This is a genomic window from Ligilactobacillus aviarius subsp. aviarius DSM 20655, assembly GCF_001436315.1.
In the GTDB taxonomy this organism is placed as follows: Bacteria; Bacillota; Bacilli; order Lactobacillales; family Lactobacillaceae; genus Ligilactobacillus; species Ligilactobacillus aviarius.
In genome coordinates this window covers 115,343-173,013 of the sequence record NZ_AYZA01000016.1, presented here as the reverse complement: position 1 = coordinate 173,013, position 57,671 = coordinate 115,343, and the positions used below count along the sequence as shown (strand labels likewise).

The window sequence follows — 57,671 nt, the reverse complement described above, 5'->3', positions numbered from 1 at the left end:
GGTCCCATTTCAAATGGTTAAAGAATATTGGGAACGAAATATCAGTGAAACGATCATTGACCTGCTTGAACCCGCGATTGGACGGCGAATCAATATCGTAATTCGTTCCGCAGCAGATGATAACGATGAACCATCGAATCAAGCAGCTGAGAATACCCTAAACACTGAAGCTGAGGAGCAGATCCCAGCAGCATCGAAAAAAAAAGCTTCTAATAATAACTTCGTTCATAACAATCAGTTAAATAGCGATTATACGTTTGAAAAGTTTGTTGTTGGGAATGGAAACAAAATGGCGCATGCCGCCGCATTAGCCGTTGCGGAAGATCCCGGACGGGTTTATAATCCGCTTTTCATTTACGGGGGTGCCGGATTAGGTAAGACCCACTTAATGCAAGCCATCGGTCATACGATTTTGCAACGTGATCCGACAGCGAAGGTTAAGTACGTTTCAAGCGAGGCGTTTGCAAACGACTTTATTAATTCGATTCAATTAAAAAACCAATCTGAATTTCGGGATGAATACCGGAACGTTGATCTTTTACTCGTTGACGATATCCAATTCTTAGCAAATAAAGTCGGGACACAGGAAGAATTCTTTAATACATTTGAAACTCTTTTCCAAAATAACAAACAAATTGTTCTTACGGCTGATCGGTTGCCAAACGAAATTCAAAACCTTCAAACCCGGTTGGTTACCCGGTTCAAGATGGGCTTGCCGGTTGACATTACGCCCCCGGATTTTGAAACCCGAATTGCAATTTTGCGTGAAAAGTCGCAATCGCTTGGATTAGATCTTCCAGATGAAGCATTAAACTATATTTCTGGTCATTTTGATTCTAGTGTGCGTGATTTGGAAGGGGCGTTATCGCGAATCAAAGTCTTTACGTCAATGACGGACGCCCCGATTACGACCAGCATGGTTGCGGAAGCTCTCCGCGGATTAGTTGGTCAGGGAGCAACCAAGGAAATTACGATTCCGATTATTCAAAACAAGGTTGCGAAGTACTTTAACGTCACCGTAACCGACCTTAAAGGCAAGAAACGGGTTAAATCAATCGTCATGCCGCGGCAAATTGCGATGTATCTTTCACGGGAATTGACGGATGCATCCCTTCCGAAAATTGGTCAAGAATTTGGCGGCAAGGATCATACAACCGTAATTCATGCGCATGAAAAAATTCAAACTGAACTTTTGACAAATAAAGATCTTCAAAACGATATCAAAGAAATCAAAGATCAGTTACAGGTCTAGTTGTGGACAAATGTGAATCAATTAGATTTTTTATCCACAGCATATCCACAAGGGAAACATAGTAAAATCATTACTTTTTAAAAGTTTTCCACAGGAATAACAGGACTTAATACTATTACTAATTAATAATTACTATATATATTAATTAAGGAGCTAGCTTATTTATGAAATTTACAATTAAGCGCAACGCATTTATTAAGAAACTAACCGATGTTCAACGGGCAATTTCTTCTAAAACCGCAATTGAGATTTTAACTGGATTAAAAATCACGGCGACTGAAAATTCAATTACATTAACCGGAAGCGATTCTGATATTTCAATTGAAAATGAAATTTCAACGGATGACAGCAATTACGAATTACTAATTGATGAACCAGGATCAATCGTTTTACCAGCACGGTTCTTTAGTGAAATTATCAAACGCCTTCCAGAAAATACATTTACAATTGAAGTTAATGATCATTTCCAAGCCACCATTACATCTGGTCAAACGGAATACCAAGTTAACGGGGTTGACGCTGATAACTATCCACACTTGCCTGAAATCGATACGAATGAACAATTAACGATTCCGGCAGACATTATGAAACAAGTTATTAATCAAACAGTTATTGCGGTATCAACGCAAGAAAGCCGGCCATTGTTGACTGGGGTTCATTTGACGATCAAAGATGGCGAATTACATGCGGTTGCAACGGATTCTCACCGTTTAAGTCAACGGAAAGTGAAATTGTCAGGCGCTGAAAACATCGATTATGACATTATTGTTCCGGGACGTTCATTGGTTGAACTTTCACGAATGATTGCTGATTCAACCGGTAGTTTAGAAATTCAAATTGCTGAAAATCAAATTTTGTTTAACTTTGATAACACGGCATTTTATTCCCGCCTTCTTGAAGGGATGTATCCAGACACAGACCGGCTGATTCCTCAAAGTTCAGAAACCGAAATCGAATTAAACGCGGTTAGTCTGCTTCATGCGATTGAACGGGCTTCATTGTTATCTCATGAAGGCCGGAATAATGTTGTTAAATTAAGTTTGAACAGCGAAAACCAAACCGCAGTTTTATCAAGTAACTCACCCGAAGTCGGAAACATTGAAGAAGAATTACAATTCGATAAGTTGACGGGAAATGATATTGAAATTTCCTTCAACCCGGATTACATGAAAGCTGCATTACAAGCATTTGGCCAAGCAGAAGTTAAGTTATCATTAACATTGCCATTGCGGCCATTTACGTTAATGCCAACGGAAGACAGTGAAGACTTTATTCAACTGATTACTCCAGTTCGGACGTACTAATTGGAACGTAAAAGACGGTGACGCAGTCACCGTCTTTTTTACTTTTTGTAAGCAAAATTCGTGACAAACGATAAAATAAAATTTACAATTACATTTTGTAAAATCGATTGTAAATTTTTTGCGATAATAAGTTGTGCAAAATATAAATTGAAAAGGGATGAGCATATCAATGAATACGGTAAAGAAAGTGCCGCGAAAGTATATTTATTTCTTCGGTTCATTTGGCGGAATCCTCTTTGGTTATGACATTGGAGTTATGACCGGAGCCTTGCCGTTTTTGCAGATCGACTGGAATATGCACTCCGCATTTTGGGAAGGATGTATTACTTCATCCTTAATGTTTGGTGCAATTTTCGGCGGAATGCTTGCGGGTCACTTAACTGATAAGATCGGGCGGAAACGGGTATTATCGTTTTCAGCGCTGATTTTCATTGCGGGATCACTGCTTTCAGCATTTGCACCGCGAAACGGATATATTTACTTGTCGTTAGTCAGAGTTTTCTTGGGGCTATCGGTTGGAATGATTTCCGCAACGGTTCCAAATTACATGTCGGAAATGACTCCCGCAAAGTCACGGGGAAGATTATCCGGAATCAACTTTACAATGATTGCCCTGGGCACGTTGCTTTCATACGTCGTTGACTATTTTTTGCAATATCTCCCAGCAACGTTTGCATGGCGGACAATGTTAGGAATGGCAGCTGTTCCGGCGTTGATTCTATTTTTAGGAAGTTTAAATCTTCCAGGATCACCACGGTATTTAGTAAGAAATGATCGGATCGATGAAGCCCGGCAAGTTCTTCAACTTGTTCAACCATGTGCGCAGGCTGAAAAGGAAATTCAAGATATTCAAAATATTAAGAACGTTGAGGATCAAAGTAAAGACCAGCAGAAATTAAGCAAGATGTTTACGGGCAAATACCGTTACTTGGTAATTGCCGGGGTCGGCGTTGCAGCCTTCCAACAATTCATGGGAGTAAATGCTATTTTTTACTACATTCCACTGATTGTTGCCAAGGCAACGGGCCATGCAGCCGCTTCAAATTTAATGTGGCCGGTAATTGAAGGCTTGATTTTAGTATTATCATCATTTATTTTTCTAGCAATTGCGGATAAGTTTAATCGTCGGACATTATTGATCTTTGGCGGAACCGGAATGGGATTAGCATTTATTTTGCCAGTCGTGATCAATACCATGTTTAGCCACGTTAATCCATTGATCACGATTATCTTCTTATGTATTTACGTTGGCTTCTATGGATTTACATGGGCGCCGTTAACGTGGGTCATTGTTGGTGAAATTTTCCCCCTTGCGATTCGGGGGAAGGCTGCCGGAACGGCTTCAGCGTTTAACTGGGTCGGAGCATTTGCAGTTGGATTGATTTTCCCATTGATGACGGCTTCAATGTCGCAAGAAACAGTTTTCGCAATTTTTGGCGTGATCTGTTTGCTTGCCGTCGCCTTTGTGATCTTTAAGGTTCCAGAAACAAAGGGGCATACGCTTGAAGAAATCGAACGGCGCGGAGTGCGTGAAAGTCAAAAATAATTAAATTTAAATTTAAACGAGGTTACCAAGATGGTAATCTCGTTTTTTATGCTTAAAATTCAAAATAAGCATTTTTACCATTGATTAATGGATTCCCACTCAACGACGTTAAAAGAGCTTAAAACGCATTTTATCGCGAGTTAAATTGTTTTTGCATCCAAAAAAGGGTATAATTATTAAGTATTAGACTGGTTTTTTGAAGGAGGTTTGACGAATGGAAACCGTTAATCTGAAAACACCTTACATTACCTTAGGCCAATTGTTGAAAATTGCTGATGAAATTTCATCAGGTGGACAGGCAAAATGGTATCTGAGTGAAAATAACGTCAAGGTCAATGGCGAAATTGATGATCGCCGGGGACGGAAACTTTATCCGGATGATAAGGTCGAACTTCCAAACGGCAAAACGTATGTCATGAAGGCGGGCCGCTAAGGAATTGAAGTTAACGGAATTAAACCTCCATCATTTTCGAAACTATGATGAAGCTCAGGTTGAATTTTCACCGCAAATCAATGTTTTGATTGGGGAAAATGCGCAGGGAAAGACCAACTTGTTGGAGTCAATCTACGTTTTAGCAATGACTCGTAGTCATCGAACGAATAATGACCGTGAACTGATTGAATTCGGCAAGGATGCCGCTCAGATCAAGGGAACCGTTCAGCGCGAACTTGGTTCACTGAAGTTGGAACTGGATATCGGGAAACACGGTAAAAAAGCGAAGGCCAACCACCTTGAAAAAGCCCGATTATCCGAATATCTCGGTCAGTTGAACGTGATTTTATTTGCCCCTGAAGATCTTGCCTTAGTAAAGGGCGCGCCAACTGTTCGGCGGCGCTTTATCGATATGGAGTTTGGTCAGGTTTCGCCGAAATACCTGCATGATTTGACCCAGTATCGGGATATCTTGAAGCAGCGCAACCGGTATTTGAAACAACTGCAAAGCCATGAAGCTCAAGATCAGCTGTACCTGGAAGTTTTGTCCGAACAACTGGCAGCGGTTGGCGGTGCAATTATCAGCCAACGGGTTAAATTTTTAAGCGAGTTGGAAGGGTATGCGCAGGAACTTCACCAAAGTATTACCCAGGGAAGGGAAAATTTAACCTTTGAGTATTCAAGTGCCGTTAAGGATGCATCCGCGTTGACCGAGGTTGAACTGTCAGAAGCATTGATGGATTTATACCGGCAAAATCAATCCAAGGAAATTTTCCAAGGAACGACGCTTTATGGACCGCACCGGGATGATGTCCGGTTTTTGATCAACCATAAGAACGTTCAAACGTACGGTTCACAGGGACAGCAGCGGACAACGGCATTGTCAGTCAAACTGGCAGAGATCGATTTAATGAAGAATCAAACCGGCGAGTATCCGATTTTGCTGCTTGATGATGTTTTATCAGAACTTGATGGCGCGCGGCAGACGCACCTTTTAAAAACCATTCAAGACAAGGTTCAGACATTTTTAACAACTCCAGGATTAAGCGATGTTGCCCGGAATTTGATCAAGGAACCGCGGATTTTTCACATTCGTGATGGCCAAATTATTCCTGAAAAGCAAGCAGCGTTGAAAACTGAAGTGTTCTATCCAACGAAACAAGATAAGACCGCGAATAAGGAGTGATATGCATGGCGGAAGATAAAGAACTGCAAGAAGAAATTAAAGAAGAAAAAGCCAAAGAATATGATGCCAGTCAAATTCAGGTCTTAGAAGGGCTGGAAGCGGTCCGGAAACGTCCCGGAATGTACATTGGCTCAACGAGTGAACAAGGGTTACACCACCTTGTATGGGAAATCATTGATAATGGGATCGATGAAGCCCTTGCAGGGTTCGCAACTGAAATCAACGTTACGGTTGAAAAGGATAACAGTATTACCGTTAAGGATAATGGCCGGGGAATTCCGGTCGATATCCAGAAGAAGACTGGACGGCCAGCCTTAGAAACGGTCTTTACGGTTTTGCACGCCGGCGGGAAATTCGGCGGTGGCGGCTATAAGGTATCTGGTGGACTTCACGGGGTTGGTGCTTCGGTTGTTAATGCGTTGTCAACTTCCCTTGATGTTCAGGTTACCCGGGAAGGCGACCCAAATATTTATGCAATGGACTTTAAATTAGGGAAAGTTAATACGGCAATGCATGTGATCGGCCAGACCGGAATTCACGAACATGGAACAACGGTTCACTTTGTGCCGGATCCAGATATCTTTACCGAAACAACGGTTTACAATATCAAGACATTGACGACCCGGATTCGTGAATTAGCTTTCTTGAATAAGGGACTTAAGATCACGATCGATGATAAACGGCCGGAAGAACCAACCCACGAAGAATTCCATTATGTTGGCGGAATCAAACATTATGTTGAATATTTAAATAAGGGCAAGGAAGTTATCTTCCCTGAACCAATTTACGTTGAAGGGGTTCAAAAGGGAATCACCGTTGAAGTTGCATTGCAATACACCAACGATTTCCACTCTAACCTATTAACATTTACGAATAATATTCATACATACGAAGGGGGAACGCATGAATCAGGATTTAAGACAGCGTTAACCCGGGTTATAAATGATTATGCACGGAAGACAGGTCTTTTGAAGGATAATGAATCCAACCTTTCAGGGGAAGATGTCCGCGAAGGTTTAACGGCCGTCGTTTCGGTTAAGCACCCTGACCCGCAGTTTGAAGGCCAAACAAAGACAAAGCTTGGCAACTCCGATGCGCGGGCTGCAACGGATAAGATTTTCAGTGAAGTTTTCAGTAAATTTATGCTTGAAAATCCAACGGTTGCAAAGGAAATCGTTAATAAGGGAATCCTTGCATCCAAAGCGCGGGTTGCCGCCAAGCGTGCACGGGAAGTTACCCGGAAGAAGAACGGGTTGGAAATTTCAAACCTTCCAGGAAAATTAGCTGACAATACAAGTAAAGACCCTGAGATTTCAGAATTATTTATCGTCGAAGGGGATTCAGCCGGCGGTTCAGCTAAGCAAGGCCGTTCACGGTTGACCCAGGCGATTCTTCCAATTCGGGGAAAGATTTTAAACGTTGAAAAGGCCAGCCTTGATCGGATCTTAGCCAATGAAGAAATTCGTTCCCTCTTTACTGCTTTAGGAACCGGATTTGGTGAAGATTTTGACGTTGAAAAGGCAAACTATCACAAGTTGATCATTATGACGGATGCCGATGTCGACGGGGCGCACATTCGGACGTTGTTATTAACATTGTTCTACCGATTTATGCGCCCAATGATCGAAAAGGGTTATGTTTACATTGCCCAACCGCCTTTGTACCAAGTTCGGCAAGGAAAGATGGTCCGGTACATTGACTCAGACGAAGAATTAGACGAAGTTTTAGCTCAATTACCGGCCTCACCAAAGCCAGTTATTCAACGTTACAAGGGGCTTGGTGAAATGGATGCCGAACAATTATGGGAAACAACAATGGATCCTGAGAAGCGGCGGTTGTTACGGGTTCAATTATCAGATGCCGAAGAAGCAAACGGAATCTTTGAAATGCTGATGGGGAACCAGGTTGGTCCGCGGCGGCAATTTATCGAAGAAAATGCAACGTTCGTTGATAACTTGGACGTTTAATCTAAAAAATGAAAAGCTAGATGAAAAATAATTTTCTAGGAGGAGGCAGCTGTTTTGGTAGAATTACCAGATCGTGTTAAAGACGTTGACCTTTCAAACGTCATGCAAACGTCATTTTTAGACTACGCAATGAGTGTTTTAGTTGCACGGGCATTGCCGGACGTTCGTGATGGTTTGAAACCCGTTCACCGTCGGATTTTATATGGAATGAGCGAACTTGGCGTTACACCCGACAAGCCTTATAAAAAATCAGCCAGAATTGTTGGGGAAGTTATGGGGAAATTCCACCCGCATGGCGACTCGGCAATTTACGAATCAATGGTTCGGATGGCGCAAGATTTTAGTTACCGTTACATGTTAGTTGATGGTCACGGAAACTTTGGGTCTGTCGATGGTGATGGAGCGGCCGCAATGCGGTATACCGAAGCCCGGATGTCGAAGATTGCGACGGAAATGTTACGAGATATCAATAAAGATACCATTGATTTTCAACCAAACTACGATGGAACTGAACGGGAACCGAAAGTTTTACCGGCACGTTTTCCAAACTTGTTAGTTAACGGAGCAACCGGGATCGCAGTCGGAATGACGACCAACATTCCACCGCATAATTTGTCAGAAGTCATTTCGGCAATTCATATTTTGATGGATAATCCGGATGCAACAACGGCTGATTTGATGGAAGCAATTCCGGGACCAGATTTTCCAACTGGCGGAATCGTAATGGGAAAGTCAGGCATTCGGAAAGCTTATGAAACCGGTCGCGGAACGGTTATTTTACGGGCGAAAGTCGACATTGAAGAACAAAAGAACGGCAAACAGCAAATTATCATTCACGAATTACCGTACATGGTAAATAAGGCCCGGTTGATCGAACGAATTTCAGAACTTGCCCGGGAAAAGGAAATCGACGGAATCACGGCGATCCATGATGAATCTGACCGTGACGGAATGCGGGTTACAATTGACATTCGCCGGGATGTAAGTGCGTCAGTTGTTTTGAATAACTTATACAAAATGACGCTGATGCAGACGTCATTCGGCTTCAATATGCTTGCCATTGTTGATGGCACCCCAAAGATCTTGAGCTTGAAGAAAATTTTGCAATATTACTTGAAACACCAAGTTGAAGTTATCCGGCGGCGGACGGAATTTGACTTGCGGAAAGCTAAAGCCCGGGCTCATATCTTAGCCGGATTGCGGATCGCACTGGATCATATTCAAGCAATCATTGACATTATCCGGAAATCTGAAAGCGGCGATGTCGCAAAGGACCGTTTGATGAATGAATTTGAATTAAGCGATAAGCAAGCCCAAGCGATTTTGGATATGCGGCTTGTTCGGTTGACCGGTTTGGAACGTGATAAGGTTGAAGCCGATTATGACAAGACAATGAAGGCCATTGCTGATTATGAAGATATTTTGGCAAGCAAGGACCGGATCAACGATATCATTTATCAAGAATTACTTGATATTCAAGCTAAATACGGTGACGAACGGCGGACGGAATTGATGGTCGGTGAAGTCACAAGTATTGAAGACGAAGATTTGATCGAAGAAGAATCAGTTGCAATCACCTTGACTCACAACGGTTACATCAAACGGCTCCCAACAAGCGATTTCAAAGCTCAACGGCGTGGTGGCCGCGGCGTTCAAGGCATGGGCGTTCACGATGATGACTTTATTGAACATCTGGTTACAACTTCAACACATGACCGGCTGCTGTTCTTTACGAACCTCGGAAAAGTTTACAGCATGAAGGGTTACGAAATTCCTGAATACGGCCGGTCAGCAAAGGGAATCCCGGTAATCAACCTGTTGAATATCGATGCCGGCGAAAAGATCGCAACGGTAATCAACATTCCGCATGATAATGACGACCAGGCTAAATACCTCTTCTTCACGACGAAGGAAGGAACCGTTAAACGGACGCCGGTTGAAGACTTTGAAAATATCCGGAAGAACGGATTGAAAGCCATTAACCTGCACGATGGCGATGAACTGATCAACGTTTCGCTGACAGACGGTAATCAAAACATGATTATTGGAACGCACTTAGGATATGCAGTTTCATTTAACGAAAATACAGTTCGGTCAATGGGCCGGTCAGCAGCTGGGGTTCGTGGAATTCGGCTGCGCGAAAACGATTATGTTATTGGATCAGATATCCTTGTTCCAGGCAGCGACGTCTTCGTAATTTCTGAAAAGGGATACGGAAAACGGACGCCAGTCAGTGAATATCCGATCAAAGGTCGGGGTGGTAAAGGAATTAAAACTTCGAATATCACCGAAAAGAACGGCCCGTTAGCCGGATTAACGATCGTCAACGGCGATGAGGATATCATGGTGATCACGAATAAGGGGGTCTTGATTCGGTTTAACGTTGCGGATGTATCCCAAACAGGGCGGTCAACGTTGGGCGTTCATTTGATTAATCTTGAAGATGATTCAACGGTATCAACGATTGCGAAGGTTGATCCGGAACCAAAAGACGATGAAGAGCAATCAGATGAAGAAACGCATGCAGACGCGGATGCATCAACGGACGATGAAAACGAACATGATTTGATGAAGCACGGGGTTCAAGATTTAGCTGATCGCGAACTTGCTCATCAAGAAAATGAAGAACAAGATAAATAAAAGCAATGAAAAAGCGGTTGTGTCAGTTGACACAACCGCTTTTTGTTGATGTTAATGCTTTTTTTATTTACTTGCGCGTAATTCCTTTGTCATGGTCTTTAAGCCTGGAAGGAACATCATGATGGCGAAGCTGATCAAATACATGATCGAAAGGAATGCCATCACACCTTCCATTGAAAGTTTACTCATTAGGAAGCCAATCACAACCGTTGAAAAACTTCCAATGAACTTTCCGATATTCATGATAAAACTGTTAGCCGTCGCTACAATGTCGATCGGATAGAGGTAGTTAATGATTGCTCCGTAACCGCCGTACATTCCGTTAGCGAAGAACCCAACGATTGCTCCGAGAATCAGCAATTCGATCATGTTCCGGGCGCGGACAAGAATGTAAATTACCAGTGCTGCGCCAAAGAGGAAAAGGCCAAATGATTTTTGCGGTCCGAGGTGGTCTAAAATGTTGCCAAAAACAAGCATTCCAATGCACATTCCGATGATGGTTGAGATCATCCACAACGAAGAACCGCGGACACTGATTCCGAGCTGCTTTTGAACGATCGTTGGCAGCCAGTTCATTAATCCAAAGTATCCGCCGGCTTGAACGATAACCATGCAGATCAATCCAAGCGTCTGCATTGAAAGTTTAGGAGTTGAGAAAAGCCGCTTAAATGAAACTTTCGGTTTATCTTCCTTTTGCTGATTTGTAATAAAAGTATCACTTTCCTTGAGGTTTCGCCGAATGAAAAAAGCTAAGATAACTGGAAATACCCCTACAAGGAAAAGGACGTGCCAGCCAAGGCGGGGAAGAATCAAGGCTGATAAGACGGCGGCAAGGATACTCCCGATTTGACCACCGATTGCGGCGACAGATGAGACCCGGCCGTATTGTTTGGCAGCAAAGTGTTCGGCAATCAAGGCCATTCCAACCCCATATTCCCCACCATTTCCAAGACCGATAAGGAACCGCAGGATGTAGATCGTCGTGATGTTATGGGCAAAGTACATTAAAGCCGTTCCGGCAGCAAAGATGAAAATCGTGTACGAAAAGATTTTGATTCGGCCGTATTTGTCGCTTAAAAGGCCAAACAACAGTCCGCCTAAAAGAACGCCCCACTGGGTGATCGTCGTGATCCATCCGGCTTGGACAGTTGAAATTCCAAGGCTGGCAATGATTGACGATAATGCAAATGACATGAAGTTAAAGTCCATGTTTTCAAAAGAAAAACCCGTCGCAGTGGAGGCAATTACAAGTTTCTGCTCTTTACTGAGACTGGGTTTTGACGAATTATTCATAAAAGTTCCCTCCAAAAATAACGCTCACCGGCGTTGTTTATTTTGATAATTTCCTGAAAGTATTTTACTCTTCTTTTTTTATTTTTCAATGTTCAAAAAAGCAGCTTAATTTGCGAATATATATTTGTAACGGAATTTACGATTCTTATTGCAAATCGAAAACTTAAATGATAAACTTATAACTTGTAATACCTTGTTCTTTTACCATTTTTGGAAAAGAACCAAAAGTCCATAAGGAGGTGCAAACACTATGACACATTATGAAATCACATACATCATCAACCCTTCACTTGATGAAGCAGCTAAGAATGAATTAGTTGAACGTTTTGACAACGTTTTAAAGGACAATGGTGCTGAAATTATTGATTCAAAGGATTGGTCAAAGCGTCGTTTTGCATATGAAATTAACGGTTACACAGAAGGTATGTACCACATCGTAAACGTTAACGCTGAAAACGCAGATGCAATCAACGAATTTGATCGTCTTTCAAAGATCAATGACGGTATTTTACGTCACATGATCGTAAAGCGTGAAGACTAATATTGAAAAACGATAAAGGAGGTCATGACCGTGATTAATCGAGTAGTTCTCGTTGGTCGATTAACAAAGAATCCTGATTTACGTTACACCCAATCCGGCTCTGCGGTTGCAAGCTTTACAGTTGCTGTTGAACGGCCGTTTACAAATCAAAATGGTGACCGGGATGCAGACTTTATTAACTGTGTAATGTGGCGGAAAGCGGCTGAAAACTTTGCCAACTTCACCCACAAAGGTTCAATGGTGGCGGTTGAAGGTCGGCTTCAAACGCGTTCATATGAAAACCAACAAGGAGTTCGGGTATACGTAACAGAAGTCGTTGTTGACAACTTCTCATTGTTGGAAACAAAGGCTCAGTCAGAACAGTATCGCCGGGAACATCCCGAAGAAGCACAAGGTCAAGGCGCTCCGATGAATAATAATTCATCATTTGGAAACGGAAATCCGTTTGGGAATCCAAATCCAAGTGGAAACGCAAACCAGGGTGGAACTTTCAATGGGAATGTCCAAACTGGCAACTTAGGAAGCGCAAATGACAACAACAGTCAGGATGCTTCAACCAATGATGATCCATTTGCAGATAATGGAAACTCAATTGATATTTCAGATGATGATTTACCATTCTAATTAACAAGGAGGGAAATCAACATGGCACAACAACGTCGTGGCGGTCGTCGTCGCCGTAAGGTAGACTACATCGCAGCAAACCACATTGAATACATTGACTACAAAGATACAGACTTATTACGTCGTTTCATCTCAGAACGTGGTAAGATCTTACCTCGTCGGGTAACAGGTACAAGCGCAAAGAACCAACGCAAGCTTACAACAGCTATTAAGCGTGCACGGATCATGGGCTTATTACCATTCGTTGCTGAAGACTAATAATTCGTTAAAAGCGAGTAAAAGGCATGTCAGATGGCATGCCTTTTTTGTATGCCTTAAAATTAGATAATAATTAATTTTATAAATCTGATAATTTCGGGGTATTTGTCCATTTTGCTAATTTAATTTTAATTTTTATATTGTTAAAATCTAATTTTTTTGGTAAAATCAAAAATATACAAATTGTTGTTTAAAAAGGCAGAAAGATTGGAGAATTGATGTGAAAGAACAAGATCAACCACAAAAAGAGTTTTTTGGACAGCCGCGCGGTTTAGCAACCCTGTTTTCAACTGAGGTATGGGAACGGTTCAGTTACTATGGAATGCGGGCAATTTTGCTATTTTATATGTACTTTGCCATTTCGAAAGGTGGCCTTGGAATCGATCAGGGAACAGCTGCTTCGATCATGGCGATTTACGGTTCGCTTGTATATATGGCCGGCGTTGTCGGCGGTTGGTTGAGTGACCGCGTTTGGGGAAGCCGGAAGACCGTTTTTATCGGCGGGGTTTTCATTATGTTCGGGCATATTGCATTGTCCCTTCCATTCGGTCAGGCAGCCCTATATACTTCAATTGCGTTGATCGTAATTGGGACAGGGTTATTGAAGCCGAATGTTTCTGACATGGTCGGTGATTTGTATTCTGAAGGCGATCGGCGCCGGGATGCAGGATTTAACATTTTCGTTTTCGGAATTAACTTGGGAGCAGCGATTGCACCATGGGCAGTTCCGTTTGTGGCAAACTTGTTTGGGCATTCAGGAAACATGAATTTCCATGCCGGATTTGCCTTAGCCGCAATTGGAATGTTCATCGGCCTGGTTCAATACTATTTAGAAGGAAAAAAATATTTATCAGATTCAAGTTTGCATCCGAAAGATCCCATTGATCAGCAAAGTTTAAAAAACGTTGTTCGCGGGTCAGTAATCGGCGTGATTGCCTTTGCGGTAGTTCTTGGAATTATGGCCGCATTTCATGCATTAAACATTGATAACATCATTACATTAATCACGGTGATTGCGGTTGCTCTTCCAATTGTTTACTTTGTGATCATGCTTCGCAGTCAAAAGGTTACGAAGGTTGAACGCTCACGGGTTCGCGCCTACATTCCGTTATTTATTGCGGCTGCGATTTTCTGGGCAATTGAAGAATCAGGATCAGTGGTTTTAGCGCTCTTTGCTGAAAACCGGACCGTTTTACATATTGGGAGCTGGAATTTTGCAGCTTCCAACTTCCAAACGCTTAATCCGTTGTTTATCATGATTTTAACGCCGCTTTTTGTATGGTTATGGAATCATTGGAAGAAGCAGCCGAGTGCGCCAGGAAAATTCGCTGCCGGGCTGATTTTTGCCGGGCTATCATATGTTTGGATGGCTCTTCCAGGAATCTTAGATGGAACGCAAGGGCGTGTCAGTCCGTTTTGGCTGGTTGGTTCATGGTTCATCGTTGAAATTGGGGAAATGTTGATTTCACCAATTGGATTATCGGTGACAACGAAGTTAGCTCCCAAGGCTTTCCGTTCTCAAATGATGAGTATGTGGTTCTTAGCGGATGCGGCCGGACAAGCAATTAACTCTCAAATTGTTAAATATTACTCATCAGCAACTGAAGTTCCGTACTTCCTTGCAATCGGAGCGGTAAGTATTATCTTTGGAATTATTCTGGTCTTCTTTGTAAAGAAGATTCACACGTTGATGGAAGGCGTTGACTAAAAATTTAATGAAATAGTTTACAGTTGAATCGTTAAAGATGTAAATTACTGAAAAATTAAAAAAGAGGTTGAAAATCCATTTTCTTAATGAAATCTTAAACTTTAAAAGGTGTTACACGACGTAATCTTCACAGAAAATTCACAATTTGGTTGTAGATTATATTCATAGCCTGATAGAAAAGGCCGAAACATTTTCATTACTTTTTCTCCCCTGAAAAGTAGTTGATTACAAATCATGAAACTCAAGCTTCCCCTTTGAGATTTCATAAAATATACTCCTTTTTTCTCCGCAGTTTAATCTGCGGAGTTTTTTTTATGCAAAAATAAAAATTAATTTTCAAATTGACGAAATTCCTTTGTGAAAAATAACTGAGTAACTTAAACATTTTCTGAAAGAATTAGCGTGCAATTTGCCATCCTATTTGGTAAAATTGAATCAACTTTTAGAGGAGGAAAAAAGAATGAGCAAAGAGATTTTAATTTCAACAACGGAAAATATTCCGGGACGTTCATACGAAGTTATTGGGGAAGTTTTTGGAGTGACGACCCAATCGAAAAACATGTTTAGCAATTTTGGAGCAAGCATGAAAAATATCGTCGGTGGGGAAATCAAGGCATATACTAATATGCTTCATGAATCACGTGAAAAAGCAATTGAACGGTTAAAACAGGAAGCAATCGATGTTGATGCTGACGCGGTTGTCATGATGCGCTTTGATTCCGGCTCGATCGGCGGCGATATGCAATCCGTTGTAGCATACGGAACAGCCGTTAAATTTACAGATTAAAAATGAGTTTCACATGAAACAAAAGCTGTGCTTAAGGGTTAAGCACAGCTTATTTATTATCCTTAACAATTTTCAATTCTTGCCCTTCAAAGGTGTACCCAAATCCGCGAACCGTTTTAATGTATTTCGGATGGTGTGGATCCGGTTCGATTTTATCGCGAAGATGACTGATGTGAATATCAACGATTCGAGAAGTTCCTAAATCATCATTATAATTCCAAACGCCGCGCAGTAGCTGTTCACGTGAAATAACCTGTCCTCTATTTTTAACAAGGAAATAAAGGAGTTTAAATTCTTTTGGTGTTAATCCGAGATCTTCGTTATTCTTTAAAACCCGGTAATGGTCAATGTCGAGCAAAAGGTCATCAAGTTGAAGGTGGTTGTGATGATGATGCGGATGGGAAGAATGCTCTTCGGGAGCAAGATATTCCGCAATCAGAGAATCATCAACATCAATCTTCTGATTGATCAATTCTGGTGGCTGTTGGGAAGTTTGAATGGTTCGACCCCAAAGACACTGTTGCATGCGAACAATAACCTCTTCGTATTCATATGGCTCAACAATGTAATCATCGACGTGCAACCCAAAAAGCTTCATTTCATATTCAAAATCTTTTTTAGCAGTCAACGTTAAGATCGGCTTATTAAATGATTCCCGGATCTTTTTAATAAGCGAAAGGGTGACTTCAGGTGAAGCGGCATCAAGGTCATAAATGATCCCGGCAACGTGCCGATGATTGATAAAATCGAGAGTTTCTTCTGGATCCGTCGTGTTATAAACCATCCAACCATGATCGTTACAATAGGTATTTAATTTCATAAACAATGGTAATTTTTTAGTAACTAAAATCAGCCGCTCTTGCACCAAATTCACCTCCACTCAATATCTATCATTATTATTCCATATGGATCACGAAAATCATAATGATTTACAAAACATTTACATTGCCTTTACATGAAATCGATTTGAACTTTACATCTCTCCGGTACATTAAAAGTAAGCTTAACGAACGGAAAGAGGGACGGAAAGTGAAGAAGAAAAGGTTTAGCCAGTTATTTTTGCTTGGAGGATTACTTTTACTTTTGAGCGGGTGCGGTAATCAGCCGCAAAACAAAATCACGGTTGTCGGTTCAACGGCCTTACAGCCGCTTGTTGAAAAGGCCGCAACCGAATATGAAAAGAAACATGACGGTAATATCACCGTTCAAGGCGGCGGTTCGGGTACCGGCTTAAGCCAGGTTCAGGAAGGCGCCGTCCAAATCGGCGATTCAGATGTGTTTGCCCAACAACAAAGCGGAATCCGGGCAAATGAACTAGTCGATCATAAAGTTGCAGTAGCGGGGATCGCGCCAATCGTGAATCAGAAAGTAAAGGTTAAAAACGTGACGATGCAGCAACTTCGGGCAATTTTTGAAGGAAAGATCACTAACTGGAAACAGCTTGGGGGTCAAAATCAGAAAATTGTGGTCATTAACCGTTCAAAGGGAAGCGGGACGCGCGTTACTTTCGAAAACGATGTGATGAATGGCCAAGAAATGATGAATGCACAGGAACAGGATTCAAACGGAACGGTTCAGCAGATCGTTACTAACACTCCGGGCGCAATCAGTTATATTTCATTTGCATATCTTCGAAGTCAGGGAATTCATCCGTTAAAAATCGATGGAATTCAGCCGACAACGCAAAATGTCGCAACGAATAAATGGAAAATCTGGTCCTATGAACACATGTATACCAAGGGACAGCCGACAGGCGAAACTAAGCAATTTTTGAAATATATGCTTTCAGCTCCGGTTCAACGCAAGATGGTTAAAGAAATGAAATATATCAGTATTCATGATATGCAGGTCAAAAAAGCGATTGACGGCAAAGTTACACCGGTAAAGGAGGGTCAATAAATGGATGACATTAAACAAAAGCTACTCAGCAAGTCAAAGCAGACAACGGAAGATCGACGGGGAAAAATTTTATGTTACGCCTGCCTGAGCCTGATCATTGTTTTGATCGTTTCAATTTTATACTTCATTATCAATCGGGGAACGGCCACCTTTACGCAAAATTATCTGAGTTTAACTCAGTTTTTAACGGGCAAACAGTGGAATCCGGGGCATCACCAGATCGGCGCTTTGCCGATGATCGTAACTTCGTTTTTAGTCACGATTTTAGCGGCGATCCTTGCAACGCCGTTTGCAATCGGGGTAGCCATTTTTATGACTGAATATGCACCGCGGAAAGGAACCAAGGCATTACGAGCGGTAATCGAACTACTTGTCGGAATTCCATCCGTTGTGTACGGCTATATTGGATTAATGGTCGTTGTGCCGTTAGTGCGGAAATTGATCGGTGGCACGGGATTTGGAATTTTAGCCGGAACATTGGTGTTATTCGTAATGATTTTGCCGACCGTGATTTCATTAACGGCTGACAGCTTAAAGGCAATTCCGGTCAGTTATCGGCAAGCAGCCTTGGCGTTGGGAGCAACTAAATGGCAGGCAATTTATAAAATCGTTTTACGGGCCGCGCTTCCAGGAATTTTAACGGCGATCATTTTTGGAATGACCCGGGCCTTCGGGGAAGCACTTGCGGTGCAAATGGTAATTGGAAATGCCGTTTTAATGCCGGAAGGACTTGGAACCCCGACCGCAACGCTGACCAGTCAGTTGACCAGTCAAATGGGAAATACGGTTTTAGGAACGGTCTCAAACAATGCATTATGGTCACTGGCATTGGTTCTATTATTGATGTCACTGGTCTTCAACTTGTTGATCAGGGTAATTACCCGGGAAGGAGTAATTAAGTAATGAATCCGAAAAAAACAAGTCGCATCGCGAAACACGTTATTTATGGATCAGTTGGATTACTGGTAATTCTTTTGCTGTTCCTGATCGGGTATATTTTGATCACCGGGTTACCGGGAATGTCATGGCACTTTCTAACGAGCGTGAGCCAATCATTTGAAGCCGGTGGCGGAATTCGAGATCAAATCTTTAACTCGGTATATATTTTACTTTTAACAACGCTGATTTCATTTCCAATTGCGTTGGGCGTTGGAATCTACCTTGCCGAATATGCAAAGGATAACTGGTTTACAAGCCTTTTACGAACGATCATTGAACTTTTAAGCTCATTGCCATCGATCGTTGTGGGATTATTTGGCTATTTGTTATTTGTAATTAAATTTCAAATTGGATTTTCAATTATTTCCGGAGCAATCACCCTTACCTTTTTCAACTTGCCGTTATTGACCCGCAGTATTGAAGATGCGTTTCGGGCAGTTCCGCTTGATCAGCGGCAAGCAGGAGTCGCACTTGGAATTTCAAAGTGGAAAACGATCATGGGAATTGTTTTTCCGTGTGCATTACCTAAAATCTTGACCGGCGTGATTTTAAGTGCCGGCCGGATCTTTGGGGAAGCCGCCGCATTGATCTTTACGGCCGGACAAAGTAATTCAGTTATTAATTACGCTAATTGGAATCCATTTTCGCCAACCAGTCCCTTGAATATTTTCCGTCCAGCAGAAACGTTGGCGGTTCACATTTGGAAGGTCAACACGGAGTCAATTTTGCCCGATGCCCACCAAGTTTCAAGCGGCTCAGCAGCAGTCTTGATTATTGTAATTTTGATTTTCAATTTTGGTGCGCGGCGGTTAGGAAACGTGGTTTATCGGAAATTAACGGCAACAGATAAGGAACGGTAATGATGGAAATTACAGAAAAATACATTAAAAAAATTGAAACGCCGGTTGCATTGAAAACGCAAGATCTGGCAGTTTATTACGGCGATAAAAAGGCCTTTGCCGAAGGAACGATTGAGTTTCCTCAACACCAGATCACGGCGTTGATTGGTCCTTCGGGATGCGGAAAATCAACCTTTTTACGTTCATTGAACCGAATGAATGATGGAATCGCCCGGGTTGAAGGTCAAATCCTGTATCATGGATTGGACATTAACAACGATCAAATTAATATTTATGAGTTGCGAAAGCATATCGGAATGGTATTCCAACACCCTAATCCGTTTTATAAATCGATTCGGGAAAACATTACGTATGCGTTAAAGTATCACGGGGTTAAAGATCAATCCGTTTTAGATCAAAAGGTCAAAGAAAGTCTTCAAGCAGTTGCACTATGGGATGAAGTCAAGGATTCGCTTGATAAAAACGGCAAGCAGCTTTCAGGCGGCCAGCAGCAACGGTTATGTATTGCCCGGGCAATTGCAATGGAACCCGATATTTTATTGCTTGATGAACCAACGAGCGGGCTTGATCCGGTTTCGACGCGGAAAGTGGAAGATACATTGCAGGAATTAAAGCAGAAGTACACGATTATCATTGTGACGCATAACATGCAGCAAGCTTCCCGCAGCAGTGACTATACGGTTTTCTTTAATCTGGGACAGATCGTTGAATTTGACGAAACGTCGCAAATTTTCACTGCGCCGCACGTGCAAATGACCGAAGATTACGTTTCTGGAAACTTTGGCTAGGAGGTGCATTTCAATGACGCAGATCATGACAGCAGAAAATGTTCACTTGTATTATGGGAAAAAAGAAGCCTTGCATGGCTTTGACATTGGATTTGATGAGAATCAGATCACGGCGTTGATTGGTCCTTCGGGATGCGGCAAGTCAACTTTTTTACGATGCTTGAATCGAATGAATGACTTGATTGAGAATGTTACGATTACGGGGAGCTTTAAGCTTCAAGGAGAAGACATTTATAGCCCGCGAATGGATGTTGTTAAACTCCGCAAAGAAGTCGGAATGGTTTTTCAGCAGCCGAATCCCTTTCCGTTATCGGTTTATGATAACATTGCTTTTGGATTAAAATTAAAGGGAATTAAGGATAAACAAGTAATTGATCAAATCGTTGAAGAAAGTTTACGGAAAGCAGCGGTTTGGGATGAAGTTAAGGATAATTTAAAAAAGGATGCGTTGGCATTTTCAGGCGGCCAGCAACAGCGAATCTGCATTGCCCGGGTTCTAGCCGTGCAACCGAAAGTCATTTTGATGGATGAACCAACAAGCGCGCTTGATCCGGTTTCAAATGCTAAAATTGAAGATACATTGGTTGAGTTAAAAAAAGACTATACGATCATTATTGTGACGCATAACATGCAGCAGGCTTCGCGAATTTCAGATAACACAGCTTTCTTTTTAAACGGTGATTTGATCGAGTCCGGCAAAACCAAGGAATTGTTCCTAACACCGAAAGAAAAATTAACGGATGATTATTTGAATGGTCGGTTTGGTTAAGGAGGGTTAAAATGGTAAAGGAAATTTTTAATGATGAAATGAAGAAGTTGAACGGGCGCTTCAATGAAATGGGAATCGATATCAGCGAACAGATTTATCAGGCAACCAAATCGTTCATTGAACATGACCAGCAACTTGCCGAGAAAATCATTGAGCGCGATGAAACCATTAATAACAATGAAATTTCGCTTGAAGAACGGGCATTGAACCTGATTGCCCTTCAACAGCCCGTGGCACACGAATTCCGGAAAATTATTAGTATTTTAAAGGCAAGTTCTGACTTAGAGCGGATCGGTGACCATGCAATTATTATTGCCCGGGAAACGATTCGGTTAAAAGGCAATAACCGGATTCCGGAAATCGAAGAGTTGATTTCAAATTTAACGGCGGACATTCGCAACATGCTTGAACAATCACTGGATGCTTCGATTCGGGACAATGAAGCTGAAGCCCGGAAGATTGCGGCGATGGATCCGGAAATCGACCAACAATATTATCATATTTACCAAATGATTGTTGAGATCATGAAGCGCGAAACGAATACCGCAGTGGCAGCGATGAGTTATTTAATGGTTGCACGGATCTTGGAACGAATCGGGGATCACATCGTCAACCTTTGTGAATGGGTCGTTTACGATGCGACAGGAAAGATTCAGGAATTAAATCCAGGAAAACTCAATCGTGATGAGTATTTAAAGGTTGAAGAACAGGAAGCGCTGATCCGCCATGAACGGAAAAAGGCACGAATGAAACGCGAAGATAAGTAGGGAAAAGGTTTGACAACAAATTGTGTCAAACCTTTTTAATTAAAATTTCCAATAGATGAAGGCGCTATCATAAAGGCGTAAAGGAATCAATTGTGCAAAATATAGAATATAATTATCGGTATATAAGAGAAGTCAGTAGTAACTGATAATTTGAAATAGGAGGAATCTGTCATGAAAAAAGTTACGGTTATTGATTATTTGATCGAACGGCTTCATGAAATCGGAGTAGATGACATCTTTGGGGTTCCAGGGGATTACAACTTATCATTTTTAGATGATGTTGAAAAGAGTTCATCAGTTAACTGGATCGGGGATTGTAATGAATTAAATGCGGCCTATGCGGCTGACGGCTATGCCCGGAAGAAGGGTGTCGGGGCCTTGATCACAACGTTTGATGTTGGTGAATTAAGTGCAATCAATGGAATTGCCGGCAGTTATGCTGAACATATTCCAGTGATCGCAATTACCGGGGCACCAACAACGAAGGTTCAAGAAAATAAGAAATTAATGCACCATACCGATGCAACCGGAAACTTTAAGCGTTCATACCGGGCATATAAGCAATTTACAGAAACTCAGGCTCTGTTAGGATTTGAAAATGCGGGCGCTGAAATTGACCGGGCATTGACAACGGCAATTATCAAACGGCGGCCGGTTTACATTTCCCTTCCATTGGATGTCGCTCACAGTATGATCGATGCGCCGAGTGCACCGTTGAATTTGACCGTTCAAAATACGGATCATAACAAGCGGGTTGCTCAACGGTTAGTTGATGAATTGAAGAAGGCAAAGCGGCCGGTTATTTTAGCGGGAAATGAAATTATGACGTTCCGGGCAAAGGCGGAATTTGAAAACTTGATCAACCAAACGCACATTCCGGTTGCAACAATGCTGTTAGGAAAGTCTTCAATTAATGAAGAAAATCCATACTTTATTGGAACATATTATCCGAACTATGGCGACAAGCGGGTTTTGAACTATGTTGACCAAAGCGATTTGGTAATCGTCTTTGGAAGCAAGCTGATCGACGTTAATACCGGAAGCTTTACCCAATGTTTCACCCAAAAAGAAACAGTCGTTTTGAATTGCGATAATACCGATTTCTTCGGTGAAAAGAGCCGGGGCGTTAACATCAATAACTTGATCAAGAACCTTGAAAACTTCGATTATCAATTTGACTTTGAAAGTACTGGATTAAACAATGTAACGCCGGATGTAAAATATGAAGACAATGATGATCAGGAATTGAACTTATCCCAATACATGTACGCCTTTAAGAACTTCATGAAGCCGGATGACACGATTTATACTGAAACCGGGACTTCTCAATATGGTCTTTCATTTATGAACTTGAAAAAGGGCGTTGACTTTGAAGCCCAACCATTATGGGGCTCAATCGGCTATACTTTGCCAGCAGTTTTAGGAAGTCAAATTGCGGATCCTGAAGGCCGGCATATCTTGTCGATCGGTGATGGCTCAGCTCAAATGACGATTCAAGAATTAAGCTTGATTCAACGGCATCACTTGAAACCAATCATCTTCTTGGTTGACAATGATGGTTACACGATCGAACGGGTCATTCACGGAGCTCATGCAAAGTATAATGATATTGCGGTTTGGGATTATACTAAGATTCCGGCTGCAATGGGAATTACTGAAGACACGATGGATGTTAGCGTTGCAACTAACAAGCAGGAGATGCTTGCCATTATGGACAAAATTGCTGACGATCGTAGTAAGGCCCACTTTGTGATTTTAAAGACCAAGGCTTTGGATGCCCCTGAATTGGTTAAGAAAATCGGAAAGTCAATGAGTTTGATCGATAAATCACATTTCTATGGTGAAGAATAAAATAGAAAGGATAAATCGCAGGATAAACTGCGATTTATTTTTTATGCCAATGTAAGCGCTATTTTAAATTGGATTGATTTATGATAAGGTAACCATGTAATCATAAAGAATTGGAGGAATTGAAATGGGAATGAAATTGCCAAAAGACTTTTTATGGGGTGGAGCGGTTGCTGCGCACCAATTAGAAGGTGCTTGGAATGAAGATGGAAAGGGCGTTTCCGTTGCCGATGTTATGACGGTCGGTTCTGCAACCCAACCACGTGAAATTACGCATGGGGTTCTTCCAGGAAAAAATTATCCGAATCATGAAGCAATTGATTTTTACCATCATTGTAAGGAAGATATTAAGTTAATGGCTGAAATGGGATTTAAGTGCTTCCGGACATCAATTGCGTGGACGCGGATCTTTCCGAATGGCGATGATGCGGAACCTAACGAAGCGGGCTTGAAATTTTACGATGATTTATTCGATGAATGCCACAAATACGGAATTGAACCGGTAATTACGTTATCGCACTTTGAAATGCCATATCATTTAGTAGAAGAATATGGTGGATTTACCAACCGGAAGACGATTGATTTCTTCGTCAAGTTTGCAACAACATGTTTCAACCGGTATAAGGATAAAGTCAAATATTGGATGACCTTTAATGAGATTGACAACCAATCTGAATTCAATAATCCATTTTTAACGATGACAAATTCGGGCTACTTTGTCGATGAACAGGAAAATCCAGAGGCTGCAATGTTCCAAGCAGCGCACTACGAATTAGTCGCGAGTGCTTTGGCCGTTAAGGAAGGAAAAAAGATCAATCCTGATTTCCAAATTGGTTGCATGATCGCATGTACACCATATTATCCAAATACATCAGACCCAGATGATATTTTACTTGCACAACGGGTAAACCAGTTACGGTGCTGGTTCTCAGATGTCCAATGTAACGGTGAATATCCGAAAGCGATTGAAAAGTACATTGAACGCAATGGCTTCCGTCCAGATATCACCGCTGAAGATCGGATCGTTCTTAAGGAAGGAACGGTTGACTATATCGGCTTTAGTTACTATGCTTCTCGAAATGTATCAGCAAGTAAGGTAAAAATTGATGATTTGCATGATATTGATCAGGCAGTTGTGCCCAACAAGTATCTAAAAACGACTGACTGGGGATGGACGATCGATCCAAAGGGCCTTCGTTGGTCGTTGAACTTCTTAACTGACCGTTATCACAAACCGCTCTTCATTGTTGAAAATGGAATGGGCGCATTTGATAAGGTTGAAGCGGATGGAGCGATTCATGACAGTTATCGGATTGATTATCTCAGAAAACACATCGAACAGATGGAAAAAGCGGTCAATCTTGATGGCGTTGACTTGATGGGTTACACTCCATGGGGCTGCATTGATCTTGTATCAGCCGGAACCGGTCAGATGGACAAGCGATATGGCTTTATTTACGTTGATAAAAATGATCAAGGGGAAGGAACCCTTAAACGAATGAAGAAAGATTCATTTTATTGGTATCAAAAAGTGATTAAATCAAACGGGGAAGATTTAAGATAATCAAGATAATTTCGAGAAAATATTAAAGATTATTAATGACGTTCCGAAACATAATATAAATGAAATGTTATGGAAATAATTATTGTAACTTTGGTGCCAAGAAGAAAAAAGCGTGAATTTATTGGTATAACCAGTGGTTTGTGCGGACTAGATTTTTCAAAATAATGAAAAACTTCTGAAAGTGGTTACTTGTAACAATGCTGTAATATTCGAAAGAGTTCGGATAATAAATAAAAATTGTTAAGATTTTCGGGGGGGGTTGCGATTCTGTGAATTTTGGCTTATATTGATGACGTTAAGCAAAACTATTTTACATAAAGGTTTTAACAGTTCTGCTTGTTAAACCTCTATGAGGATTTATTTTAAGGAGTTGAGTTAAATGAAACGTAAGATGGAAAAAATGTCTGAAGTTTCTCGTGTAAAGACTTACAAAAAGGGTAGTAAGTGGGTCTCATCATTAATGGTTACAGCAGGTGTTGGTGCCTTAGCATTATCAGCTGGTAGTTTATCAGCAAATGCTGACACAGTTGCTGCAAACCACGTATCAAACAATTCAGAAAGCCACGTTGCTTCAGTTGCAACAACTTCAGCAGCTAAGTCATCAAACACAGTTGCATTGAAGTCATCAGCAAACAACAGTTCAGCAAAGGCTAGTTCAACATCATCAGCTAAAGCTAGTTCAACAGCTTCATCAAAGGCTTCAAGCACACAATCAAGTGCTGTAGCTTCATCAGCTTCATCAGAAACTGAAAGCCAAAAAGCTGCTGATACAGCAAATGCAGCATTCAGTCAAGCACAAAGCGACTTGATCAATGCTCAAAACAAAGAACAAGCTGCACAAAAGTCATACAACACTGCATCAAGCAAGTACAATGCAGACAAGAAGACAACAGCTAATGCTCAAAGTGCATTCAACAAAGCAAAGGATGACTACAAGAACACAGCTAATGATTTGAACTCAAAGAAAGCTGCTGCTCAAGAAGCACAAACAGCATTTGACAAGGCAAAGAAAGACTACATGACAACAGCTAACGCTCTTAACGCTAAGAACGCTAAGTTGGCTGAAGCACAAAAGGCTGTTTCAGATGCTAACGATGCTTTAACAAATGCCAGTGAAGAATTAAGCGATGCTACAACAGCTAAGGACAAGAAGGCTGCACAAGAGGCATTTGACGATGCTCAAGCAGCTTTACTTAAAGCTCAAGACAAAGAACAAGCTGCTAAGAAGGCTGCTGACGATGCACAAACAGCATTCAACAAAGCAAAAGATGAATACAAGAACACAGCAAATGCTTTGAACACAGCAAATGCAAATGCTCACTGGGCACAAGTAGCATTTGACAAAGCAAAGAAAGAATACAAAGATACAGCAAATGCCTTGAACACAGCTGAAGCAAACGAACACTGGGACGAAGTTGCAATGAACAACGCCAAGAGTGCTTTAACAAAGGCACAACAAGCTGTTACAAATGCAAATGATGCTCTTAAGACAGCCAGCGACATGGTTGCTGCATTACCACAAAAGCACCACTCAGCACAACCAGCTGACAATCCTAACGACATTCAAAATGGTCCTGCCGAAGTAACACCTTCAGCAAACAAGAACAACACAAATAACGAACACCACTCAGCACAACCAGCTGACAACCCTAACGATGTTCAAAACGGTCCTGCTAAGGTAACACCTTCAGCAAACACAAACAAAGGCAGTGAAGCAAAGCCTTCAACAAACACAAACAAAGGTAACGAAGCAAAACCTTCAACAAGCGCAAACAAAGGCAACGAAGCAAAGCCTTCAACAAACGCAAACAAGGGTAACGAAGCAAAGCCTTCAACAAACACAAACTCACAAAAGAAGAACGAAGTAAAACCTTCAACTTCATCAGCTAAGAAGGAAGCAAGCAAGAAAGCTGCTTCATCAGAAAAGAAGGCTGCTCCAGTTGCTAAGAAGGCTGAAGCTAATAAAGCTGTTAAGTTTGTCGGCGGCGAAGAAAAGGCTGCTAAGAAGTCATCAGCAAACTTCAACGCACCAATCACATACACATACAGTGAAAACGAAGCTGCTAAGACAACATCAGCTAAGGCAGAATCATCAAAGAACACAATGCCACAAACAGGTGAAGCATCAAGCAATGTTGCAGCTGTAGCAGGTATGGGTGCTTTGGCTGCTGCTATGGGTCTTGGCTTCGCAGAATTAAAGCGTCGTCACTAATCTGACAGCAAACTGATAACATAACAGTTATCTACTTATTCATTGACTCTCTGATCTATTATATGAAACGTTAAAAGAACCACGTGTGAAAGCACGTGGTTTTTTTGTTTTATAAAAAAGGAAGCTGAAAAAAGATAATTCGGTTTCCTTTTTATCTAATGAATTAAAGTTTGAATTTTTCTGATAATCCATGGATATTCTTTTAGACTTGTAGGAATTGGTTTGATTGGCGTTTGATTATTCAAATAAACGTGTCTTAAGCCATAGTATTTCGCCATCCATGTATTTTCCCAAAGCCAAGATATGCCGTTTCATGATATGCATTGTAATTGCAGGTATCGTTCATTCCAGGGACGTAAATATCATTTCGATGATGTTTTTGAGCATTTAAAGCGGCTTGTTCAGCCGTATAAAACCGTTCGTAATTTGATAAAAGCTGAGGGTAAACATCAGTATATCGTTGAAATGCAACACAACTGATAAAGGATGCACATCCAATTGGAATGATCCGAGTAAGTTTAGTTAGTTGAACTAAGTGGTTGAATCCAATTAGACATGCAACAATCAAAAAAATTACACTTCCAAAGTAAGTTCGCGGTGGAATCTGCGGCGACAAGATCAACGCACCAACACTTGCAAGGGCGCTAGCGGTTAATAATTCAGTGATCAGGATGTCGTTATTTAAGTCAATTCGGCGAAAATGATTTTGAACCGACAAAATGAGAATTAAACTAAGTGCAATTGTCAATAAAATTCCATCATACTGGACTAATTGTTCAATAATTAATCTAATTTGAAATGCACGTCCTTTTTCTGAGGCCGCTTCACCAGTATTGTGGGTAATTAAGATAATAAATTCGGCAATGCAACTAAAGGTTGATGGATAAGTATATTGTCGAAATTCAGAATTAGATGAAGATGCATAATAGAAATACGTTAATATTATAAATATAGGACCGATATTTTCATTTGTTGCTCCAGTCAGGAAGGCAAGCACAATGATTAAAAAGGTAAAGATTCCGGAATGTTTTCGCGGAATATACTGCCAACGTAAAAACCAAAAGTATCCAAGATAAATCAACGGTATCCAAAGATAATTGAAACTTCCGGAAAGCCATAGAACAGCCCGTCCAAAGTCGGGAAGACACAATATGTTAGTAATAGATAGATTGGATTGACGTCGCGAATTCGACGTCGAACAAGCAAATTAATCAATAATCCAACCGCAATGAAAGCAATAGTATTAGCAATGTTGAAAATTTCTTTTGGAAACTGCATAAAAAGTTGAACTAATCCCTGGGCAATAAATCGTCCATTCCACATTTGAGTTTGATTAATAACTGATTGAATCCACTCAAAAACGTTGTGAATCGCACTGATACATTCACCATGATAAAGAAAATGATAAAGAAAATCATCACCAGCATACCCAGTAATTTGATTTAAACGGTAAAAGAAAATACTGATGATGCTAATGATCCCGATATTAATGATCCAATTGATGGCTTGGATAAACAAATGAAGCTTCCTTTTAATTAGTTGCACTTGTATCCACCCACTTCTTTATTACGTCATTCCATGAATGATCATCAACCATTGTTCGCGGAAGCGGTTGATTTAAATCATAACCCGGAGTTACGATTCCGTTATCAAGTGAAAAGGTGATCATGCCATGATCAACGAGATATTTTTGTTCCCGTTGCGTTCCTTCACCGTATGGATAAGCAAAGTAGGGTGTTTTATGACCAATATGCTTTTTGATAATTTTTTCAGATTTTTGGTAATCTTTCTTAAACCGATTGTAATTTCGAGCATACTTTAAAACTGGTTTATTTTTTACGAGATAGTGCATATTATTAGTGTGAACGCCAATGGTTGCATTTGAACTATGCAAGACGTTTCGAAGCTGGTGCCATGTTGCAAAACGGGTCCCGTTATCATATCTTCCAGTGTTGCTGGTAACGATAAAAACAGTGTATGGAATGTTTCCAAGTTTTTTAAGCACAGGACAGGCATTTGTTGAAAGCGTCTCGTCAACGTCATCAAAGGTTAAAACGACGTATTTATGCTTCAAAGGACGATTTTGTTTGATTAATTCAACAGCAGTCGCTACCGGAATAATTCTGACATGATGTTTTTTTAAATATTCAATTTGATATCTTAATTTATTGACAGGCATGCTGTATTCATGCAACTGGTCATTATTTGATAAGGCAAGAGCAAAATGATCTGCAAACAGCCGATTATTTACAACCCGGTGATAGCACAAAACTAAAATTCCATTTTCATGCAATTGCTGGTTCGAAAGTTTACCACTGCTGACTTCTCGATCAACATGCTGTTGCTGAAGATAATCTTTATATTCTGTATATCCAGAAATGACAATAACAATTAGGCATAGAATAATAAAAATCCAATGCCAGCTTCGTTGAAAAAAGCTCTTAATTTTTTTCATTGACCTTACTCTTTCTTTTTAATTGTTTACTTCTCTTTAAATAACGAAATTTAAACCAAATATAACGTGCAATTCCAAAAGCGATGATTAAAATTGCTGAAACAAGTAAAATAACAAACATTGAGTCGATGGTTCGGTAATTGCAATTTGTTGCAACGTAAAAATCAATCATCCATTCCTTAAACCGATGGCAAAGAAAATCAACGAATACAACGACAATGAATATTTGGATAATATTTCCAATGATATAATATAAAAATTCAAATATTTTTTTGAGTTTGGCCATCATTTGATCTTCCCCCGATCAGATGCTCCCCATGCAGCAAATTTTACAGAATCAAATAAGTGGTAAAATGCGGAAAAGACAACGACAATGTTATTTAGCCAATAAGCATAGAAGAAAAATGGGAGGTAAAGCCAGTAATTCTTATACTTAATATAAGTGTTTTTCCAATTAAATAATTTGGAAAAGCCGTAAAACAGGAGGGTCGCGCCGTAATAGGCCACTAAAATTCCAAGATTGATTCGTAAGTTTTTAATGAAGATAAATTCAAAGAAGATTTTGAAAATTGCAAATGAAACGAGGAAAACCCATGCATAACTAAAGCACATATCGAGGGCTAAGAAACGCTGGCCCCATGAAAGGTTGGGAATCATCTTGAAGTGATTCCGTAAGACTTCAAGGCCGCCGCGGCCCCACCGGACACGTTGTTTAACAAATCCGCGAACGGTTTCGGGAACGTAAATTTGGCATAGTGCCCGCGGTTGATAGGTACAATAGTAACCTTTATCATATAACCTCCATGTAACGTCAATGTCTTCGGTCATTGCTTCCGTGCTCCAGCCGCCGACGTCTTCCAGGGCTGAACGCCGGAAAAGGGTCAACACTCCGGAAACTGTCATGATGTGGCCAAGGAAAAACGACTGTGAGCGTTTGATCATGTCAATGTTTAAAATGTATTCGAGAAATTGAAGTTTACCTATTAACGTTGAAACGTTTTTGACAATTGGACGTCCAGTAACCGCCGCAATTCGTTGATCAGCAGAAAGGACAGCAACAAGATAACTTAATGAATCTTTTTTAAAAATTGTGTCTGCGTCAACGCACAAAATATAATCCGCTTTACTTTCGCTTAAGGCACGATTTAAGGCAGCAGCCTTGCCCATGTTTTTCTTTTGGGCTTTAATCTCAATATTTGGGTACTTTTGCGCAAGTTTTTGCATAATTTGAAGGGTGTTATCAGAACTTTTATCATCGATCAAAACCACACGGTAGTTTTGATAGGTGATTTGTTCGAGGGAGTCGATCGAACGTTCGAGAACGGCTTCTTCGTTATAACACGACATGAAAACTTCAACGGAAGGTCCGTTATCCTGCTTTTTAGATCTTAATTTCGTAAATGTTCGTTCACAATAGTTAAAGAAAATTGCGCCGATTATCCAAACAAAAGACATGATGACTGGATAATAAAGCTCAAATCCTCCAATCATAAAGAAAAATCCCCCTTATGGCTGTAATTTTATGTAAAATTATTTTTACATCTCGTAAAAAAAAACGAAAGCGGGCATACTGCCCGCTTAAATGATTATTTCTGATGTTTTCCTGTTTCCAACATGTGCAGATAAATCATATTCCATCTTGATGATTTAAGGGTGTATTTCTCATTTAAAAATGCCTTGGTTGAGGCAGGAACATCGTTGTAATTACTTGTTTTTGTTAATTTTGCTTGGTAAACAAACCGTTGTTTTGAATTTTGGTTAGCGTTCCCACACGTAACAAGGGTCAAGTTTGATTGACTTGAATCTTCAAGAATTGTGTTGTTATGCTGTGAAACAGGTGCCTTGGCATAAATCTTGTAGGTGTATACCTTATGGAAATTCGTGATGTTCAATGTATCACCGACTTTTGCCTTTTGATAGATTGGGGCAAATAACGCATCTTTACTTGATGATACATTGTGCGCAGCAATTGAATAGTTGCTTTGGCCCATTTTTTCGTTCGGTTCAAGCGTTCCGGCACATAACGAATAGATTGTTTGATCAACCCCGTTAACAATTGGAACATTTAATCCGAGTTTTTGATTATAAATTCCACCAACAACTTTGATTTGCGGGTGGTATGCCCGTGCTTTCGCAACGGCAAAAAGATTTAACGGTTTAACGCTCGCCCAATCATATGGTGCTTTCGTTTTCTTTTCAGTTCGAACCTCGTCACCGAAGATGACCGGATGATAATTTTCGATCAGGTAATTGGTGATCGGTTTATTAAAAAGCAAAACAAGTCCAATGATAAAGGCGATTCCAAGGAATATCTGTCGAATTCCGTATAATAATTTGTTCTTTTTCATTGTTCTTTGCTTTGTAAAAAGTTCTATTTTTAGAATAAAACTTACTGCCTTTTTGTCTCCCTCATAATTCTCTTATACACAATATAATATAACATAATCCAAAAAAGTTAAATTCCGAAATAGTTTAGTCTTTTTTTAAGAATTGTAAAATGATTTTTAGGATTTTTTTTAAATCAAGGAATAAAAGGGACCTGATTGCTTGCAAATTAAGAATTGAAGCCTATAATATTTTCTTTAAAAATATTTTGATGTGGCATATACTCAAAGTAGTTGGTAAAATGCTCAACTTAAATATGATGGGGTGATTAAATGACCAAAAAAGAACATTTATACGACCTATTCAAACCAGCTCATTATGATGTTTATTTAGACATTAACCGTGAAACGAAGATTTTCAATGGGAAAGTAACCATGGAAGGCGAAGCGGTTAAGCCGGATATCAAATTTAATGAGAAGTTTTTGAATATTACAGCCGTTAAGGTAAACAACGAAACCGTTGATTTTAACGTTGATGATCAAGCAGAAACCGTTGACGTTAACTGTGGCAAAACCGGCGAAACAACGGTTGAAATTGAATTTGATGCTCAATTAACGGACACAATGATGGGAATCTATCCGTCATACTACGAAGTTAATGGTGAAAAGAAACAGATTATCGGAACTCAATTTGAAAGTACAGCTGCCCGGCAAGCATTTCCATGTATTGATGAACCGGAAGCAAAGGCAACTTGGGACCTGGCAATCAAATATGATGAAAAACCAGGTGAAACAATTTTAGCCAACATGCCTGAAAAGGAATGCAAGGACGGGGTTCACTACTTTGAAACCACCAAGCGGATGTCATCATACTTGATCGCCTTTGCATTTGGTGAAATGGTAAGCAAACACACGAAAACCGATGATGGAATCAAGATCGGGGTTTATGCTTCACCAGCTCACAAGGAAGACGAACTTGACTTTGCATTGGACATCACCAAGAATGCCCTTGAATTTTATGAAAAGTACTATGAAACACCATATCCGCTTCCGCATTCATGGCAATTAGGATTACCGGACTTTTCAGCCGGTGCGATGGAAAACTGGGGCTTGATCACATACCGGGAAGCCTTCTTAACATTGGATCCGAAGAATGCTTCATTAAGTGTCAAGCAACACAATGCAACGGATATTACTCACGAATTAGCTCACCAATGGTTCGGTGACTTAGTCACAATGAAATGGTGGGATGATTTATGGTTGAATGAAAGTTTCGCCAACATGATGGAATATGTTTCAAGCGATGCAATTCATCCTGAATGGCACATGTGGGAAGTCTTCCAAGAAAAGGAAGTTCCAATGGCATTGAACCGGGATGCAATCGATGGCGTTCAACCCGTTCACGTTGAAGTTGAAGATCCCGCTGACATTGACGCAATTTTTGATGGGGCGATCGTGTACGCTAAGGGTTCACGGATGTTAGTTATGGTTCGTTCAATGATCGGTGATGACGCATTACGGAAAGGCTTAAAGAATTACTTTGATGCTCATAAATACGGCAATGCAGTCGGGGACGACTTATGGAAAGCCCTTGGCGATGCTTCTGGAATGGACGTCAGTGCAGTAATGAAGTCATGGTTGAATCAACCAGGTTATCCAGTTGTAACGGCAAAGATCGTTGATGGCAACCTTCAATTATCACAAAAACAATTCTTCATTGGTGAAGGCAAGGATGAAGGCCGGCAATGGCAAATTCCGTTGAACAGCAACTATGAAACTGTTCCAGAATTAATGAAGGATCAAACCCTTGATCTCGGGAATTATGCTGAATTGAAGCAAAAGAACGGTAATAAACCATTTGTTTTGAATGTCGGCAACAACTCACACTTTATCGTTAAGTACGATGAAACATTGTTAAACGATATTCTGGATCACATTGATGAATTGGATGCAATCAGTCAACGCGAATTATTGCAAGACATGCACTTGTTGGCTAAGGGTCGCGAAATTTCATACTCAGCCCTTGTACCATTGATGAGCCACTTTACAAAGAATAAGTCATACATTGTAAATGACGCATTGTTTGAAATTGCTGACGATTTGAAGAAATTCGTTAAACCAGGTTCAGAAGACGAAAAGAACTTGCGGACATTATTCAATGAATTAAGTGCTGCCAAGTATGCAGCTCTTGGAATCGAATCAAAAGATGATGACGATAATGATGCCGTATTAGGTCGGCCAACAATCGTGAAGGCAGCTTTGTATGCCAAGAACGAAAAGGCCATCAAGGATGCCCATGCAATGTTTGAAGCTCACAAGGGTCACATTGCAACGATTCCAGCAAGTGTTCGGCCATATGTCATGATGAGTGAAGTTGCAAATTACGGTAACGAAGATTTGATCAAGACATTGTTGAACGAATACCGGAAGACAAGTGATGGAATTTATCAACGCGACTTAAGTACAGCATTGACTGTAACTTCAGATAAAACTGCAATTCAAGAAATTCTTGAATGCTTCAAGGATGCTGATACGATCAAGCCGCAAGATCTGCGTGAATGGTATGTTGGATTGCTTGGTAACAGCGAAGCTCAACAAGCTACATGGGATTGGATGCGTGACAACTGGGATTGGTTGATCGACACATTGGGTGGCGACATGGAATTCCACACTTACGTAACTGTTACGGCCAATACCTTCTACACCAAGCAACGGTATGATGAATTCAAGGCATTCTACGAACCAAAACTGGACACTCCAGGGTTAAGACGTGAAATTGAAATGGACGTTAACTTGATCAAAGGAAAAGTTGATTTGGTTGAAGCCGAAAAGAGTGCAGTTGAACAAGCAATTGCAAATGAAGTTAAATAATTGACTATGTTTCTACTAAGAGGTTGTGACGTGAGTCACGACCTCTTTTTTTGAATCTTGAGATTGAAATCCATTAATGTTAAATTAATTGTAAACGATTTCAAAAGAGAAGGATGATTATGAAAAAGAAGCTGATCGTAACGGATATTGACGGAACGTTGGTAAATGACCAAAAGGAGATCATGCCGGAAACCAAACATGAATTAAAAAAGTTGATTGCTCAAGGACATCGAGTTGTTTTATGTTCCGGACGCTCGATCAATGGCTTAAAGGATTACTTAATGACGCTTGGATTGTGGGCCATGCCGGATGAATATGCAATTACTTTTAACGGGGGCAACGTCTTTGACTTAGCAACGATGAAATCAATTGATGCCCATTATTTGTCGGCTGATCAGGCCATTGAAGCTGATCAGTTGGCGAAGCAACTAAGGGTCGGCGATACTTTAGTTGTCGCATCCCAGAAATCATATGCAGTCAATTCGCAAATGAATGCCCAAGCATTGGAGGATATTCGCGACAGTCAATTGGTACCGGTTGAAACCGATAATTACGATTTTTTAGAAGGGGAGGATATTCAGAAATGTCTATGGACTGATGAACCGGATAGGATTACCATGGTTGCAAAACAAATTCCGGCAAAGTATTTTGACGAATTTCAGATTGTAAGAAGCGGTCCGATTTTTCTTGAGTTTTTACCGCAAGATTCAAGTAAAGGGAATGCGGTTCAGCGCCTTGCTCAACGGTTAAATGTCGATTTGAAAGACGTGATTGTTTTTGGGGATGAAGAAAATGACCTGTCAATGTTTAAGGTTGCCGGAACGGCGGTAGCAATGCGAAATGCTCGTGATGAAATTAAGGAATATGCGGATCAGATCACGGTTACTGATCACAATCATGATGGAATTGGCAAGACCTTAAAATTAATGTTTGAATAATTTACCTTTTCATAATTTGAAGATATCAGTTAAAATGGTTGATATAGAGATGAATGAAAAGAGGAACTTAAAATGAAGGTTGGAGTTATCGCCGCCAATGGACGGGCCGGTCGGCGAATCGTTAAACGGTGCGTTGAAGAAGGATTTGACGTGACCGCAATTGTTCGACATGAAAATCAAACTGCAGCTCAAAATGTATTGTTAAAAGATTTGTTTGATTTAACAACTGACGATGTCAAGGATTTTGATGTGATCGTTGATGCTTTTGGAACTTGGGATGCCGATGCGGTTGGTCTTCACGTTTCATCAATGCAACATTTAATTTCGATTTTGCAAAAAACGGATATTCGGCTGATTGTAGTTGGCGGGGCAGGCAGTTTGATTGCTGATCCAGAAATGAACATGCAATTAGTAGATACGAAGGATTTCCCTGAAAAGGCACGGCCAGTAGCAAAGGCAATGAGTGTTGCTTTTGATAATTTACGGATCAGCAAGGATTTGAGATGGACGTATGTCAGTCCGGCGGTTAACTTTAAACCGACCGATGAATCGCAAGGACATTATGTGATCGTAACTGGTGATAATTTATCATTTGATAAAAATGGCAAGAGCGAAATCAGTTATGCCGACTATGCGCGGGCATTGGTTGATGAAATTAAAAACGACAAACATGAAAATCAACGAATTTCGGTTCGGTGGTAAAAGAATAAGCACGCAATTTGCGTGCTTATTTTAGTAATGATTATAATATTCAACTGAAATTTTGCCGTGATCATCAACAACCAGTTTGGTTACTGATCCGTTTTTCGGGCCGTTAACGGTTGCGTTGTATTTCGGTGCGAAGTGATCAACAATTGTCCGAATCGTCAAGCTGTGGCTTACGAGAAGCAAAGTCTCACCGTTCCCGTGATGTTCTTTAAGGTATTCGAACCCGGCTGCGATTCGATTCCAGTAAGTTTGATCATCTTCGGCATCCCCCCATGGATCAGCTTCGTGGAGGAGATCACGGGTCGCAGCAGCCCCCAGATTGTCTAAAATTTCATAATATGTTTTGCACCCGTGCGGAAGGCCTACCATTGTCCAAATATGGCCGGAATCAGCGCCTTCAAAGTATCCAAAGGATTGTTCCCGGAAGTTGGGCAATTCGTGCGTTTCAGGCGCTTTAAATTGATTTTCAGCGATGATCATGTCGCGGGTTTGGATTGCACGCGGTGAGTCACTGCTGTAAGCAAAGTCAAACTGGACGTCTTTAAGTCGTTGACCAGCTTTCTTGGCGTCTTCAATTCCCTGATCAGTTAAAGGTGCGTCACACCATCCCTGAAAGCGGCGATATTTATTCAAAATTGTTTGCCCATGACGGGTTAAATAAATTGTAAAACTCATTATTATTCCCCATTTACTGTAATTTGATTACTGTTATTTTATCATACCTGATTAAATTTCTTAAAGTTGTTTAAGAAAAGGGTGATTGATCGAATTTTCTGAAACAAAAAGCTATAATCTTTTATGTTGTGAAAATTAATTTCAGTTCTTGAAATTGAGAATTGATTTTCAAAATTAAATTGGGAGGCATAGGAGATTATGCATGGATTTATCGGTGAATTTTTCGGCACGATGATCTTGACCGCCATTGGTTGCGGCGTCGGTGCTGGAATCAACTTAAAGGGGACCTTCAGTCGGGGTCAAAGTTGGCTTTTTGTATCCCTTGGCTGGGGTCTTGGAATCACGTTTGGGGTTTACGTTGCCGGAACGTTAGGTTCAAAAGGCTTTATTAACCCGGCCATTACTTTAGGAACGGCAATTTGCGGGTTATTCCCATGGAGTCAAGTGTTGCCATATTTAATTGGTGAATTTTTGGGAGCATTTGTTGGAGCAGCGCTTGTTTTAATTCAATACTACCCACACTTTAAGGCTTCAAAAGATAAAGCAGATGGCAATTCAGTAGGAATTTTTGCAACGGCTCCTGCAATTGACAGTCCGGTCTTTAATTTCTTTAGCGAATTGATTGCTTCATTCATTTTCATTTTTACGTTATTGGACTTAGGTAACTTCACTCAAGGATTAAAGCCATTGATCGTTGGGTTGATCATCACCGCAATCGGAATGGCGCTTGGTGGTACGACCGGCTTTGCGGTTAACCCGGCGCGTGACTGGGGTCCACGGTTGGCATATACGATCTTGCCAGTTCCAAATAAGGGAACCGCTAATTGGAAATATGCATGGGTTCCAATGGTTGGCCCAATCGTCGGCGGGATTTTAGCTGCCGGTTTGCATGTAGCATTGATGAAATAAAGTTAATAATAAAAATACCGATTTCAAATTCTAGAAATCGGTATTTTTGTATTTAATTTTTTTAATTAGTAACTAATTGCGCGTTGTGCATCAGCATTCCAGTGTTGATAGAAGTATCCAGTACTCATACTTGCTTTTTGGCCTGTCCAAGGATCATTGTAATATAACGTGTCGCCTCTGAAACCAGTTAAGGTTAGTGCGTGGTTTACAAAACCATCAACGTTTGCAACCCAAATAACAACAAGGTGACCTTGAATCAGCTTATCTTTAATTGCATCTAAACTTGCACCGGTCATGATTTGGCTGTGTCCGATATGGTGGTTTACAACAGGAGCAATTCCGGTAGGGAAGATCCACCAACCGCTCGGACTAAATGGATTTCCAACAAATCCTTTATTGCCATCATTGCTTCGTGGCATTTCATTTGCTAAGTCAATTTTATTAACGTTGCAGCCGGCATACTTGAGCATCATTGTAACGGCTGTGATTTCACATCCCGTTGGAAGTTCAGGACGTTGGCAAACGATATCTGCGTTGTTAAATACACCTTCGACCGCACCATTTACGTTATTAATATAGAATGTTTCACGTCCAATCGTTGTGTCGTTGTGAGACATTTTACCGTCATTGGCATAAACGACCCATTTATGCTGATCACCAATATACTGTAAGCCGGTCTTCATTGCACCAGTCACATTATCGAAAAGATACCAGTCATTGTTAATATTTTGTTGACCATAAAGCATTTGTCCTTGATCGTTATAGTAAACGGTTTTGTGTTGGTCACCGATGTATTGGAAACCGGTCTTCATTGCGCCAGTTACGTCATCAAAAAGATACCAATGACCGTTGATTTGAGCCTGGCCGTGGACCATTTTTCCGTCGTTGGTGTAATAGACAGTTTTGTTTTGATCATTAATATGTTGGAATCCTGTTACAAAATGATTTTGATTAAAAAGATACCAGTCATTGTTAATTTTCACTTGGCCGTTTGTTTCAAGGGCACTTGAATTATCAAATGAGTATGTTTGGTCATTAATGGTTGGGATTCCGGTTACTCCTTGACCGTTGCTTTGGTAATAATAAATTTGATGGTTACTTTGATCAGCTAAAAATCCAGTTGTCATTGCGCCTGTAACACGATCAAAGAAGTAGTTATGCCCATTAATTGATTGATGACCATAAAGCATTTGTCCTTGACCGTTATAGTAAACGGTTTTGTGTTGGTTATCAATGTATTGGAAACCGGTCTTCATTGCACCCGTTACATTGTCAAAAAGGTACCAGTTATTATTGATTCTTTGTTGCCCATAAACCATGTTGCCGAGGCCATCATAGTAAACGGTCTTGTTTTGATCATTAATATTTACGAATTGGCTTTTAATTTGTTTACCAGTTTGCGGATCAAAATATTGCCATTTATTATTAACTTTTTGCTGTCCGTAAACCATATTACCGAGACCATTAAAGTAATATTCAGCATTAGTGTTTCGATCCCAAACATATTGGTTTTTTGCTTGGGCACCAGTTACTGAATCAAAGAATTGTTTTTGACCATTAATAGTTTGGAGACCATAGACCATATTACCGTTTTGGTCGTAGTAAACTTCTTTATTTTGATTACCGATCCAAACATATGAATTTTTTGCTTGGGCACCAGTTATTGAGTCAAAATACATCCAATGACCGTTAATATTTTGTTGGCCATAGACCATATTACCTAAACTGTCATAATAAACAGTTTTGTTTTGATCTTTAATGTTTACAAATTGATTTTTTACTTGTTTACCGCTTTGTTGATCGAAATATTGCCATTTGTTATTGATTTTTTGTTGCCCGTGGACCATGTTTCCAAGACCGTCGAAGTAATACTCCGCGTTGGTATTTTGGTCCCAAATATATTGATTTTTTGCCTGGGCGCCGGTCGTTGGATTAAAATACTGTTCTTTACCATTAATAGTTTGAAGACCGTAAACCATATTTCCTTTATTAGGATCATAGTAAACTTCTTTATTTTGATCACTGATCCATTGATATCCAAACTGAAGAGCACCCGTTACTTTATCGAAAAGGTACCATTTATCACCAATTTTTTGTTGGCCGTATACCATGGCGCCGTTTGCTGGATTATAATAACAAATCTTATTCTGATCGTTAATTTTTTGGAAACCAGTTAAATTTTTGCCATTTTCTTGTAAGTACCAATTGTTATTTTGATTAACTTGCTTAGCATCTGGATGATTTTCAGCAAAGGTATATTTATCGAGAGAACCTTGCGATGGTTGAACAATTTGATTTTGTTTTTTTGATTGTTGGTTTAATTGTGATTGATTCTCTGGCTTTTGAACCACGGTTTGTTGTTTCAGTTGAGGTTGGGGAACTGAAACACTGGTATTTTGTTTTGGAGCTTGTTGGTTTTGCTCATTTTTAGCAGGAACAGCAGCAAAGTTTGTAACGGTTTGATGTTCCTGGTTTTGGCTAGATTGGTCTTTAACTTGACTTGAAGAATTACTAATCTGTGAACTAGAGTTTGTTGCCTTTGACGAAAGAACAACGGCGTTTTTTTGATTACTTGTGGAAACTGAACTAATTTGTTTTTGCTGAATAGCGACTGGTTGGCTGATTGAGTGCGATTGGATTTGGTCAGCCTTTGCAACTGATGTTGTTCCTAAAGTTACTCCTAAAAACAAAATTGGAGCAGTGACCCACATTTTCCCAGATTTGTATAGTTTATAACGCTTTTTCTCTTCATTAAACATTTAAATATACATCCTTTATCTATATACTTTTTTATAAACGATAAAAAGTATATCACACAAACGACATTTTCAAGCCAAAATATTTCAGACTATTCATTAATTTCTAAATCTGTATTATAAAGCCCATTCACGTAAATTTGCATTTCAATTTCAGCTTGTTCCTCAAAGCTTCCTTGTGGTCCCGGATAGCCGGCTTGTTTAATTGCTTCCTTTTGAACGTTTGATTCATTGTAAAGGTGGAAAAGATGGGGAAGCACTCTTAAATGAAAGTATACGAGCCGTTCAGCTTGTGCAGAATCCAGTTTGGGAAGGACTTTGATAATGTCTTTTTTTACTGCTTCTAAAATTTTAAAATAACTTTTTTTAAATGGAATTAACTTTTCAAGCGTAATGTCCTTTTCAATTAACTCTCCAAGCAAAGGGAACCAGTGAAGAATCCGCGGGTACTTAACGGCAGCTTGAACCCAGACCTTGCAAAAGGCACTCAGGGTTGGAGTCTTAAGTGGCTGAAGATTATCGTGAAGGCTATTGGCCCACTCAACAAAATCCTGTTGAATGATCAGCAGGATCACTTCATTTTTGGATTTCACGTACTGGTATAAATTGTTACGGGTGAAAGATAGTTTTTCGCCTAATTTTTTCATTGTGATTTTATCGAATGGCAAGTCTTCCATCAGTTCAATCATTGCCGTTGTGATTTGGTTAATTCGAATTTGCCGTTGTTCGTCGTTGCGTGCACGTTGAAATGTCATTGTAAGATCTTCTCCTATATTTTAATTGACAATTTACACTGTGTAAATTATTGTGAAATTGTGATTTAAATTACACAGTGTAAATAAACACAATATAGTTTAACATAGCCTAATTAAGAAAGGATAGGGGATAGAAATGAAAACGGACCAACAATTCAACACAATCTTTAATGATTATTTGAAAGACTTTGACCAAACACCGATTTCAAAAGAACAAAGAGCAATACTTCCAATTATTGCGTTCACCGTTCAAGGAATTCCAGAACAAATTGAATCTTACGTTCAAGCAGCCGTTGACCAGGGAATAAACGAAGAAAAAATTTTGGAAGTTATTTACCAACTTGAACCGATAGTTGGAGTTGGCAAAGTCCAGGCAGCATTAAAAGTTGCTCATCAGGTAATCCCTGCAAATCGCCAAATGCAACGCCAAAATGATTCGCAATTCAGCAAAGATGTTCAGGCACGAATTTACGGAACGGAAATTCGTAATCTCCTTACTGACCTTCCAGATGGTGCGGGTGATTTTGTGGCTGATCATTTAACAAACCATTTCTTTGGTGATTTTTACCAGCATAAGATTCTTACAGTGGCTGAACGCGAGTTATATGAATTAATGGCGCTGATTACATTAAATGTTGATTTTCAAATCAAGGCGCATGCCAAGGGCTGTCTTAAAGCTGGCAACGATGAATCGTTGATTGTTTGGACGATCATTAATATGTTGCCATATATTGGCTTCCCGTTGGTAATTAATAGCATTCAAAAAGTGCATGCCGCAGCGCAGGAACTCAATGCTTAGGCTTGTGTTTCATGTGAAACATGGTGCTTAACAAATTCGATAAAGGTCATTATTAATTCGGAATAGTGATGATTTTTCCGCCAAATCAGACGGTGGCTGGTCTGTAAATAGTTTTCAAATGGGACGAAGACAATGTCATTATAAGGATTAAAACGGCTAATACTATCGATTCCTAACATGCAGTAATCGTGTTGATGGACTAACGGCAAACTGTTAGGCGATAAATTTGCTGTAATTTTAATATTCAATTTCTGCGGATCAAGTCCGACAACCGCACTTAATTCATTTTGAAGAATGTTCCGCCAAGGATAGATAACGGGATAGTCTCCTAGGTCATCGGCAGTGATGGTTGATTGATGCGCAAGCGGATGTGTCTGATTGACAAAAATTCCGTAACGTTCATAAATCGGCAGACTGAGGTAATTATATTTCGCGGTTTCGATGGGAGTGATCACGAATCCGAGATCTAAAATTCCCGTATCGATTTTATCCTTAATATCATCGCCGATTGCACTGTACGTTTGGAATTTTACCAGTGGATACTTCGTTTGAAACTCAGCAATTAAATCATCAACAAAGAAGGAAACGTTGCTTTCAACGTATCCCAGATTAATTGTGCCGCTAAGTTCATGGTGATTAAAGCTTTGAATTTCACTGGTCGTTTGGTTGATGAGGGTCAAAATATCCTGGGCGCGATGTTCGAGCATTTTTCCTTCGGCTGTCAACGTGATTTCACGTTTTCCTCGAATCAATAATTGAGTCCCCAATTCATCTTCAAGCTGCTTTAACTGGCGACTTAATGTTGGTTGGGTAATGTGTAATTCTTGAGCGGCGCGGGTAATGTTTTGCATTTTGGCAACGGTCAAAAAGTACTTTAAAATACGTGTTTCCATAAAAATCATCCATTCATTTTAGGCATTGTAATTAATTTAATATAAGTATTTTAAATCATAATTGATAACCAGTACAATTAAAAATGAAGGAGGGATTCGCAATGGGAAAGAATGAAAATGAAGTCAAAAATAACTTATTCGGCTTTGGAAAATTAAATACTCAGTACGCAAATGTTTTTATTGGAAACAGTTACTTAAATTCATTAGTATCCAAGGATGACAACATTGATGTTGGGGTTTCAAGCGTTAACTTTGAACCCGGTTGTCGAAATAATTGGCACATTCACCATAATGGTTTTCAAATTTTACTGGTCACTGCCGGTGAAGGCTGGTATCAGGAAGAAGGTAAACCGGCCCAGTTGCTTAAACCTGGTGATGTGGTTGCAATTCATGAAGGCGTAAAACACTGGCATGGGGCAACGAAAGATAGCTGGTTTTCACACATTGCCATCACAAAAGGCGAAAGTGAATGGTGTGAACCGGTTTCTGATGAAGAATATGATCAACTCGGTAAATAAAAGGGAGGCTTTAAAATGGAAAAACAAACAGCCGGCCACGATCAGTTAGGCGATTTTGCTCCGCAGTTTGCTGAATTAAATGATGATGTTTTATTTGGTCAAGTTTGGGCGCGTGAAGACCAACTTAGTCCGCGTGATCGCAGCTTGATCACCATTGCAGCATTAATGACGAATGGGGATTACGAACAACTCAAATACCATTTGCAGCATGGAAAAGACAATGGAATCACGAAAGACGAAATTGTGGAAACGGTCACCCAATTAGCGTTTTACGTGGGCTGGCCTAAAGCTTGGACCGTTTTGAAAATGGCCAAGGAAATTTGGAAATAAAGTTTAAAGAATGGAAGTCAATTTAAAAGTGCAGGAAGTAAACTCAAAACTGAAAATTGGCTTTTAAACAGGTTAAATAAAGCTTTTAAGAAGATTGTAAGTAAATTCATAATGAAGAGGTTGTGACATAAGTTGCAACCTTTTTGTTATATCCGCATAATCGGGTTCCAAAACAAACGAGCTGAGTGGAAGTTCGAAAACTTCCGAATCTATGCTGCGCGATTCGTTCGCTTTTCTGCTTCCACCACGCTCGTTTTTACTGTTTTGTCACACCTTCTTTTTTTGCATTAAAATAAAAAAATATATAGATAAACGTTCACGTTATCCCGTTCCATCGATATAATAGAAGGTACAAAACAAGATAAGTTATAAGAGGGATTAGAATGACAAAAAGACAGCGAAATTGGGTAATGGCATCGTTGCTTTTGGCAAGTATCATGTCCGGCTTGGATGCAACGATCATTAATACAGCGTTGCCAGCGATTATCTCGGATTTACACGGAATTCAGTATATGGGCTGGATCGTAGCCGTTTTTCTTCTAGGAATGGCCGTTTTTTCACCGCTTTGGGGGAAACTTGGCGATCGAATCGGAAATAAGAAAGCTTTTGGATTATCGATTTTAATTTTTATCGTTTCGTCAATGATTGAAGGAACGGCCGGTAATATCTGGGTATTTATTATTGCCCGGACTTTTATGGGAATTGGTGCTGGCGGCATGGGTTCGATCCCGTATATTATTTTGGCCCAATTATACCGGAACATTCACCGGCGGTCGCAGGGCTTAGCCTATATTTCGGCTGCATGGAGCGGGGCCACGATTATTGGCCCGTTAGTCGGTGGCTGGATCGTTGATACGTTAAGCTGGCACTGGGTATTTTATATTAACCTCCCAATTGGGATCATTACGATTTTAATTTTGAACGTCTTCTTTAAGGAACAGGTTGAAGTAATTCAAACGCCATTTGACTACCGGGGTTCAGTCTTTTTGATCATCGGTTTGGCATTTGCATTAATGGGAATTCAACTTCTTGGAATGGTTGCGTGGGAATGGATCGTCGGTTTACTTTTAATTGGCGGAATTTTATTGATCCTATTTTGGAAAAACGAGCAGCAGGTTAATGATCCGATTATTCCAACGCACCTCTTTAAATCTTCGAAACTGGTTAAAGACTTAGTGATTTTTGCACTCGCATGGGGCGGAACGATTTCGTTCAGTATCTATGCGCCGATGTGGGCTCAAGGGTTGCTGGCGATGACTGCACTAGTTGGGGGAATGACCCAAATTCCAGGCTCGATTTTTGACTTTGTCGGGTCGCAGTTAACGCATTCGTTCCGGAGAAAAATTGGCGACCAAAATACGATTACGCTGGCATTGGTGATTGCCTTCCTTGCACCGCTTGGAATGCTGTGCAGTAAAGTTAACGCCGGTATTGGATGGATCTGCTTCTTTAGTATTTTCTATGGCTTTGGCGTTGGGGTAATTTTCAATATTCTTCAGATCAAGGTGCAACAGGATGTTGATCACCGGGATGTCGGAATTGCAACGTCAGTAAGTTATTTGATTCGGATTCTTGCGCAAACATTTATGTCATCGATTTACGGCGTGATTATGAATATGGCGCTTGCTCGGGGTGTTCGGCCGACCCATGGGAAAATTACGGTTGCAATGATGGATAAACTAAGTGACAGTGCAACGGTGCATGAATTACCAGCTCATCTGCTTCCGCAAATGCGAATGATTTTACATAGCGGGCTGCAAGACATTATGCTCGTTTCATGTGGATTGCTGGTTATTGCAATCGGATATAATCTTTTGAAAAAAACGGATTAAAATTTTTGGCATGTTTCACATGAAACATGCCAAATTTGTTTGTAAAATACGGTATAATTAAACTAATCTCGAAAATAATGGAGCGATTAGAGAATGGAAGAGAATAAACTTGCACGCAAACTATCTTCGCGGCACGTTCAAATGATTGCCCTTGGCGGGGCGATCGGGACCGGATTGTTTTTGGGTTCGGGAAATGCAATTCATCAAGCCGGTCCGATTTTGTTAGTTTTGTATTTAGTAGCTGGAATCTTTTGTTTCTTTATGATGCGGGCAATCGGTGAACTTGTTCTCTCAGATACAAGCAAATCATCATTCATTGAATTTGTTCGCGCTTATCTTGGAGATCGATTTGAATTTGTAATTGGGTGGACATACTGGCTTTGCTGGGAAAGTATTGCGATGGCGGACCTGACAGCCAGCGGAATTTACATTAAATTCTGGTTTCCACATATTCCACAATGGTTGACTGCCTTGATCATTGTTTTTATTTTACTTGCATTTAATTTATTAAGTGTTGAACTTTTCGGTGAACTTGAATCGTGGTTCTCAAGTATTAAGGTGTTTGCGATCATTGCGTTAATCGTTACTGGAATTATTTTGTTAGTGTGTCATACGAAGGTTGCCGGCCATGCAGTTTCAGTCAGCAACCTTGTAGATTATGGCGGCCTTATGCCGAATGGGATCAAAGGAGCATTATCGGCGTTCCCAATGGTAATCTTTGCCTTTACCGGAATCGAAATGGTAGGTTTGACCTCAGGGGAAACGGCCAATCCCAAGCGTGATTTGCCAAAAGCAATCAACACGTTGCTTTTCCGAATCGCTTTGTTCTACGTTGGGGCAATGTTTGTTTTGATGTGCATCTACCCATGGAATAAGGTTACGACTTCGGCTAGTCCGTTTGTTCAAGTCTTTAGTGCTTTGGGAGTGAAGGTTGCTGCTGGGGTAATCAACTTTGTGGTTTTGACGGCGGCTTTATCTGCATGCAACAGCGCATTGTTTAGTACAAGTCGGACACTGTTTGTGCTTTCCCATAGTAAATTCGCACTGCGAAAAATGGGCGAAGTTAATAATCGAAGTGTGCCGGTCACATCGTTAGTCTTCTCATCACTAACGTTATTGATCATTGTCGTTTTAAACTTTATTCTTCCAGCCAAAATTTTTGAAATTATTTCAGACATCTCGACGGTCTGCTTCATCTTTGTCTGGTTGACCTTAATTTGGTGTCATTATAAATATCGGCGGCAAAATCCTGAAGGAACCAGCTTCAAGATGCCGCTTTATCCAATTTCTAACTTTGTAACGATGGCATTCTTTATTGGAATTTTAGGACTATTGTTATTACAAAAAGAAATGGCGTTCGCATTGCTCTTTGCATGCGGGTGGGTCGTTTTGATGTTTATCGCATATGGAATTTATCGAAGAAAAGCATAGTAAAAAGAACCCGAGAACTTCTCGGGTTCTTTTATTTAATGATTCGAATAACTTTTGCCGGATTTCCGACAACCACGGCATTATCGGGAACGTCATGATCAACGACGCTGCCAGCTCCAATAATTGCGTTGTTGCCGATGGTGACGCCGCCAAGAATGCAGACGTTGCCGCCAATCCAGACATTGTTTTTGATGGTAATTGGTTGCGCAGTCATAATATGATGCTCCCGTTTTTGCGGATCAAGGGCAGGTTGTGCCGTATACATGCCAACTTTGGGGGCAATGTTTGCTTGATTACCGATCGTGATCGGAGCGTAGTCCATTAGGGTACAATCGTGATTCAAAAAAACTTCATTTCCCATTGTAATATTGAATCCAAACTGGCAATGGAAATCTGGTTCAATATAAGGATCAGTTCCGATTTGATGGAAAAGGGCTGACAGTAATTCTAAATTGTAGCCGTGATTTTGATCAACTTGCTGGTTATATTCAAAACACTGATTAAATGCTTTTTGGTAGGCAGCCATGATGTGGGGATCACGGGCATCAAATTCTTGGTTATTGATCAACTGGTTAACTTCTTCAATTGTTTGTTTCATGTGAAACTCCTCTTTAAAGGTTTATAATTACCTTAAGTATACCGCATTGAAGGTGAAACTTTGGACTTAGAAATGCATCAAGCGTTAACGGCTGCAGAAATTGAACATGTTAAGCAAATTACAAATACAGGAAAATTGTACTATGATTATGACCCGCTAATTGAACAGGCACGCAACCATGCCTTTTATGTTTGCCGTCAGTTTAATCAAACGTTTGCGCAAACCGGTCATGGCGAAATGCAGCTGATAAGGGATCTTTTTGGCGATTTAGGAACTCATGCTGAAATCGGTAAAGGATTTATTACTGAGTTTGGGTTTAATTTGCATGTTGGTGATCATTTTTATGCCGGGCAGAATTTAAAGGTAATTGATTGTAATGTGATTAAAATCGGCGATTACGTTCAAGTAGGTGATAACTGCGGCATTTATACCTCAAACCATGCATTTGATCCGCAAAAGAGGGCAGATCATTGGTGCAGTGATCATCCAATTACGATTGGCAGTCATGTTTCAATTGGAAATGACATTACGGTTTTACCGGGAATCACGATTGGTGCCAATACGGTCATTCGTTCAGGAAGCATTGTAACGCATGATCTTCCGGCAGATGTGGTTGCAGCCGGGACGCCATGTACAGTGATTGAAAATCTTTCTGATAAAGCAGAGTAATCATTTGCAAGTTGGAACCTCTTTAAGTATTCTTAAAGTGAAATTACATATAAAGAGGTGCTGACAAATGAAAATCAGTATTATTGGTGCAACCCACGCAGGAACATTTGCAACGATGCAAATTTTAAAAGATCATCCTGATTACGATGTCACGGTTTTTGAAAGAAACGACAACGTCTCATTCCTTTCATGCGGAATCGCATTATGGGTGGGCAATCACATTGCAGACCCGAATAAAATGTTCTATTCAAGTCCGAAAGAGCTTGAAAAAATCGGGGCGCACATGAAAATGCAACATGAAGTTTTGAACATCGATCCTAACGCTAAGCAACTAAAGGTTAAGGATTTGAATAGCGGGAAAGAATTCGTTCAAGACTATGACAAACTGATTATCACTACCGGTTCGTTACCGGTCGTACCTCCAATCAAAGGCATTGATAATCCTAAAGTTTACCTTTGCAAGGATTACGGTGATGCTCAAGTTTTACGTGAAAAATTTGCAGGAATTGAAAAAGCGGTGATCATTGGGGCCGGCTACATTGGCGCTGAATTGTCAGAACAGGCAACAACGGCTGGGAAAGATGTAACCTTGATCGATGCATTCCCACGGGTTTTATATAAGAACTTTGATAAGGAAATCAGTGACCGAATTGAACAAGAATATCGGGATCACGGTACAAAGTTAGCATTAGGACAAAAGGTTCAATCCTTTGAAGATGCGGGTGACCAGGTCATCGTGAAAACCGATAAGGGCGAGTATGAAGCTGACATTGCGGTTTGGTGTGCCGGCTTCAAACCGAATACCAAGTTAGCAGAAGGCAAGCTCGATATGCTTCCGAACAAAGCTATTCGGACAAATGAATACATGCAAACTAGCGATCCGGATATTTATGCTGCCGGTGATGCAACCAACGTTCATTACAATCCAACGGGCAAAGCAGATTACATTCCATTGGCAACTAATGCGATCCACCAAGGAATTTTAATTGGGCAAAATATTGATAAGCCAACCGTCAAATACATGGGAACGCAAGCGACCTCAGCCGTTGAATTATTCGGCACATGTATGGCAGCTTCTGGTTTAACGGTTGAAGGTGCCGAAGCACGGGGGCTAACAGTTGATTCAGTGACGACTGAAGAAAATTACCGGCCGGAATTCATGCTTACAACGACGCCAGTTGTTTCCCGGTTAGTTTGGGATCCAGCGACGCACCGAATCTTAGGTGGAGCCGTTTATAGCAAACATGATGTATCACAATCGGCCAACGTATTATCACTTGCAATTCAAAACAAAATGACAATTGAAGACCTTGCCGGTGTTGATATGTTATTCCAACCAAACTTTGACCAGCCATTAAACTGGTTAAATAAGGTTGCGATGGCAGCCGTCGATAAGGCAAATGAAACGAAATAGTTAATGGTAAGAATAGAAGAAAGAAATTTCTTCTATTTTTTATTTTTAATATTGACAGCGCTTACAATTATATGTAATATAATCTTTGTAAAGGACGTGTTACTGATTCGATCAGGCATAAGTCTACAAGTTAAGGGTAGCTGATAAACTAATTTGATGTACTCTTAAGTTGTAGACTTTTTGTGTATTGAGGAGAAAAAGTTATGAGATATCTCAAGAATTTCAATAACAACGCAGCATTAGTTGAAGATGATTCCGGAAAAGAATATGTAATTATCGGGAATGGAATCGGATTTGGCAAACATCCGGGAGACTTAGTTGATGAAGGGAAGATTGAACGGCGGTTTGTTCCATCTGATTCAAATACGCCTGAAATTGAAGAATTCAAAAATATCCGGCCGCAAGCCATTGAAGTAACTTCAAAGGTGACAGCAATGCTTGCTCAAAAGGGGAACCTTAATTTTTCCGATTATCAATACTTTGTGTTGGTTGATCACATTGATTTTGCATTGAAACGTTCTTTAGATGGAATTGAAATTCCGGATGGAACTGTCCGGTGGAACGTCAAGCATCTTTTTCCAAACGAATACAAATTAGCGTGTGAGGCAATTCAGCTGATTGAAAGCGAGCTTTCAGTCAAATTACCGGCAAGTGAGCAGATCTTTATGACTTATCATTTGCTTGATGCTGAAAGCGATGGAACCAAGTTGCAAGATACCGTTAAAATTACGCAGTTGATTGCGGGAATCGTTTCAATTGTCCAGTATGATTATCATATTGAACTTGATCATGATTCATTTAACTATAATCGGTTCGTGAACCATTTACGGTCACTAATGGTTCAACATCTTAGTGGTAAATGGCATCAAGGACAGGAACTTGATCCTGCGGTTTTGGAAATTATGCGGCAACGTTACCCGCAAGCAGCCGAAACGGTTGAACGAATCAATACGTTTCTTACCAATAAGAATGGCTGGCAGTTAAATCCAGATGATAAAGTTTACTTAATATTACATGTTTGGCGGGTAACTCATCGTCAGACAGATGATTAAATTCGCGTGTTACTATTCAATTAGGCATTAGCTCAAATTTAATCAATTTATATGGAATGATCAGCATGATGATTCTATATAATGCGGTTAAATTTGGGCTTTTTGTTTTAAAAGGAGGAGTTTCAAATGGCATATCAATATTTATGCAAAAAGATTATTGCCGGGGTCGGCGGTAAGGATAACGTAATCAGTGTGGTTCACTGTACGACCCGGTTACGGTTTAAGTTAAAGGATGAAAAGAAAGCCAATGATGAAGAAGTCAAAAACATTGACGGCGTCATTTCGGTCGTTAAAGCCGGTGGTCAATATCAAGTTGTAATTGGAAATAATGTTGCCGATGTTTATGATGAATTGATCAAAATCGGTGGTTTCTCCGGCGGTGGGGAAGTTCCAGATGACTATGAAGACACAAGTAATATGAGTTTGCTTGATCGGTTTATCGATATGATTTCAAGCATTTTCACCCCGGCCTTAGGTCCGTTGTGTGCTGCCGGAATGATCAAAGGCTTTGCCGCCATGTTTGCTTCATTGGGATGGATTGCCAAAACTTCAGGGACGTATCAAATTTTGTATGCAATTGGGGACAGTTTCTTCTACTTCTTACCAATTGTTTTAGCATTAAGTGCATCAAAGAAGTTTCACCTTGATAAGTACATTGGCTTAACGATTGCGGCTGTCATGTGTTATCCATCGATTGTCGCCATGGCAAGCAGTCACCATGTTCTCTTTACGTTATTTAAAGGAACATTCTTACAATCTGAAATTCACGCAACGTTCTTAGGAATTCCGGTAGTGGCTGCGAGCTATACTTCATCAGTTATCCCGATTATTTTAGCGGTTTGGTTTGCCGGTCATGTCCAAAAATGGATGAAGAAGATTATTCCAGAAACGGTTAAGTTGTTCTTAGTTCCGTTCTTTACATTGTTGATTGCCGTTCCGGTTAGCTTGATTGTCATTGGACCAGTTGCTACCTGGTTAGGTGATATTATTGGATTTGCATGTAAAGCAGTCTACGGCTTTAGTCCAATTTTGGCTGGATTATTATTAGCTGGTTTCTGGCAAGTGTTTGTTATGTTCGGCCTCCATTGGGGAATTGTTGCCGTCGCAATGGCTAACTTAGCTGCTTTAGGTTATATGCCAATTTTACCAATGTCAACAGCTGTTTGCTTTGCTCAAATCGGCGTTGTTTTAGCAATTATTTTCCAAACCAAAGATCAAAAGTTGCGTTCCGTTGCGATTCCAGCGTTTGTTTCCGGAATCTTTGGGGTTACTGAACCTGCAATTTACGGGGTAACCCTTCCACGGAAAAAGCCATTTATTTTAAGTTGTATTGCCGGGGCTGTTACTGGTGGAATTATTGGTGCATTCCATGGACTTGGATATATGATGGGTGGAATGGGAATCTTTGTATATCCATCAATGATTAACCCAAAGGCTGGAATTGGCATGGGCTTCTGGGGAACAATTATTGCTTCCGTTGTTGGTTTTATTCTCGGGTTCCTTCTTCAAGTTCTCTTTGGTAAAAATGCGGTTGATGGCCCAGAAGTTGCTGCTGCCGTTGAAGCTCCAGCACCAGTGGTTGATGAAGTTTATGATCATGACGAAACTCAAGGTGCTCAACCGGAAAAGCAAAATGTTTGCTACAACCCAGCAACAACTTTGGCAAGTCCAATCAAAGGAAATGCCGTTCCGCTTGCAAGTATTAAAGATGAAGTGTTTGCATCAGGTGCGATGGGTAAGGGCGTTGCCGTTGAACCATCAGATAATGTAATCGCCGCTCCTGATGATGCCGAAGTTTTGATGACGTTCCCAACTGGACACGCAATTGGGTTACGGACGAAAGACGGTGCTGAAGTTTTGATCCACATTGGAATGGATACCGTTGAACTTCAAGGAAAAGGATTTGAAACATTGGTTAATAAAGGTGACCACGTAACCAAGGGACAACAGTTAATTAAATTTGATTTAGATGAAATTAAAAACGCCGGTTATGACACTACAATTCCGATGGTAATCACTAACTCAAAGAATTATCACGAAATCAAAGCCATTAAGGAAGGTCAAGTGAATGCCGGCGACGAATTACTTAGCTTGAAATAGGAGGTTTGAGAGATGAGTTTTCCAAAGAATTTTTATTGGGGCGGCGCAACGGCTGCTAACCAAATTGAAGGCGCATATAATGTTGATGGTCGGGGACTGGCCCGGACGGATGTAACCACGGCCGGTTCGCTTCATCAAAACCGTCAAGTAACATATAAGTTTAAGGATGGGCGAACAGGAAAGGGGTCATTTATTCCGAGTGATGCAACTGGGGCCGTTTTGCCCGGCGAATATTACCCGAACCAGGAAGCAATTGATTTTTACCATCACTACAAAGAAGACATCAAACTTTTTGCTGAAATGGGCTTTAAAATGTTCCGGATGTCGATTTCATGGTCGCGGATTTTTCCAACGGGTGAAGAAGACAAGCCGAATCAAGCAGGACTTGATTTTTACCGGAAAGTCTTTGAAGAGTTGCATAAGTACAACATTGAACCGTTAGTTACAATTTCGCATTCCGACGATCCGCTTGCAATGGAAGAAAAGTACCATGACTGGGGTAACCGGAAAGTCATTGATTTATATGCTAAGTTTGCTGAAACATTATTTAAAGAATACAAGGGATTAGTTCACTATTGGTTAACGTTTAATGAAATCAACAGTACGGTCATGTTCATGCACTTTGGCGGTCATCAAGCTTCCGATGAAGAATACCAGCACGCATACCAAAAGTTGCATTATCAATTTGTTGCAAGTGCAAAAGCCGTTCAAATTGGACATCAAATCGATCCTAATAATCAGATTGGATGCATGATTTGCGGAATTGCAACTTATCCGTTGACACCGGATCCAAAGGACATCCTATTAAATGAACATATGTGGGAACGTGACATCTATTATTGCGGCGATGTGCAATGCAAAGGAAAGTATCCAACGTTTGCTCACCGGTTATGGGATAAGCATCATGTTAAACTTGATATTACTGATGAAGATCGTGAGATTTTGAAAAACGGAACGGTTGATATGTATACTTTCTCGTATTACATGTCGAGTGCGGTTACGACCCATAAAGATCAGGAAGAAGTTGGCGGAAACCTTTCAACCGGCGCCCGGAATCCATACCTGAATTATTCCGAATGGGAATGGGCAGATGATCCAGACGGGTTGCAATACTACCTTGAAAAGATGTACGACCGGTATGAATTACCGATGATGATTGTCGAAAATGGATTAGGAGCAATCGACAAAATCGATGCTGATGGTAAAATCCATGATGACTACCGGATTCAATATTTGAAAGAACACATTGAAGCCATGGACCGCGCAATCCAAAATGGAGTTGATTTACGCGGATACACGACTTGGGGATGCATTGACTTAGTTTCAGCTGGAACAGGGCAAATGTCAAAGCGTTACGGATTCATTTATGTTGACCGCGATGATCAAGGTCATGGAACAATGAAACGGATGAAGAAAGATTCGTTTGATTGGTACCGGAAAGTAATTAAATCAAATGGTGAAGAATTATAATCATCAAGAAGGTTCTGGTGGAAGCCAGAACCTTTTTTATATAATGTTTCATGTGAAACACAAACGGAAAAGGGTGAAACATTGGAACGGCAGGAATTAATTGATTTGGTATTAGCTAATACAGATGGTTATGAATGTTATCCGTTTAACGGACTGAATAGTCATGAAAAAATCAAATGGACGGTTATCAAACATCAATCGAATAATAAAATCATGGCGCTGATTTTTGAAATTGACGGTCAATTATTGATTGATATTAAGCTTGATCCAGATAAAGGTGACATTTTAAGACAAAGTGAAACGGGATTTTATCCTGGATATCATATGAATAAAGTTCATTGGAATACGGTTGCGGTTAATTTGACTTCACTGACGGCAGATGAGCTCTTAGGACTTATCAAAGAAAGTGCAAAGTTAACAGCCAAGTAATTGTCAATTATTAACGGAATGATTAAGATTAAAAGTAAAGATCAAACTAAAGCGAGGGATTGAGATGCGAAAATTAGCATTGATCGGCGATAGTCATGGGAACTATCAAGCATTGAAGGCTGTATTGGAAGATGCCCAAAAACAAAACGTTGATGATTACATTGTTTTAGGTGACATTACGAATCGCGGGCCAGAGCCGTTGGAATGTGTTGAAGCCCTTCAACAGGTTAACCCGTTAACGTGGATCATTGGGAATCATGAGGCGGTTTATCGAAGTTTGATTGATCATCAATTCACGGATTTTGAAAATAATCCAAAAGCAATTATGGCGATCATTACTTCGACGTATGACCGGGAAAAACTTGGAAAAGCAAAATTTGATTGGTTATCCCAATTACCATTGAGACAGGAAATTAAAGTCGAAGAAATTACTTTTAATATTTTTCATTCGACTCCAACTAAATGCCGCGGCGGTTTCAGTTATCCAACAAATGAACAGGCTAATTTTGACGAATTGATGAGTCAAACTGATGCGGACGTTGGAATTTACGGCCATACGCATCGTTCAATTTTACGGATGACGAATGATGGCCGGTACATTTTCAATCCCGGAAGTGTTGGAATGCCAGTATCTGATCGGTTAGAAATCAGTGGAAAAGCCAGTTACGGCATTTTAACGATCAATCATCGAAGTGTTTTAAGTTGGGATCAACGTAATGTTCCTTATGACTTAGAAAAGGAATTGCAAATTGCCCATGAACGGGAAATTCCATACTATGATCTATATGAAGAATTATTGCGGACCGGAAAGTTTACGTTCAATCAAGCAAAAGTTGCTGCTGAAAATCAAAAGTGCGATTACTTAACGCAAGCATTATCAAACGTGGAGAAGATTGAATGGTAAAAAAAGATAACTCATATGAAGAAAATGAAAGTGTGACGTGGGAAAAGTTGCAATCGGAACAATTCAAAAACTATCGCGTCGTTAAACGTAATTTGTTTTTTAATGTTCTGACGTATGTTTTAATTTTCCTGATCGAATATTGGCTTGCAATCCAGAGTGGGGCGGAGGTTTTAAAAGCGGATGCCTTTAATAACTTATCCGGGGTGATTTCGACGTTCCTATTGATTGTTGGAATTCACATTGCCAGTGATGAAGATGAAACGCGGCTGATTGGATTTCCGGTGAGTGATCAAAATGAGTTGAGTAACCAGAAAAGGGTGCGTTTATCACGCTTCCGCTTTGAAACGATTTTTACGCTTGTAACTTCGATTTTGATGATTGGAATTGCAGTCAATATTATTAGCGGCGGGATTCACGCATTAATGAATCTTAAGACACAAAAAATCCCGAATCCAATTGGAATTGTTGGAGCTGGGATTTCCGTTATTTTGATTCTTTTGATTTATATCATTAACTATTCAAGTGGTAAAAAGACCAACAGCGCAGCGTTGTTAGCTTCGGCCCAAGACAGTCTGGGTGATATTTTAACGAGTGTTGGAACTGCCGTTTCAATTTTTGTAATGTGGAAATTTGGCATTCGGTGGGTCGACAGTGTTGCCAGTATCATTATTGGTTGTTTCATTCTGTACTCGGGATTTAAAATTTTTCTTAAAAGCAGTTTGAACCTTGCTGATTACTTTAATCCGCGAAAAGAAGAAAAATACAAAAAAGTAATTTTAAATAATCCGCAAATCAAATCCGTCCCGGGCTTAACAGCACACTATAACGGAAGTTTGGTGACCGTTGAAGCCGAGGTAACAGTTAGTGGGAAGATGACTGTTAAAGAATCATTTATTCTTGCTGAACAGATTGAAGAAACCTTAAAGCAGGAGTGCGGCGTTTCGGATACAAAGATTATTTTTTATCCAAATGAAATTTAAAAAGCGATGAGCAATTTTTGCTCATCGCTTTTTATGTGTTTCACATGAAACATTTACTGTTGATTTTCGAGTTCAATAATATACCGGATCGTCTTCCGCAGTTCTTCGCGAATATCTTCGCGTTTCACGTGTAACTTTGGGAAAGTATCGGCCCAGTTTAAGTAACAGAATTTCTGTTGAACGTGGGCAATCATTTCCATGTGAATGCCGCTTTCGCGATTTTGGTCGGCAAGATTCCGATCAAGTTCCTTGTAAGTTGGCAACCCTTCTTCAAGGGTGATGACTGGAATTTGAGTGTTTGTTCCAAGTTCATCTTTGATGATATTGGCGAATTCTTCGTAGGTCATGTTAATGTCACCGATGGCAAATGTTTCCCGGTGGTGACCATAGAGGAGGGCGCCGACCGCAGCTTCACCAACTTGGGTAGCCGTTACACATGCAGTTCCACCTTTAAAGACTGGATAAACATCATTGTCGCGAATTCGGTCAACAAACATTTGCCATAATGGCATACGTTCCTTCATTGTTCCGAAGATGTATGGTAAGCGTAATCCGCAAACTTCCATCTTGCCTTCGCCTTCAGCAAAAGCAACTTGTTCTTGGAGAAGACGGGTGTTGATGTACGGTGAGTCTTTCAAACCGGTTTCAGGATAACGTTCAGCCATTTCAGCAAAGT

The 57,671-nt window shown here is 40.4% G+C and carries 50 protein-coding genes and 1 pseudogene (2 of these 51 running past the window's edge); 38 read left to right on the top strand and 13 right to left on the bottom strand.

What is annotated here, in order from left to right:
- The 7 genes from dnaA to gyrA form a co-directional block, all read left to right on the top strand.
- Positions 1-1,252: the 3' portion of a chromosomal replication initiator protein DnaA gene (dnaA, locus tag FC33_RS03340; protein ID WP_057827206.1), read on the top strand. 137 nt of this gene lie to the left of the window's left edge; 1,252 of the gene's 1,389 nt are visible here — the last part of the coding sequence; the start codon falls outside the window, past its left edge; it ends in the stop codon at positions 1,250-1,252.
- Between the two features lie 164 nt (positions 1,253-1,416).
- On the top strand, positions 1,417-2,556 hold the full coding sequence (gene dnaN, locus FC33_RS03335; RefSeq protein WP_057827205.1) for a DNA polymerase III subunit beta: 1,140 nt from the start codon (positions 1,417-1,419) through the stop codon (positions 2,554-2,556).
- Positions 2,557-2,725: 169 nt separating this feature from the next.
- Positions 2,726-4,102 carry a sugar porter family MFS transporter gene (locus tag FC33_RS03330; protein WP_057827204.1) on the top strand — a complete coding sequence of 459 codons (1,377 nt, stop codon included), beginning with the start codon at positions 2,726-2,728 and terminating at the stop codon, positions 4,100-4,102.
- A gap of 214 nt (positions 4,103-4,316) precedes the next feature.
- Entirely contained in the window at positions 4,317-4,535 is a 219-nt protein-coding gene (yaaA, locus tag FC33_RS03325; protein ID WP_057827203.1) for a S4 domain-containing protein YaaA, read from the top strand.
- Positions 4,536-4,539: 4 nt separating this feature from the next.
- The gene (recF, locus tag FC33_RS03320; protein ID WP_057827202.1) at positions 4,540-5,721 is read left to right on the top strand and encodes a DNA replication/repair protein RecF; all 1,182 of its coding nucleotides are present in this window, start codon (positions 4,540-4,542) and stop codon (positions 5,719-5,721) included.
- 5 nt (positions 5,722-5,726) lie between these two features.
- On the top strand, positions 5,727-7,688 hold the full coding sequence (gene gyrB, locus FC33_RS03315; RefSeq protein ID WP_057827201.1) for a DNA topoisomerase (ATP-hydrolyzing) subunit B: 1,962 nt from the start codon (positions 5,727-5,729) through the stop codon (positions 7,686-7,688).
- Between the two features lie 54 nt (positions 7,689-7,742).
- On the top strand, positions 7,743-10,328 hold the full coding sequence (gene gyrA / locus FC33_RS03310; RefSeq protein ID WP_057827200.1) for a DNA gyrase subunit A: 2,586 nt from the start codon (positions 7,743-7,745) through the stop codon (positions 10,326-10,328).
- A 63-nt stretch (positions 10,329-10,391) separates the two neighbouring features.
- Here the strand turns inward: gyrA and FC33_RS03305 are convergent, their stop codons facing one another.
- Positions 10,392-11,621, bottom strand: coding sequence for an MFS transporter (locus tag FC33_RS03305; RefSeq protein WP_057827199.1), 1,230 nt, complete (start codon positions 11,619-11,621; stop codon positions 10,392-10,394).
- 250 nt (positions 11,622-11,871) lie between these two features.
- Here FC33_RS03305 and rpsF point away from each other — a divergent pair, with 250 nt between their 5' ends.
- From rpsF to FC33_RS03280, 5 genes are all read left to right on the top strand, one after another.
- Complete coding sequence (gene rpsF, locus FC33_RS03300) at positions 11,872-12,162, top strand: 30S ribosomal protein S6 (protein WP_057827198.1); 291 nt, start codon at positions 11,872-11,874, stop codon at positions 12,160-12,162.
- Positions 12,163-12,192: 30 nt separating this feature from the next.
- Positions 12,193-12,786, top strand: coding sequence for a single-stranded DNA-binding protein (gene ssb, locus FC33_RS03295; protein ID WP_057827197.1), 594 nt, complete (start codon positions 12,193-12,195; stop codon positions 12,784-12,786).
- 21 nt (positions 12,787-12,807) lie between these two features.
- Positions 12,808-13,044, top strand: coding sequence for a 30S ribosomal protein S18 (gene rpsR, locus FC33_RS03290; protein ID WP_057827196.1), 237 nt, complete (start codon positions 12,808-12,810; stop codon positions 13,042-13,044).
- A 220-nt stretch (positions 13,045-13,264) separates the two neighbouring features.
- Complete coding sequence (locus tag FC33_RS03285; protein ID WP_057827195.1) at positions 13,265-14,752, top strand: peptide MFS transporter; 1,488 nt, start codon at positions 13,265-13,267, stop codon at positions 14,750-14,752.
- A gap of 460 nt (positions 14,753-15,212) precedes the next feature.
- Positions 15,213-15,539: a heavy metal-binding domain-containing protein gene (locus tag FC33_RS03280; protein WP_057827194.1), complete on the top strand. Its 327-nt coding sequence runs from the start codon at positions 15,213-15,215 to the stop codon at positions 15,537-15,539.
- Positions 15,540-15,588: 49 nt separating this feature from the next.
- On the opposite strand, the gene FC33_RS03275 is transcribed toward FC33_RS03280, so the two are convergent.
- Positions 15,589-16,404 carry a winged helix-turn-helix transcriptional regulator gene (locus FC33_RS03275; protein WP_057827193.1) on the bottom strand — a complete coding sequence of 272 codons (816 nt, stop codon included), beginning with the start codon at positions 16,402-16,404 and terminating at the stop codon, positions 15,589-15,591.
- A 164-nt stretch (positions 16,405-16,568) separates the two neighbouring features.
- Here FC33_RS03275 and FC33_RS08280 point away from each other — a divergent pair, with 164 nt between their 5' ends.
- The 9 genes from FC33_RS08280 (at position 16,569) to FC33_RS03230 (ending at position 27,185) form a co-directional block, all read left to right on the top strand.
- Entirely contained in the window at positions 16,569-17,438 is an 870-nt protein-coding gene (locus FC33_RS08280; RefSeq protein ID WP_057827192.1) for a phosphate ABC transporter substrate-binding protein, read from the top strand.
- On the top strand, positions 17,439-18,341 hold the full coding sequence (gene pstC / locus FC33_RS08275) for a phosphate ABC transporter permease subunit PstC (RefSeq protein ID WP_057827191.1): 903 nt from the start codon (positions 17,439-17,441) through the stop codon (positions 18,339-18,341).
- On the top strand, positions 18,341-19,237 hold the full coding sequence (pstA, locus tag FC33_RS03260) for a phosphate ABC transporter permease PstA (RefSeq protein ID WP_057827190.1): 897 nt from the start codon (positions 18,341-18,343) through the stop codon (positions 19,235-19,237). The genes pstC and pstA overlap by 1 nt, the downstream gene beginning before the upstream one ends.
- 2 nt (positions 19,238-19,239) lie before the next feature.
- Positions 19,240-20,025, top strand: coding sequence for a phosphate ABC transporter ATP-binding protein PstB (pstB, locus tag FC33_RS03255; RefSeq protein WP_420864652.1), 786 nt, complete (start codon positions 19,240-19,242; stop codon positions 20,023-20,025).
- A 13-nt stretch (positions 20,026-20,038) separates the two neighbouring features.
- Positions 20,039-20,794: a phosphate ABC transporter ATP-binding protein PstB gene (gene pstB / locus FC33_RS03250; protein ID WP_057827188.1), complete on the top strand. Its 756-nt coding sequence runs from the start codon at positions 20,039-20,041 to the stop codon at positions 20,792-20,794.
- Positions 20,795-20,805: 11 nt separating this feature from the next.
- On the top strand, positions 20,806-21,561 hold the full coding sequence (phoU, locus tag FC33_RS03245) for a phosphate signaling complex protein PhoU (protein WP_057827187.1): 756 nt from the start codon (positions 20,806-20,808) through the stop codon (positions 21,559-21,561).
- Positions 21,562-21,732: 171 nt separating this feature from the next.
- The gene (locus tag FC33_RS03240) at positions 21,733-23,412 is read left to right on the top strand and encodes an alpha-keto acid decarboxylase family protein (protein WP_057827186.1); all 1,680 of its coding nucleotides are present in this window, start codon (positions 21,733-21,735) and stop codon (positions 23,410-23,412) included.
- 124 nt (positions 23,413-23,536) lie between these two features.
- On the top strand, positions 23,537-24,973 hold the full coding sequence (locus FC33_RS03235) for a 6-phospho-beta-glucosidase (protein WP_057827185.1): 1,437 nt from the start codon (positions 23,537-23,539) through the stop codon (positions 24,971-24,973).
- A 379-nt stretch (positions 24,974-25,352) separates the two neighbouring features.
- On the top strand, positions 25,353-27,185 hold the full coding sequence (locus tag FC33_RS03230; RefSeq protein ID WP_057827184.1) for an LPXTG cell wall anchor domain-containing protein: 1,833 nt from the start codon (positions 25,353-25,355) through the stop codon (positions 27,183-27,185).
- A gap of 256 nt (positions 27,186-27,441) precedes the next feature.
- Here FC33_RS03230 and FC33_RS08440 read toward each other — a convergent pair.
- From FC33_RS08440 to FC33_RS03200, 5 genes and pseudogenes are all read right to left on the bottom strand, one after another.
- A pseudogene (locus FC33_RS08440) lies at positions 27,442-28,730 on the bottom strand (DUF3329 domain-containing protein).
- Positions 28,717-29,640, bottom strand: coding sequence for a polysaccharide deacetylase family protein (locus FC33_RS03215; protein WP_057827181.1), 924 nt, complete (start codon positions 29,638-29,640; stop codon positions 28,717-28,719). Before FC33_RS03215 ends, FC33_RS08440 begins: the two are co-directional and overlap by 14 nt.
- Positions 29,627-29,926, bottom strand: coding sequence for a hypothetical protein (locus FC33_RS03210; protein ID WP_057827180.1), 300 nt, complete (start codon positions 29,924-29,926; stop codon positions 29,627-29,629). The genes FC33_RS03215 and FC33_RS03210 overlap by 14 nt, the downstream gene beginning before the upstream one ends.
- Positions 29,926-31,131: a glycosyltransferase family 2 protein gene (locus tag FC33_RS03205; protein WP_057827179.1), complete on the bottom strand. Its 1,206-nt coding sequence runs from the start codon at positions 31,129-31,131 to the stop codon at positions 29,926-29,928. The genes FC33_RS03210 and FC33_RS03205 overlap by 1 nt, the downstream gene beginning before the upstream one ends.
- Before the next feature lie 95 nt (positions 31,132-31,226).
- The gene (locus FC33_RS03200; protein ID WP_057827178.1) at positions 31,227-31,988 is read right to left on the bottom strand and encodes a class A sortase; all 762 of its coding nucleotides are present in this window, start codon (positions 31,986-31,988) and stop codon (positions 31,227-31,229) included.
- A gap of 309 nt (positions 31,989-32,297) precedes the next feature.
- On the opposite strand from FC33_RS03200, the gene FC33_RS03195 reads away from it, so the two are divergent.
- The 3 genes from FC33_RS03195 (at position 32,298) to FC33_RS03185 (ending at position 36,475) form a co-directional block, all read left to right on the top strand.
- Positions 32,298-34,835: a M1 family metallopeptidase gene (locus FC33_RS03195; RefSeq protein ID WP_057827177.1), complete on the top strand. Its 2,538-nt coding sequence runs from the start codon at positions 32,298-32,300 to the stop codon at positions 34,833-34,835.
- A 119-nt stretch (positions 34,836-34,954) separates the two neighbouring features.
- A complete protein-coding gene (locus FC33_RS03190) occupies positions 34,955-35,773 on the top strand; it encodes a Cof-type HAD-IIB family hydrolase (protein WP_057827176.1) in 819 nt (272 codons plus the stop codon).
- Between the two features lie 72 nt (positions 35,774-35,845).
- On the top strand, positions 35,846-36,475 hold the full coding sequence (locus FC33_RS03185) for an NAD(P)-dependent oxidoreductase (RefSeq protein ID WP_057827175.1): 630 nt from the start codon (positions 35,846-35,848) through the stop codon (positions 36,473-36,475).
- A gap of 30 nt (positions 36,476-36,505) precedes the next feature.
- Here the strand turns inward: FC33_RS03185 and FC33_RS03180 are convergent, their stop codons facing one another.
- Positions 36,506-37,156 (bottom strand): histidine phosphatase family protein, encoded by a 651-nt coding sequence (locus tag FC33_RS03180; RefSeq protein ID WP_057827174.1) that lies wholly within the window; start codon positions 37,154-37,156, stop codon positions 36,506-36,508.
- 198 nt (positions 37,157-37,354) lie between these two features.
- On the opposite strand from FC33_RS03180, the gene FC33_RS03175 reads away from it, so the two are divergent.
- Positions 37,355-38,065 (top strand): MIP/aquaporin family protein, encoded by a 711-nt coding sequence (locus FC33_RS03175; protein ID WP_057827173.1) that lies wholly within the window; start codon positions 37,355-37,357, stop codon positions 38,063-38,065.
- A gap of 65 nt (positions 38,066-38,130) precedes the next feature.
- Here FC33_RS03175 and FC33_RS03170 read toward each other — a convergent pair whose 3' ends face one another.
- Positions 38,131-40,824 (bottom strand): C39 family peptidase, encoded by a 2,694-nt coding sequence (locus tag FC33_RS03170; protein ID WP_057827172.1) that lies wholly within the window; start codon positions 40,822-40,824, stop codon positions 38,131-38,133.
- 89 nt (positions 40,825-40,913) lie between these two features.
- Positions 40,914-41,576 carry a TetR/AcrR family transcriptional regulator gene (locus tag FC33_RS03165; RefSeq protein WP_057827171.1) on the bottom strand — a complete coding sequence of 221 codons (663 nt, stop codon included), beginning with the start codon at positions 41,574-41,576 and terminating at the stop codon, positions 40,914-40,916.
- A gap of 136 nt (positions 41,577-41,712) precedes the next feature.
- On the opposite strand from FC33_RS03165, the gene FC33_RS03160 reads away from it, so the two are divergent.
- The gene (locus tag FC33_RS03160; RefSeq protein ID WP_057827170.1) at positions 41,713-42,375 is read left to right on the top strand and encodes a carboxymuconolactone decarboxylase family protein; all 663 of its coding nucleotides are present in this window, start codon (positions 41,713-41,715) and stop codon (positions 42,373-42,375) included.
- Here FC33_RS03160 and FC33_RS03155 read toward each other — a convergent pair.
- On the bottom strand, positions 42,372-43,268 hold the full coding sequence (locus FC33_RS03155) for a LysR family transcriptional regulator (RefSeq protein ID WP_057827169.1): 897 nt from the start codon (positions 43,266-43,268) through the stop codon (positions 42,372-42,374). The genes FC33_RS03160 and FC33_RS03155 overlap by 4 nt on opposite strands.
- 101 nt (positions 43,269-43,369) lie before the next feature.
- On the opposite strand from FC33_RS03155, the gene FC33_RS03150 reads away from it, so the two are divergent.
- The 4 genes from FC33_RS03150 (at position 43,370) to FC33_RS03135 (ending at position 47,379) form a co-directional block, all read left to right on the top strand.
- Entirely contained in the window at positions 43,370-43,786 is a 417-nt protein-coding gene (locus FC33_RS03150) for a cupin domain-containing protein (RefSeq protein ID WP_057827168.1), read from the top strand.
- Positions 43,787-43,801: 15 nt separating this feature from the next.
- Positions 43,802-44,116 carry a carboxymuconolactone decarboxylase family protein gene (locus FC33_RS03145; RefSeq protein WP_057827167.1) on the top strand — a complete coding sequence of 105 codons (315 nt, stop codon included), beginning with the start codon at positions 43,802-43,804 and terminating at the stop codon, positions 44,114-44,116.
- Positions 44,117-44,499: 383 nt separating this feature from the next.
- A complete protein-coding gene (locus FC33_RS03140) occupies positions 44,500-45,948 on the top strand; it encodes an MFS transporter (protein WP_057827166.1) in 1,449 nt (482 codons plus the stop codon).
- A 93-nt stretch (positions 45,949-46,041) separates the two neighbouring features.
- Positions 46,042-47,379, top strand: coding sequence for an amino acid permease (locus tag FC33_RS03135; protein WP_057827165.1), 1,338 nt, complete (start codon positions 46,042-46,044; stop codon positions 47,377-47,379).
- 31 nt (positions 47,380-47,410) lie between these two features.
- Here FC33_RS03135 and FC33_RS03130 read toward each other — a convergent pair whose 3' ends face one another.
- Entirely contained in the window at positions 47,411-47,977 is a 567-nt protein-coding gene (locus FC33_RS03130) for a sugar O-acetyltransferase (protein WP_057827164.1), read from the bottom strand.
- Between the two features lie 60 nt (positions 47,978-48,037).
- Here FC33_RS03130 and FC33_RS03125 point away from each other — a divergent pair, with 60 nt between their 5' ends.
- From FC33_RS03125 to FC33_RS03090, 8 genes are all read left to right on the top strand, one after another.
- Positions 48,038-48,646 carry a sugar O-acetyltransferase gene (locus FC33_RS03125; protein WP_057827163.1) on the top strand — a complete coding sequence of 203 codons (609 nt, stop codon included), beginning with the start codon at positions 48,038-48,040 and terminating at the stop codon, positions 48,644-48,646.
- Between the two features lie 67 nt (positions 48,647-48,713).
- On the top strand, positions 48,714-50,060 hold the full coding sequence (locus FC33_RS03120) for an FAD-dependent oxidoreductase (RefSeq protein ID WP_057827162.1): 1,347 nt from the start codon (positions 48,714-48,716) through the stop codon (positions 50,058-50,060).
- Between the two features lie 203 nt (positions 50,061-50,263).
- Positions 50,264-51,112 carry a PRD domain-containing protein gene (locus tag FC33_RS03115; protein WP_057827161.1) on the top strand — a complete coding sequence of 283 codons (849 nt, stop codon included), beginning with the start codon at positions 50,264-50,266 and terminating at the stop codon, positions 51,110-51,112.
- A 126-nt stretch (positions 51,113-51,238) separates the two neighbouring features.
- On the top strand, positions 51,239-53,212 hold the full coding sequence (locus FC33_RS03110) for a beta-glucoside-specific PTS transporter subunit IIABC (protein WP_057827160.1): 1,974 nt from the start codon (positions 51,239-51,241) through the stop codon (positions 53,210-53,212).
- Between the two features lie 12 nt (positions 53,213-53,224).
- On the top strand, positions 53,225-54,682 hold the full coding sequence (locus tag FC33_RS03105) for a glycoside hydrolase family 1 protein (RefSeq protein WP_057827159.1): 1,458 nt from the start codon (positions 53,225-53,227) through the stop codon (positions 54,680-54,682).
- A gap of 81 nt (positions 54,683-54,763) precedes the next feature.
- The gene (locus FC33_RS03100; RefSeq protein WP_057827158.1) at positions 54,764-55,111 is read left to right on the top strand and encodes an MmcQ/YjbR family DNA-binding protein; all 348 of its coding nucleotides are present in this window, start codon (positions 54,764-54,766) and stop codon (positions 55,109-55,111) included.
- Positions 55,112-55,175: 64 nt separating this feature from the next.
- Positions 55,176-56,015 (top strand): metallophosphoesterase family protein, encoded by an 840-nt coding sequence (locus FC33_RS03095; RefSeq protein ID WP_057827157.1) that lies wholly within the window; start codon positions 55,176-55,178, stop codon positions 56,013-56,015.
- The gene (locus tag FC33_RS03090) at positions 56,009-56,995 is read left to right on the top strand and encodes a cation diffusion facilitator family transporter (protein ID WP_057827156.1); all 987 of its coding nucleotides are present in this window, start codon (positions 56,009-56,011) and stop codon (positions 56,993-56,995) included. Before FC33_RS03095 ends, FC33_RS03090 begins: the two co-directional genes overlap by 7 nt.
- A 53-nt stretch (positions 56,996-57,048) precedes the next feature.
- Here FC33_RS03090 and FC33_RS03085 read toward each other — a convergent pair whose 3' ends face one another.
- Positions 57,049-57,671, bottom strand: partial view of an NAD-dependent epimerase/dehydratase family protein gene (locus FC33_RS03085; RefSeq protein WP_057827155.1) — the 3' portion only. The gene runs 385 nt beyond the window's last position; the window shows 623 of its 1,008 coding nt (coding positions 386-1,008); its start codon lies beyond the right edge, outside the window; the stop codon is at positions 57,049-57,051.

Excerpts from the sequence above, each read along its gene's own strand:
- FC33_RS03175 (WP_057827173.1), top strand. The coding sequence starts at position 37,355 with ATGCATGGATTTATCGGTGAATTTTTCGGCACGATGATCTTGACCGCC.
- FC33_RS03230 (WP_057827184.1), top strand. The coding sequence starts at position 25,353 with ATGAAACGTAAGATGGAAAAAATGTCTGAAGTTTCTCGTGTAAAGACT.
- FC33_RS03330 (WP_057827204.1), top strand. The coding sequence starts at position 2,726 with ATGAATACGGTAAAGAAAGTGCCGCGAAAGTATATTTATTTCTTCGGT.
- FC33_RS03180 (WP_057827174.1), bottom strand. The coding sequence starts at position 37,156 with ATGAGTTTTACAATTTATTTAACCCGTCATGGGCAAACAATTTTGAAT.
- FC33_RS03210 (WP_057827180.1), bottom strand. The coding sequence starts at position 29,926 with ATGGCCAAACTCAAAAAAATATTTGAATTTTTATATTATATCATTGGA.
- FC33_RS03215 (WP_057827181.1), bottom strand. The coding sequence starts at position 29,640 with ATGAAAAAAATTAAGAGCTTTTTTCAACGAAGCTGGCATTGGATTTTT.
- FC33_RS03090 (WP_057827156.1), top strand. The coding sequence starts at position 56,009 with ATGGTAAAAAAAGATAACTCATATGAAGAAAATGAAAGTGTGACGTGG.
- phoU (WP_057827187.1), top strand. The coding sequence starts at position 20,806 with ATGGTAAAGGAAATTTTTAATGATGAAATGAAGAAGTTGAACGGGCGC.
- rpsF (WP_057827198.1), top strand. The coding sequence starts at position 11,872 with ATGACACATTATGAAATCACATACATCATCAACCCTTCACTTGATGAA.
- pstC (WP_057827191.1), top strand. The coding sequence starts at position 17,439 with ATGGATGACATTAAACAAAAGCTACTCAGCAAGTCAAAGCAGACAACG.
- FC33_RS03195 (WP_057827177.1), top strand. The coding sequence starts at position 32,298 with ATGACCAAAAAAGAACATTTATACGACCTATTCAAACCAGCTCATTAT.
- FC33_RS03110 (WP_057827160.1), top strand. The coding sequence starts at position 51,239 with ATGGCATATCAATATTTATGCAAAAAGATTATTGCCGGGGTCGGCGGT.
- FC33_RS03235 (WP_057827185.1), top strand. The coding sequence starts at position 23,537 with ATGGGAATGAAATTGCCAAAAGACTTTTTATGGGGTGGAGCGGTTGCT.
- pstB (WP_057827188.1), top strand. The coding sequence starts at position 20,039 with ATGACGCAGATCATGACAGCAGAAAATGTTCACTTGTATTATGGGAAA.
- pstB (WP_420864652.1), top strand. The coding sequence starts at position 19,240 with ATGGAAATTACAGAAAAATACATTAAAAAAATTGAAACGCCGGTTGCA.
- rpsR (WP_057827196.1), top strand. The coding sequence starts at position 12,808 with ATGGCACAACAACGTCGTGGCGGTCGTCGTCGCCGTAAGGTAGACTAC.
- yaaA (WP_057827203.1), top strand. The coding sequence starts at position 4,317 with ATGGAAACCGTTAATCTGAAAACACCTTACATTACCTTAGGCCAATTG.
- FC33_RS03105 (WP_057827159.1), top strand. The coding sequence starts at position 53,225 with ATGAGTTTTCCAAAGAATTTTTATTGGGGCGGCGCAACGGCTGCTAAC.
- FC33_RS03190 (WP_057827176.1), top strand. The coding sequence starts at position 34,955 with ATGAAAAAGAAGCTGATCGTAACGGATATTGACGGAACGTTGGTAAAT.
- FC33_RS03135 (WP_057827165.1), top strand. The coding sequence starts at position 46,042 with ATGGAAGAGAATAAACTTGCACGCAAACTATCTTCGCGGCACGTTCAA.
- FC33_RS03140 (WP_057827166.1), top strand. The coding sequence starts at position 44,500 with ATGACAAAAAGACAGCGAAATTGGGTAATGGCATCGTTGCTTTTGGCA.
- FC33_RS03155 (WP_057827169.1), bottom strand. The coding sequence starts at position 43,268 with ATGGAAACACGTATTTTAAAGTACTTTTTGACCGTTGCCAAAATGCAA.
- FC33_RS03205 (WP_057827179.1), bottom strand. The coding sequence starts at position 31,131 with ATGATTGGAGGATTTGAGCTTTATTATCCAGTCATCATGTCTTTTGTT.
- FC33_RS03200 (WP_057827178.1), bottom strand. The coding sequence starts at position 31,988 with ATGAAAAAGAACAAATTATTATACGGAATTCGACAGATATTCCTTGGA.
- FC33_RS03185 (WP_057827175.1), top strand. The coding sequence starts at position 35,846 with ATGAAGGTTGGAGTTATCGCCGCCAATGGACGGGCCGGTCGGCGAATC.
- FC33_RS03160 (WP_057827170.1), top strand. The coding sequence starts at position 41,713 with ATGAAAACGGACCAACAATTCAACACAATCTTTAATGATTATTTGAAA.
- FC33_RS03165 (WP_057827171.1), bottom strand. The coding sequence starts at position 41,576 with ATGACATTTCAACGTGCACGCAACGACGAACAACGGCAAATTCGAATT.
- FC33_RS03240 (WP_057827186.1), top strand. The coding sequence starts at position 21,733 with ATGAAAAAAGTTACGGTTATTGATTATTTGATCGAACGGCTTCATGAA.
- FC33_RS03150 (WP_057827168.1), top strand. The coding sequence starts at position 43,370 with ATGGGAAAGAATGAAAATGAAGTCAAAAATAACTTATTCGGCTTTGGA.
- FC33_RS03120 (WP_057827162.1), top strand. The coding sequence starts at position 48,714 with ATGAAAATCAGTATTATTGGTGCAACCCACGCAGGAACATTTGCAACG.
- pstA (WP_057827190.1), top strand. The coding sequence starts at position 18,341 with ATGAATCCGAAAAAAACAAGTCGCATCGCGAAACACGTTATTTATGGA.
- gyrB (WP_057827201.1), top strand. The coding sequence starts at position 5,727 with ATGGCGGAAGATAAAGAACTGCAAGAAGAAATTAAAGAAGAAAAAGCC.
- FC33_RS03130 (WP_057827164.1), bottom strand. The coding sequence starts at position 47,977 with ATGAAACAAACAATTGAAGAAGTTAACCAGTTGATCAATAACCAAGAA.
- FC33_RS03095 (WP_057827157.1), top strand. The coding sequence starts at position 55,176 with ATGCGAAAATTAGCATTGATCGGCGATAGTCATGGGAACTATCAAGCA.
- dnaN (WP_057827205.1), top strand. The coding sequence starts at position 1,417 with ATGAAATTTACAATTAAGCGCAACGCATTTATTAAGAAACTAACCGAT.
- FC33_RS03145 (WP_057827167.1), top strand. The coding sequence starts at position 43,802 with ATGGAAAAACAAACAGCCGGCCACGATCAGTTAGGCGATTTTGCTCCG.
- FC33_RS03280 (WP_057827194.1), top strand. The coding sequence starts at position 15,213 with ATGAGCAAAGAGATTTTAATTTCAACAACGGAAAATATTCCGGGACGT.
- FC33_RS03170 (WP_057827172.1), bottom strand. The coding sequence starts at position 40,824 with ATGTTTAATGAAGAGAAAAAGCGTTATAAACTATACAAATCTGGGAAA.
- FC33_RS03305 (WP_057827199.1), bottom strand. The coding sequence starts at position 11,621 with ATGAATAATTCGTCAAAACCCAGTCTCAGTAAAGAGCAGAAACTTGTA.
- FC33_RS03115 (WP_057827161.1), top strand. The coding sequence starts at position 50,264 with ATGAGATATCTCAAGAATTTCAATAACAACGCAGCATTAGTTGAAGAT.